The 57,088-nt window shown below is 63.8% G+C and carries 49 protein-coding genes and 2 pseudogenes (2 of these 51 only partly in view); 17 read left to right on the top strand and 34 right to left on the bottom strand.

Annotated elements, in window-relative coordinates; all coding sequences use genetic code 11:
• Both argS and PQT43_RS15380 read right to left on the bottom strand, forming a co-directional pair.
• Positions 1-1,353 carry the 5' portion of an arginine--tRNA ligase gene (argS, locus tag PQT43_RS15385; RefSeq protein WP_272754240.1) on the bottom strand. 384 nt of this gene lie to the left of the window's left edge, so 1,353 of the gene's 1,737 nt are visible here — the first part of the coding sequence; the start codon lies at positions 1,351-1,353; its stop codon lies beyond the left edge, outside the window.
• A gap of 211 nt (positions 1,354-1,564) precedes the next feature.
• Positions 1,565-3,784, bottom strand: coding sequence for a primosomal protein N' (locus PQT43_RS15380; protein WP_272754239.1), 2,220 nt, complete (start codon positions 3,782-3,784; stop codon positions 1,565-1,567).
• 299 nt (positions 3,785-4,083) lie between these two features.
• Here PQT43_RS15380 and rpmE point away from each other — a divergent pair, with 299 nt between their 5' ends.
• From rpmE to PQT43_RS15365, 3 genes are all read left to right on the top strand, one after another.
• Entirely contained in the window at positions 4,084-4,305 is a 222-nt protein-coding gene (gene rpmE, locus PQT43_RS15375; protein WP_011058815.1) for a 50S ribosomal protein L31, read from the top strand.
• Positions 4,306-4,346: 41 nt separating this feature from the next.
• Positions 4,347-5,126: a thermonuclease family protein gene (locus PQT43_RS15370; protein WP_272754237.1), complete on the top strand. Its 780-nt coding sequence runs from the start codon at positions 4,347-4,349 to the stop codon at positions 5,124-5,126.
• Between the two features lie 187 nt (positions 5,127-5,313).
• Complete coding sequence (locus PQT43_RS15365) at positions 5,314-6,582, top strand: malic enzyme-like NAD(P)-binding protein (RefSeq protein ID WP_102862798.1); 1,269 nt, start codon at positions 5,314-5,316, stop codon at positions 6,580-6,582.
• Positions 6,583-6,751: 169 nt separating this feature from the next.
• Here the strand turns inward: PQT43_RS15365 and PQT43_RS15360 are convergent, their stop codons facing one another.
• Positions 6,752-9,184, bottom strand: a complete 2,433-nt coding sequence (locus PQT43_RS15360; protein WP_272754322.1) for a penicillin-binding protein 1A — start codon at positions 9,182-9,184, stop codon at positions 6,752-6,754.
• Positions 9,185-9,401: 217 nt separating this feature from the next.
• On the opposite strand from PQT43_RS15360, the gene pilM reads away from it, so the two are divergent.
• The 11 genes and pseudogenes from pilM to hemE all read left to right on the top strand — a co-directional run bounded on the left by pilM (position 9,402) and on the right by hemE (position 24,583).
• Entirely contained in the window at positions 9,402-10,451 is a 1,050-nt protein-coding gene (pilM, locus tag PQT43_RS15355) for a type IV pilus assembly protein PilM (RefSeq protein WP_272754236.1), read from the top strand.
• Positions 10,451-11,017, top strand: a complete 567-nt coding sequence (locus PQT43_RS15350) for a PilN domain-containing protein (protein ID WP_110595393.1) — start codon at positions 10,451-10,453, stop codon at positions 11,015-11,017. Before pilM ends, PQT43_RS15350 begins: the two co-directional genes overlap by 1 nt.
• Entirely contained in the window at positions 11,014-11,637 is a 624-nt protein-coding gene (locus PQT43_RS15345; RefSeq protein ID WP_265074078.1) for a type 4a pilus biogenesis protein PilO, read from the top strand. The genes PQT43_RS15350 and PQT43_RS15345 overlap by 4 nt, the downstream gene beginning before the upstream one ends.
• A complete protein-coding gene (locus PQT43_RS15340; RefSeq protein WP_102882083.1) occupies positions 11,634-12,161 on the top strand; it encodes a pilus assembly protein PilP in 528 nt (175 codons plus the stop codon). Before PQT43_RS15345 ends, PQT43_RS15340 begins: the two co-directional genes overlap by 4 nt.
• 191 nt (positions 12,162-12,352) lie before the next feature.
• Positions 12,353-13,612 (top strand): annotated as a pseudogene (locus tag PQT43_RS15335) (type IV pilus secretin PilQ); the annotation flags it as partial.
• A gap of 4 nt (positions 13,613-13,616) precedes the next feature.
• Positions 13,617-14,135 carry a shikimate kinase AroK gene (aroK, locus tag PQT43_RS15330; protein WP_011058824.1) on the top strand — a complete coding sequence of 173 codons (519 nt, stop codon included), beginning with the start codon at positions 13,617-13,619 and terminating at the stop codon, positions 14,133-14,135.
• A 146-nt stretch (positions 14,136-14,281) separates the two neighbouring features.
• The gene (gene aroB, locus PQT43_RS15325) at positions 14,282-15,382 is read left to right on the top strand and encodes a 3-dehydroquinate synthase (protein WP_272754235.1); all 1,101 of its coding nucleotides are present in this window, start codon (positions 14,282-14,284) and stop codon (positions 15,380-15,382) included.
• A gap of 10 nt (positions 15,383-15,392) precedes the next feature.
• The gene (locus PQT43_RS15320) at positions 15,393-16,964 is read left to right on the top strand and encodes an AAA family ATPase (protein ID WP_267269262.1); all 1,572 of its coding nucleotides are present in this window, start codon (positions 15,393-15,395) and stop codon (positions 16,962-16,964) included.
• Positions 16,965-17,312: 348 nt separating this feature from the next.
• Positions 17,313-21,761: a glutamate synthase large subunit gene (gene gltB / locus PQT43_RS15315; RefSeq protein WP_102882080.1), complete on the top strand. Its 4,449-nt coding sequence runs from the start codon at positions 17,313-17,315 to the stop codon at positions 21,759-21,761.
• 124 nt (positions 21,762-21,885) lie between these two features.
• The gene (locus tag PQT43_RS15310; RefSeq protein WP_272754234.1) at positions 21,886-23,304 is read left to right on the top strand and encodes an FAD-dependent oxidoreductase; all 1,419 of its coding nucleotides are present in this window, start codon (positions 21,886-21,888) and stop codon (positions 23,302-23,304) included.
• A 211-nt stretch (positions 23,305-23,515) separates the two neighbouring features.
• Complete coding sequence (hemE, locus tag PQT43_RS15305; protein WP_102862808.1) at positions 23,516-24,583, top strand: uroporphyrinogen decarboxylase; 1,068 nt, start codon at positions 23,516-23,518, stop codon at positions 24,581-24,583.
• A gap of 66 nt (positions 24,584-24,649) precedes the next feature.
• Here the strand turns inward: hemE and PQT43_RS15300 are convergent, their stop codons facing one another.
• Positions 24,650-25,879 carry an MFS transporter gene (locus tag PQT43_RS15300; protein WP_442962471.1) on the bottom strand — a complete coding sequence of 410 codons (1,230 nt, stop codon included), beginning with the start codon at positions 25,877-25,879 and terminating at the stop codon, positions 24,650-24,652.
• A gap of 168 nt (positions 25,880-26,047) precedes the next feature.
• On the opposite strand from PQT43_RS15300, the gene PQT43_RS15295 reads away from it, so the two are divergent.
• A complete protein-coding gene (locus PQT43_RS15295; protein ID WP_110651282.1) occupies positions 26,048-26,947 on the top strand; it encodes a LysR family transcriptional regulator in 900 nt (299 codons plus the stop codon).
• Here PQT43_RS15295 and PQT43_RS15290 read toward each other — a convergent pair.
• From PQT43_RS15290 to PQT43_RS15180, 23 genes are all read right to left on the bottom strand, one after another.
• Positions 26,915-27,406, bottom strand: a complete 492-nt coding sequence (locus tag PQT43_RS15290) for an excinuclease (protein WP_102882077.1) — start codon at positions 27,404-27,406, stop codon at positions 26,915-26,917. The genes PQT43_RS15295 and PQT43_RS15290 overlap by 33 nt on opposite strands.
• A 205-nt stretch (positions 27,407-27,611) precedes the next feature.
• On the bottom strand, positions 27,612-28,058 hold the full coding sequence (locus tag PQT43_RS15285; RefSeq protein ID WP_102862811.1) for an excinuclease: 447 nt from the start codon (positions 28,056-28,058) through the stop codon (positions 27,612-27,614).
• Positions 28,059-28,120: 62 nt separating this feature from the next.
• Entirely contained in the window at positions 28,121-28,570 is a 450-nt protein-coding gene (locus PQT43_RS15280) for a hypothetical protein (RefSeq protein ID WP_102882076.1), read from the bottom strand.
• A gap of 25 nt (positions 28,571-28,595) precedes the next feature.
• Positions 28,596-29,822 (bottom strand): beta-ketoacyl-ACP synthase, encoded by a 1,227-nt coding sequence (locus tag PQT43_RS15275; protein ID WP_102882075.1) that lies wholly within the window; start codon positions 29,820-29,822, stop codon positions 28,596-28,598.
• A complete protein-coding gene (fabG, locus tag PQT43_RS15270) occupies positions 29,822-30,550 on the bottom strand; it encodes a 3-oxoacyl-ACP reductase FabG (RefSeq protein ID WP_102862814.1) in 729 nt (242 codons plus the stop codon). The genes PQT43_RS15275 and fabG overlap by 1 nt, the downstream gene beginning before the upstream one ends.
• Positions 30,547-31,020, bottom strand: a complete 474-nt coding sequence (locus tag PQT43_RS15265) for an ApeP family dehydratase (RefSeq protein WP_102862815.1) — start codon at positions 31,018-31,020, stop codon at positions 30,547-30,549. Before PQT43_RS15265 ends, fabG begins: the two co-directional genes overlap by 4 nt.
• A complete protein-coding gene (locus PQT43_RS15260) occupies positions 31,017-32,213 on the bottom strand; it encodes a beta-ketoacyl-[acyl-carrier-protein] synthase family protein (protein WP_102862816.1) in 1,197 nt (398 codons plus the stop codon). Before PQT43_RS15260 ends, PQT43_RS15265 begins: the two co-directional genes overlap by 4 nt.
• A complete protein-coding gene (locus tag PQT43_RS15255) occupies positions 32,210-32,695 on the bottom strand; it encodes a DUF3261 domain-containing protein (protein WP_110595401.1) in 486 nt (161 codons plus the stop codon). Before PQT43_RS15255 ends, PQT43_RS15260 begins: the two co-directional genes overlap by 4 nt.
• Positions 32,692-33,453: a class I SAM-dependent methyltransferase gene (locus PQT43_RS15250; protein ID WP_102882073.1), complete on the bottom strand. Its 762-nt coding sequence runs from the start codon at positions 33,451-33,453 to the stop codon at positions 32,692-32,694. The genes PQT43_RS15255 and PQT43_RS15250 overlap by 4 nt, the downstream gene beginning before the upstream one ends.
• Positions 33,450-34,697, bottom strand: a complete 1,248-nt coding sequence (locus PQT43_RS15245; RefSeq protein ID WP_170004049.1) for an NAD(P)/FAD-dependent oxidoreductase — start codon at positions 34,695-34,697, stop codon at positions 33,450-33,452. Before PQT43_RS15245 ends, PQT43_RS15250 begins: the two co-directional genes overlap by 4 nt.
• On the bottom strand, positions 34,684-35,874 hold the full coding sequence (locus PQT43_RS15240; protein ID WP_272754232.1) for a sodium:proton antiporter: 1,191 nt from the start codon (positions 35,872-35,874) through the stop codon (positions 34,684-34,686). Before PQT43_RS15240 ends, PQT43_RS15245 begins: the two co-directional genes overlap by 14 nt.
• Positions 35,868-38,210 (bottom strand): MMPL family transporter, encoded by a 2,343-nt coding sequence (locus PQT43_RS15235; RefSeq protein WP_267269265.1) that lies wholly within the window; start codon positions 38,208-38,210, stop codon positions 35,868-35,870. Before PQT43_RS15235 ends, PQT43_RS15240 begins: the two co-directional genes overlap by 7 nt.
• Positions 38,194-38,874: an outer membrane lipoprotein carrier protein LolA gene (locus PQT43_RS15230; RefSeq protein WP_110651006.1), complete on the bottom strand. Its 681-nt coding sequence runs from the start codon at positions 38,872-38,874 to the stop codon at positions 38,194-38,196. The genes PQT43_RS15235 and PQT43_RS15230 overlap by 17 nt, the downstream gene beginning before the upstream one ends.
• Positions 38,871-39,296 carry an acyl-CoA thioesterase gene (locus tag PQT43_RS15225; protein WP_102862823.1) on the bottom strand — a complete coding sequence of 142 codons (426 nt, stop codon included), beginning with the start codon at positions 39,294-39,296 and terminating at the stop codon, positions 38,871-38,873. Before PQT43_RS15225 ends, PQT43_RS15230 begins: the two co-directional genes overlap by 4 nt.
• The gene (locus tag PQT43_RS15220; RefSeq protein WP_102882068.1) at positions 39,286-40,833 is read right to left on the bottom strand and encodes an HAL/PAL/TAL family ammonia-lyase; all 1,548 of its coding nucleotides are present in this window, start codon (positions 40,831-40,833) and stop codon (positions 39,286-39,288) included. Before PQT43_RS15220 ends, PQT43_RS15225 begins: the two co-directional genes overlap by 11 nt.
• The gene (locus tag PQT43_RS15215; protein ID WP_102882067.1) at positions 40,814-41,770 is read right to left on the bottom strand and encodes an LpxL/LpxP family acyltransferase; all 957 of its coding nucleotides are present in this window, start codon (positions 41,768-41,770) and stop codon (positions 40,814-40,816) included. The genes PQT43_RS15220 and PQT43_RS15215 overlap by 20 nt, the downstream gene beginning before the upstream one ends.
• Positions 41,767-42,525 (bottom strand): glycosyltransferase family 2 protein, encoded by a 759-nt coding sequence (locus tag PQT43_RS15210; protein ID WP_102882201.1) that lies wholly within the window; start codon positions 42,523-42,525, stop codon positions 41,767-41,769. The genes PQT43_RS15215 and PQT43_RS15210 overlap by 4 nt, the downstream gene beginning before the upstream one ends.
• Before the next feature lie 31 nt (positions 42,526-42,556).
• A complete protein-coding gene (locus PQT43_RS15205; protein WP_267269266.1) occupies positions 42,557-44,230 on the bottom strand; it encodes an ApeI family dehydratase in 1,674 nt (557 codons plus the stop codon).
• Positions 44,227-44,772 carry a hypothetical protein gene (locus PQT43_RS15200; RefSeq protein WP_110651002.1) on the bottom strand — a complete coding sequence of 182 codons (546 nt, stop codon included), beginning with the start codon at positions 44,770-44,772 and terminating at the stop codon, positions 44,227-44,229. The genes PQT43_RS15205 and PQT43_RS15200 overlap by 4 nt, the downstream gene beginning before the upstream one ends.
• The gene (locus PQT43_RS15195; RefSeq protein ID WP_016962653.1) at positions 44,769-45,023 is read right to left on the bottom strand and encodes an acyl carrier protein; all 255 of its coding nucleotides are present in this window, start codon (positions 45,021-45,023) and stop codon (positions 44,769-44,771) included. Before PQT43_RS15195 ends, PQT43_RS15200 begins: the two co-directional genes overlap by 4 nt.
• A 9-nt stretch (positions 45,024-45,032) precedes the next feature.
• Positions 45,033-45,305 carry a phosphopantetheine-binding protein gene (locus tag PQT43_RS15190; protein WP_011058851.1) on the bottom strand — a complete coding sequence of 91 codons (273 nt, stop codon included), beginning with the start codon at positions 45,303-45,305 and terminating at the stop codon, positions 45,033-45,035.
• A complete protein-coding gene (locus tag PQT43_RS15185; protein WP_102862828.1) occupies positions 45,274-46,095 on the bottom strand; it encodes a lysophospholipid acyltransferase family protein in 822 nt (273 codons plus the stop codon). Before PQT43_RS15185 ends, PQT43_RS15190 begins: the two co-directional genes overlap by 32 nt.
• Complete coding sequence (locus PQT43_RS15180) at positions 46,071-46,790, bottom strand: beta-ketoacyl synthase chain length factor (protein ID WP_102882065.1); 720 nt, start codon at positions 46,788-46,790, stop codon at positions 46,071-46,073. The genes PQT43_RS15185 and PQT43_RS15180 overlap by 25 nt, the downstream gene beginning before the upstream one ends.
• Positions 46,791-47,135: 345 nt before the next feature.
• Here PQT43_RS15180 and PQT43_RS15175 point away from each other — a divergent pair, with 345 nt between their 5' ends.
• Positions 47,136-47,906 (top strand): ParA family protein, encoded by a 771-nt coding sequence (locus PQT43_RS15175; RefSeq protein WP_102882064.1) that lies wholly within the window; start codon positions 47,136-47,138, stop codon positions 47,904-47,906.
• A 47-nt stretch (positions 47,907-47,953) separates the two neighbouring features.
• Here the strand turns inward: PQT43_RS15175 and trxC are convergent, their stop codons facing one another.
• The 4 genes from trxC to PQT43_RS15155 form a co-directional block, all read right to left on the bottom strand.
• Entirely contained in the window at positions 47,954-48,388 is a 435-nt protein-coding gene (gene trxC / locus PQT43_RS15170) for a thioredoxin TrxC (RefSeq protein ID WP_102882063.1), read from the bottom strand.
• A gap of 78 nt (positions 48,389-48,466) precedes the next feature.
• The gene (locus PQT43_RS15165) at positions 48,467-49,417 is read right to left on the bottom strand and encodes a hypothetical protein (RefSeq protein WP_102882062.1); all 951 of its coding nucleotides are present in this window, start codon (positions 49,415-49,417) and stop codon (positions 48,467-48,469) included.
• Between the two features lie 26 nt (positions 49,418-49,443).
• Positions 49,444-50,388 (bottom strand): hypothetical protein, encoded by a 945-nt coding sequence (locus tag PQT43_RS15160; RefSeq protein ID WP_265074088.1) that lies wholly within the window; start codon positions 50,386-50,388, stop codon positions 49,444-49,446.
• 76 nt (positions 50,389-50,464) lie between these two features.
• Positions 50,465-50,905, bottom strand: coding sequence for an IgaA/UmoB family intracellular growth attenuator (locus tag PQT43_RS15155; RefSeq protein ID WP_272754227.1), 441 nt, complete (start codon positions 50,903-50,905; stop codon positions 50,465-50,467).
• Between the two features lie 87 nt (positions 50,906-50,992).
• On the opposite strand from PQT43_RS15155, the pseudogene PQT43_RS15150 reads away from it, so the two are divergent.
• Positions 50,993-51,070 (top strand): annotated as a pseudogene (locus PQT43_RS15150) (transcriptional regulator); the annotation flags it as partial.
• 1 nt (position 51,071) lies between these two features.
• Here PQT43_RS15150 and selO read toward each other — a convergent pair.
• The 3 genes from selO to PQT43_RS15135 form a co-directional block, all read right to left on the bottom strand.
• Complete coding sequence (selO, locus tag PQT43_RS15145) at positions 51,072-52,535, bottom strand: protein adenylyltransferase SelO (protein WP_272754226.1); 1,464 nt, start codon at positions 52,533-52,535, stop codon at positions 51,072-51,074.
• Positions 52,536-52,584: 49 nt separating this feature from the next.
• A complete protein-coding gene (mscK, locus tag PQT43_RS15140) occupies positions 52,585-55,938 on the bottom strand; it encodes a mechanosensitive channel MscK (protein ID WP_272754224.1) in 3,354 nt (1,117 codons plus the stop codon).
• 66 nt (positions 55,939-56,004) lie between these two features.
• Positions 56,005-57,088, bottom strand: partial view of a potassium/proton antiporter gene (locus tag PQT43_RS15135; protein WP_123391403.1) — the 3' portion only. It continues 659 nt past the right edge of the window; only the last 1,084 of its 1,743 coding nucleotides appear in the window; its start codon lies off the right edge, out of view — the gene reads right to left on this strand; its stop codon occupies positions 56,005-56,007.

The raw sequence follows: 57,088 nt of genomic DNA, 5'->3' as shown, positions 1-57,088 counted from the left end.
CATCAGGTCGAAGTTGAAGCTGTAGTCGCTGGTGCGGTGCTTGGACAGGTCGGCGTATTTCACCGAGTCGATGCCCACTACCTTGGCGATGCTGCGCAGATCGGCTTCCGGCAGTTGCGGGTTTTTCTCTTTGACCAGGGCGTAGGCGCGTTCTTCGGCTTCGGTCAGCAGGTCGATGAGTTTTACGGTGCCGCCGTCGCGGGTCTTGAACGGACGGCCGTCGGCGCCGTTCATGGTGCCGAAGCCCATGTGCTCCATTTCCATCGGATGGGTCACGAAGCCGGCCTTGCGGGCGACGGCGAACACTTGCTGGAAGTGCAGGGCCTGGCGCTGGTCGACGAAGTACAGGGCGCGATCGGCCTTGAGCTTGCCGCTGCGGTAGCGCACGGCGGCCAGGTCGGTGGTGGCGTACAGGTAGCCGCCGTCGGCCTTGACGATGATCACTGGCAGCGGTTCGCCTTCGGCGTTCTTGAACTCGTCGAGGAACACGCACTGGGCGCCGTTGCTCTCCACCAACATGCCCTTGGCCTTGAGGTCGTTGACCACATTGATCAGGTCGTCGTTATAGGCGCTTTCGCCCATGACGTCGGCCATGGTCAGCTTGACGTTCAGCAGCTCATAGATCTTCTGGCAGTGGGACAGGGAGATGTCCTTGAACTTGGTCCACAGCTCCAGGCAGTCCGGATCGCCGGCTTGCAGCTTGACCACCAGGCTGCGGGCACGATCGGCAAAGGCTTCGGATTCGTCAAAGCGTTGCTTGGCGGCGCGGTAGAAGTTCTCCAGGTCGGACAGCTCGTCGCGGGTGTAGGGGTTCTCTTCCAGGTAGGCCATCAGCATGCCGAACTGGGTGCCCCAGTCGCCGACGTGGTTCTGGCGGATCACGGTATCGCCGAGGAACTCCAGGACCCGCGCCACGCCGTCGCCGATGATGGTGGAGCGCAGATGGCCGACGTGCATCTCTTTGGCCAGGTTAGGCGCCGACATGTCGACCACGGTGCGTTGTGCCGGGTTGGCCTTGCGCACGCCCAGGCGTTCGTCGCCAAGGGCGGCGTCCAGGCGCGCGGCCAGGGCCTGGGTGTTCTGGAAGAAGTTGATGAAGCCCGGGCCGGCGATTTCTGCCTTGCTCAGGTCTTCATGGGCCGGCAATGCGGCAATGATTTTTTCCGCCAGGTCGCGAGGCTTCATGCCGGCGGGCTTGGCCAGCATCATGGCGATATTGCTGGCGAAGTCACCGTGGGTCTTGTCGCGAGTGTTTTCGACCTGGATCGCCGGCGTCAGGCCTTCTGGCAACACACCTTCGGTGACGAGTTGGGTGATGGCTTGCTGGATGAGCTGGCGAATGGTGTCTTTCATGGTCTTCTCGTTCGACCGCTGGCGCGGCGGCGCTTCGGTGCGCGGGTGGAAAAACTGGGCATTATCCGTTGCTGAAGCGGGCTTGCCAACTATAGAGGGCTGCTGAGGGATCGGTGGTGGCTACTGGGTCCCGTCTGCGGGCGGGCCTGCTCTTGTGGGTTGGCTGCCATCTATCGTGGGAGCCGGCCTGCTCGCAAAGGCGCGATGTTGATCAATACAAATCCACCGGGTCCACATCCAGCGACCAGCGTACCTGGCGCCCGCTGGGCATCTGCTCCAGCACCAGCAGCCAACTGCTGAGTAGCCGGTGCAGCGGTGCCCGGGCGTTGGCCTGCAGCAGCAATTGTGCACGGTAACGTCCGGCGCGCCGCTCCATCGGCGCCGGCACCGGGCCCAACAGTTCGATGCCGCTCAGGTTCTGTTCCGTCAGCAAGCGCTCGGCTTCGCTGCAGGCTTCGTCCAGAAAACCTTCGGCCTGGCCCGGCTTGTGGGCTTCGGCCCGCAGCAGCGCCAGATGGGCGAAGGGTGGCAGGCCGGCGGCGCGGCGCTCGCTCAGGGCCTGCTCGGCAAAGGCGAAGTAGCCCTGTTCGGTCAGTTGCACCAGTAGCGGGTGGTCGGCGAGGTGAGTCTGGATGATCACCTTGCCCGGTTCTTCGGCGCGTCCCGCGCGCCCGGCCACCTGGACGATCAGTTGCGCCATGCGCTCGCTGGCACGGAAGTCGCCGGAGAACAGGCCGCCGTCGGCATCGAGGATCGATACCAGGGTGACCCGGGGGAAGTGGTGCCCCTTGGCCAGCATCTGGGTGCCCACCAGGATGCACGGATGACCTTTCTGGATGGTGGCGAACAGTTGGTTCATCGCATCCTTGCGTGAGGTGCTGTCGCGGTCCACCCGTAGTACCGGGTAGTCGGGGAACAGGATCCCCAGGCGTTCTTCGGCCCGCTCGGTTCCGGCGCCCACGGGGCGCAGGTCGACCTTGCCGCATTGCGGACAGTGCCGGGGCACGCGCTCGACGTGGCCACAATGGTGGCAGCGCAACTCGCCGGAGCGCTGGTGCACGGTCATCCGGGCATCGCAGCGCTGGCATTCAGACATCCAGCCGCAGTCATGGCAGAGCAGGGTCGGAGCGAAGCCCCGGCGGTTGAGAAACACCAGCACTTGCTGCCCGGCGGCCAGGGTCTGACCGATGGCTTGTTGCATGGGGCCTGAAATACCGCTGTCCAAGGGGCGACTCTTCACATCCAGGCGCAGGAAGCGTGGCTGTTTGGCGCCACCGGCCCGCTCGTTCAGGCGCAGCAGGCCATAGCGACCGGTGTAGGCGTTGTGCAGGCTTTCCAGGGATGGGGTGGCCGAGCCCAGGACAATCGGGATGTTTTCCTGGCGTGCCCGCACCAGCGCCAGGTCCCGGGCGTGGTAGCGCAGGCCTTCCTGCTGTTTATAGGAGCCATCGTGCTCCTCGTCGATGATGATCAGCCCGGGATTCTTCATCGGGGTGAACAGGGCCGAGCGGGTGCCGATGATGATATCGGCTTCGCCATCCCGGGCCGCGAGCCAGGCGTCCAGGCGTTCCCGATCATTGACCGCCGAGTGCAGCAGGGCGATGCGTGCGTTGAAGCGCTGCTCGAAGCGCGCCAGGGTTTGCGGCCCCAGGTTGATCTCCGGGATCAGCACCAGCGCCTGCTTGCCGGCTTCCAGGGTTTCGCGGATCAGTTGCAGGTAGACCTCGGTCTTGCCGCTGCCGGTGACGCCAGCCAGGAGAAAGGCGTGATAACTGTCGAACGCGGCGCGGATGGCCTCGTAGGCGGCGCGCTGCTCGCTGTTGAGCGGCAACTCGGGCTGGGCCAGCCAGTGTTCGTGGCGCACGCCCGGAGCGTGCTTGCGTACTTCCACCTGCACCAGGTCCTTGGCCAGAAGCAGATCCAGGCTGTCCTTGCTCAGCATCAGCTTGCTCAGCAATGCATGGGGCACGCCATGGGGATGCTGGGCCAGGGTTGCCAGGGCTTCACGCTGGCGCGGGGCACGGGCGATGCGTGGGTCGTCAAGGCGGGCGCCAGGGGCAATCGACCAGAAACGCTCTTGGCGGGCCTCGGCCAGCTCTCCCTGGCGCAGTAGCACCGGCAGCGCCCAGCTCAGGGTGTCGCCCAGGCTGTGCTGATAATACTGGGCGGTCCACAGGCACAGCTTGAACAGGGCGGGTGGCAGTGGCGGGGTGGGGTCCAGCAAGGCCAGCGCCGGCTTGAGTTTCTCGGCCGGGACTTCGCTGTGATCCGCCACTTCCACCAGGATGCCGATCATTTCCCGACGGCCGAACGGCACCCGCAGGCGCATGCCCGGGTGCAACTGGGCGCGCAGCACGCCGGCGGGTGCACGGTAGTCGAACAAGCGGCGCAGGGGCGAAGGCAGGGCGAGGCGCAGGATGGCGTCGGGCACGCGGGAAAATCTCGTTGAGCGGACAGTAAATAAGCCCCGGAGCCTAACAGAGGCGCTCTGGGGTGTCCTGCACAAGCGTGTACGGCTCCGGTTCCTGTGGCCTTTGAGCCATGCTGGGACGGCCGTCGTCGCTCAGGGAACGGCAAACCGGGTGCTGTCAAGGCTGCTCGGGGTTTTTCTGATGGAGTGCAGTCAGGATCTCTTGCGCGATTGACGGGGTCTGGTAGAATTCGCGCCCTAATTCGTGCGGTATTCAACAATAGTGTTGGGTGGCGGCACGCTAGCCTGAGGAATACACCATGAAAGCCGATATCCATCCAGTATACGAAGCCATTACCGCCACTTGCAGCTGCGGTAACGTCATCGAAACTCGCTCCACCCTGGCCAAGCCTCTGAGCCTGGACGTGTGCAACGAGTGCCACCCGTTCTACACCGGTAAGCAAAAGACTCTGGACGTTGGCGGTCGTGTCGACAAGTTCAAGTCGCGCTTCGGTGCTTTCGGCGCAACGAAAAAGGCCTGAGGCTGATCGTTCTGGAAAGCCGTTACCGACTTTCCTCGCTGATGAAAAAGGCGTCCCTAGTGGGCGCCTTTTTTGTGTCTGCGATTTGGCTGACCACCGCTCAGGCGTTTTGCCCGGTACCGAAGGGATTGATTCCTGCAACCGTGCAGCGGGTGGTGGATGGCGACACGCTGCGCCTCAAGGATGGCCGCAGCGTACGCATGATCGGCCTCAATGCGCCGGAGCTGGCCGCTAAAGGGCGGTCGGCCGAGCCTTTCGCGGTGGCGGCGCGGCAACGCTTGCAGCAATTGGTGACGCAGAGTGGTGGTCGAGTCGGTTTGTTGCCCGGGCGTGAGCGGCGTGATCGCTATGGCCGGACCCTGGCTCATGTCTATGGTGCCAATGGCATCAACTTTGAGGCGCGCTTGATCGCTGAAGGGCTGGCCTACCAGATTGCACTGGCGCCGAACGTCGCCCTGGTGGCTTGTCAGCAAGCCGCTGAAAAACATGCGCGCCGAGCCGGGCTGGGGCTCTGGCGGCGTTCACCTGTACTGAAAGCGGAGCAGATTCGCGGTTCGGGTTTTGTCGTGCTTGAAGGGCGTGTGAGCAAGGTGCAGCGCAATCGCGGGGGTGTTTGGATCACATTGCGGGGTGCGGTTGTATTGCGCATTGCACCCAATGTCCTGGAGCGTTTTGATCGTCGCTGGCTCAAGGGGCTTTCGGGGCAGCGAATCGAGGCGCGCGGCTGGGTGGTGGAGCGCTCGCGTCGAGAGGGTTCCACATCGGGTGGGGCGCGCTGGATGTTGTCAGTGACCGACACTTCTATGGTCAGACGTCTCTGATAAAGAAAAATTGTAGACATTTTTTAATTGGATTGTGAACAGTTGAAAGCCTTGTGCACCGTGGCTCTTGGCCCAAAGTCGTACGCTACAGGCCTTGACAGGGGTGACTGGGCAGTCTTGTAGGGACTATGCGACACGCGTATCCTCGGCGGTCCGTCTGTCCAACAGTAAAAAGCGGAATGCCCACATGTCTGATTTGAAAACTGCCGCTCTCGAATATCATGCCAATCCTCGTCCAGGAAAGCTGAGTGTCGAGCTCACCAAGGCCACTGCTACCGCTCGTGATCTGGCGCTGGCCTACAGCCCCGGCGTAGCCGAACCGGTACGCGAAATCGCTCGCGATCCGGAACTGGCCTACAAGTACACCGGCAAAGGCAACCTGGTTGCCGTCATTTCCGATGGCACCGCGATTCTCGGCCTGGGTAACCTCGGCCCACTGGCCTCCAAGCCTGTGATGGAAGGCAAGGGCGTACTGTTCAAGCGTTTCGCCGGCATCGATGTATTCGACATCGAAGTCGACTCCGAAAGCCCGCAAGCCTTCATCGACACCGTCAAGCGCATCTCCATCACCTTCGGTGGCATCAACCTGGAAGACATCAAGGCCCCAGAGTGCTTTGAGATCGAGCGCGCTCTGATCGAGCAGTGCGACATTCCGGTCTTCCACGATGACCAGCACGGCACCGCGATCGTGACCGCAGCCGGCATGATCAACGCCCTGGAAATCGCTGGCAAAACCCTGTCCGACGCCAAGATCGTCTGCCTGGGTGCCGGTGCTGCCGCCATCTCCTGCATGAAACTGCTGGTGAGCATGGGTGCGCAGATCGAGAACATCTTCATGGTTGACCGTACCGGTGTGATCCACTCCGGCCGTGACGACCTGAATCAGTACAAGGCCGTGTTTGCCCACGCTACCGACAAGCGCACCCTGGCCGATGCCCTGCAAGGCGCCGACGTGTTCGTGGGTCTGTCCGGTCCGAACCTGCTGAGCGCTGAAGGCCTGAAGTCCATGGCGCCGAACCCGATCGTGTTCGCCTGCTCGAACCCTGATCCGGAAATCGCTCCAGAGCTGGCTCACGCCACCCGTGATGACGTGATCATGGCCACTGGCCGTTCGGACTACCCGAACCAGGTGAACAACGTTCTGGGCTTCCCGTTCATCTTCCGTGGTGCCCTGGACGTTCGCGCCAAGCGCATCAACGAAGAAATGAAGATCGCTGCAGCCAATGCCCTGCGTGAACTGGCCAAGCTGCCAGTGCCTCAGGAAGTGTGCGACGCCTACGGCGGCATCAAGCTGGAATTCGGTCGTGAGTACATCATTCCGAAGCCAATGGATGCCCGCCTGATCACCGTGATCTCCGATGCCGTGGCCAAGGCTGCCATCGAGACCGGCGTTGCGACCCTGCCGTATCCGAAGAACTACCCGCTCAAAAGCGTGGATGATGTGTTCAACGGCTAAGCTGTTGTAGCGTCATGCAAAAAGCCCCGGCTCTCGCGAGCCGGGGCTTTTTTGTGGGCGCTTTGCACCCTGTCATGGCCTTGTCTTAGGAGCGGGCTCGCCCGCGAAGAGGCCGATAAACCAGGTAAGACATCCATCGACCTGCGCTGGCCAGTCGGCCCCAGCAGACCTAGAACAGATCGATCGGTGCCGCCTCGTCCGCCGGCAACGGGCTGCCCGGAGCGACCCCATTGCCCAGCTCGTTGACTGAGGGCGGAGTGTCTTCGCTTTTGAACAGCTCGAAATAGGCATTCGGTGTGCCTGGGGTGGCCGCGCGGCCGCTGACCGGGTCGACCCGCAGGCTGAGGATGCCTTCCGGCTCCGCCTGGGTGTGCGCCGGCTTGTCCTTGAGGGCGGCGCCCATGAAGTTAATCCAGATCGGCAGAGCCACAGTGCCGCCGTACTCACGGCGTCCCAGGCTTTCCGGCTGGTCAAAGCCGGTCCACACGGTGGTCACGTAGTCAGCGTTGTAGCCGGAGAACCAAGCGTCCTTGGATTCGTTGGTAGTACCGGTCTTGCCGGCCAGGTCCGTACGGCCCAGGGACAGGGCCCGGCGTCCGGTGCCCAGCTTGATCACGTCCTGGAGCATGCTGTTGAGGATGTAGGCGGTGCGCCCGTCGATGATCCGCTCGGCGACCGCGGGGGTCTGCACGGGGGCCTGGATCGGATTTTCGCCCGCCACGGTATTGACCGTGAAGCTGTGTTCCGGCGCCGCAATGCCGCTGCTGGTGGTATCCCCGGTGGGGACGCTGGGCGGGTTGGCGCTGAACAGCATCTCGCCGTTGCGGCTTTCGATCTTGTCGATGATGTATGGGGTGATCTTGTAGCCGCCGTTGGCAAAGGTGCTCCAGCCAGTGGCGATCTCCATGGGCGTCAGGGTCGCGGTGCCCAGTGCCAGGGACAGGTTGCGCGGCAGGTCCTGCTTGTTGAAGCCGAACTTGCTGATGTAGTCGATGGTGTGGTCCACACCCATGCTCTGTAGCAGGCGGATCGATACCAGGTTGCGCGACTTGTACAACGCTTCACGCATGCGGATCGGGCCGAGGAAGGTGTTGGTGTCGTTCTTCGGACGCCAGACCTTGTCCAGGTACTCATCGACAAACACGATCGGGGCGTCATTGACCAGGCTGGCCGCGGTGTAGCCATTGTCCAGGGCTGCGCTATAGACGAAAGGCTTGAAGCTCGAGCCGGGTTGGCGCTTGGCCTGCATTGCACGGTTGTAGTTGCTCTGCTCGAAGGCAAAGCCCCCCACCAGCGCACGGATCGCGCCGTTTTTCGGGTCCAGGGTCACCAAGGCGCCTTGGGCGACCGGAATCTGGCTGAACTTCAGCGAATTGTCCGCCTGACGCTGTACGCGAATCAGGTCGCCGACCTGAGCCACGTCCGCCGGCTGGCGAGGGACGGCGCCCATGCTGTTGGTGTTGAGGAACGGCCGGGCCCATTTCATGGTGTCCCAGGCCACGTGCTCCTCGCCGTTGCGAGTCAGCACTTGTACGCCGTTCTTCTCGATCTGGGTGACGATCGCCGGTTCCAGGCCGCTGATGGTCCGTTGCTTGGTCAGTTCGGTGGCCCAGGCCGCCTGAGTCTTGCCTGGCAGGCGGGACTCAGGTCCACGATAGCCGTGGCGCTGGTCGTAGGTCATCAAGCCTTCATGGACCGCGGTGTTGGCCATTTCCTGCAGATCGCTGGGCACCGTGGTGGTGACTCGGAAACCTTCGGTATAAGCGTCGCTGCCATAGCGGCCAACCATTTCGGCACGGGCCATCTCGGCGATGTACGGCGCGCTCACTTCCGGTGTCGGCACGTGATAGCTGGCGTTCAGCGGCTCGTTGATGGCTTCGGTGTAGGCCGCTTCGGTGATCTTGCCGAGCTTGTACATGCGCCCCAGGATCCAGTCACGACGCTCCTTGCTGCGCGCCGGGTTGGCCAGGGGGTTGAAGCGCGATGGGGCCTTGGGCAGGCCGGCGATCATCGCCATCTGCGCCAGGCTCACGTCGCGAATGGACTTGCCGTAATACACCTGGGCCGCAGCCTCGATGCCATAGGCGCGGTTGCCCAGATAGATCTTGTTGACGTACAGCTCGAGGATCTCGTCCTTGGTCAACTGCCGCTCGATCTGCAGGGCCAGGAGGATTTCGGTGGTCTTGCGCGAGAAGCTGCGCTCGCTGCTGAGGAAGAAGTTTTTTGCCACCTGCATGGTGATGGTGCTGCCGCCGGACTGGATGTGTCCGCTTTTGACCAATTGGGTCGCAGCGCGCATCAGGCTGCTGGGGTCAACTCCGTAATGGTTAGCGAAGTTGTCGTCTTCAGCACTTAGTAACGCATTGATGAAGTTGGGGGGAATTTCGGCGAAACGTATAGGGGTACGGCGCATTTCGCCAAATTCTGCGATCAACTTGCCGTCGCTGCTGTACACCCGCAGAGGAATCTGCAACTGGATACTTCTCAAGGCCTCAACCGAGGGAAGGCCGGGACTAAGATAGAGAAACGCACCGGAGAGGGCGAGAAGCAGCCCGCAGAACACAGCGACGATGGACCACCCGAAAAACTTCAGCAGACGAATCAAGGCTTTTGGATTTCCAGAGAAAGGAATGAATTAGGCGTCAGGGCATTCAAGGTATTCAGGGACCGACCTACGCAGCAGGAAAGCGGAAAAAAACGCTGCGCATTATAAGCATTTTCCGCCGAGAGCGTCATTTGCCCGTCTGTCAAGACGTGGCGAACGAGTGCAATTGAACTCAGGAAGTTCGTAAGTTACGGATAGTCATAGGGAAATGATCGTGCTTGGACTCTTCAGCAAAAAGTCGGGTTCCCTGCTGGGGATCGACATCAGTGCGACATCGGTCACGCTTCTGGCTCTGAGTCACCAGCGGCGCAGCTATCGAGTCGAGGCCTATGCCAGGGAAGACCTGGCTTCGGACCCGTTCGGGGCCGATCCCGAGGCGCTGGCCAGGGTGTTGTCCCGGGCCTGGCTCAAGAGCGGCAGCCGTCGCCGGGATGTGGCTGTGGCGGTGTCGGGCGAGGCAGTGATCAGCAAGCTGATCGAGATGCCGGCCGGGCTCGGCGACGATGAGCTGGAACATCAGATCCAGCTGGAGGCGGCCCAGTACATTCCGTATCCCCTGGAGGACGTGGCCATTGATTTCGAGGTCCAGGGCGCCGTGCCCGGTGATCCCCAGCGGGTTCAGGTGCTGCTGGTGGCCTGTCGCAACGAGGATGTCGAAGCCCTGGAAGCGCCAATGACCCTGGCAGGCCTGACGCCAAGGGTGGTGGATACCATGCCCCTGGCCCTGCAGCGTTGTCTGGCAATGCTGACAGAGTCGTTGCCGTCTGCATCGCCCTTGGCCGTGGCGCTACTGGACATAGGTGCGGATATGACCACGTTCTGCGTGATGCACGGCCAGCGAATCATCTATAGCCGGGAGCAGTTGTTTGGCAGTCGACAGCTGACCCAGGCGTTGGAGCACCGCTACGCGCTGACCCTGGATCAGGCGTTGCTGGCCGAGCGCCAGGGCTGTTTGCCCCAAGGTTGTGCCGAGGACACGCTGCGGCCGTTCGAGCAAGCGTTGTTGCAGCAGGCGCATCGTTCCTTGCAACTGTTTGCCGAATCGCCGCAACAACAGCCTGTTGAGCGGTTGCTGCTGGCCGGTGACGGCAGCCGCTTGACCGGTCTTGATGGTCGGCTAGCAAAACAAGTGGGAATCGTCACAGTCATCGCCGATCCGTTCGTCAGCATGTCCATTGCTCCCCATGTGGATGCCCGAGCGCTTGCTGAACAGGCGCCGTGCCTGCTGCGTGCCTGCGGTCTGGCCCTGCGAGGGTTTGATTGATGGCCGGCATCAACCTTCTTCCCTGGCGCGAGGCCGCACGAGCGTTGCGCCGCCGACGTTTCCTCCAGGCATTGGCGGCAATGCTGGTGCTGGGCGTAGGGCTTGTGCTCCTGGCCGATGCCTGCATCGACCGGCTGATCGGTCGGCAACAGGCTCGCAACCAATATCTCAGGCAGGCGACGGCTGGCCTGGATAACCAAATTGCCACCATTCACCAACTCAAGGTCCAGCGTCAGCAACTGGTGGAGCGCATGGGGATCATTGAGGACCTGCAAGGCAGTCGCTCGGCCAGTGTGCGGATTTTCCAGCAATTGGCCCGCAGCCTGCCCGCTGGCTTGTACTTTACCGAGGTGGGTCTGCTGGGGCAGAGCCTGAGCATTAGTGGGGCCGCGGAGTCCAATCAGCGGGTGTCCGAGTTGATGCGCAATCTGCAGTCCGCCGAGGGGTTTGCCGCACCCAGTCTGACCGAGGTGAAGCATGTTGTGGCGGCGGATCAGGGGTTGGGCAATCTGTTTCGGCTCAACGTTGGGTGGATGCCCTTGCTGCCGCAGGAGGCCCCGCGATGAGCCTGGGACATTGGTTGGCGCAGTTGCGTAGTACCGATCTACGGGAGCTGGAATTGAGCAACCTCGGTTGCTGGCCTGGGCCGATCAAGGCGCTGCTGGCGGTCTTGCTTCTGCTACTGCCCCAGGTGGCGGGCTATAGCTTTTACCTGAGTCCGCATCTGGAGACGCTGGGGCAACTGCGCCGGGAGGAGCATCGATTCAAGCTGCAGTTCGCTGACAAAGCTGGAAAGGTCGCCAATCTTGAGCGCTACCGTGAGCAGCTTGGGGCCCTGCAGGACAGCTTCTCTCTGGTGGTGCGCCAGTTGCCCAGCGAGACCGAGGTCCCAGGACTGCTGGAAGACATCAGTCGCATGGGGCAGGACAGCAGCCTGGCGTTCGAGGAGATCAAGCTGCAACCGGAGGTGGTCCGGGAGTTTTATGTCGAGCTGCCAATTCAGATCGCGGTCACTGGTGCCTATCACGACCTGGCGACTTTCGTCAGTGGCGTCGCTGGTCTGCCGAGAGTCGTCACCTTGCATGATTTTCAGATCAAGCCCGTGGACAGGGGCAATTCCACACAACTGCGCATGAGCATCGAGGCGCGGACCTACAGGTATGACAGTCGGGAGCCTCACTCATGATCGGTTCGCGTTGCTGGGTATTCGGTTGTTTCTGTGTGGCACTGCTGGGATGTGAAGGTGGCGCTGACTTTGCCGACCTGGATGCCTACATGAGTGAGGTGCACCTGCAATCACCGGGGGCGATTGATCCGCCTCCGGTCATGCGCTCCTACCCCTCGGTCACTTATGGCGCCAGCGCGCTGCGCAGCCCATTTCAGCCACCCCAAAGAGTCGAGCAGATCACTGCTCGACAGGGCGCTAGTGCTGTCCGGCCCAATTCGCGGCGGGTCCGGCAACATCTTGAGGGCTTCGATATTGAGCAGTTGCAAATGGTCGGGACTCTGTCCCGTGCCTCCGGCCGCTTTGCGCTGTTGCGCAGCGCAGGCGGTGTCTTTCCCTTGCAGGTCGGTGATTACCTGGGGCGAAACGAGGGCCGGATCGTGGCCATCAGCGAGTCCCGGGTGGACGTGGTGGAAATTGTCGCCGATGGAGCGGGAGCCTGGCAGGAGCGGCCGCGAACACTGTCTCTGAAAAAACACTCTTAAGTGGAATCTGCAAAATGAACAGGACTGTTTCAGCCTTCGGTGTGGCGCTATGGATAGTGCTGCTGGCATCGCTGGTTGGCGCCACCGCGCTCAGGGCCTTCGCCTCTGAAGAGCACAATCGATTTGCCAGCAGCCCCCCGCTTGAGCCGGAAAATATTGGCGTTTCAGGTGAGGGCGCAACGCGTCTGCCCGGTGAAAAGCTTTCGCTGAATTTCCAGGACATCGAGGTGCGCGCGGTGCTGCAACTGATCGCCGATTTCACCGGGCTCAATCTGGTGGCCAGTGACACCGTGCAAGGCAATATCACCTTGCGCTTGCAGAGCGTGCCCTGGGACCAGGCTCTGGATCTGGTACTCAAGACCAAGGGGCTGGATAAGCGCAAGGTCGGTAACGTTTTGCTGGTGGCTCCGGCGGATGAGATCGCGGCCCGCGAGCGCCAGGAGCTGGAGTTGCAGAAGCAGTTGGAAAACCTGGCGCCCTTGCGCCGGGATCTGCTGCAGGTCAATTACGCCAGGGCTGCGGATATCGCCAGGCTGTTCCAGTCCGTGACCGGTACCGAGGAGAAGGCTGGCGAACGTGGCTCCATCACCGTGGATGAGCGCACCAACAACATCATTGCCTACCAGACCCAGGAGCGCCTCGATGAGCTGCGGCGCATGGTCATTCAGCTGGACGTCCCGGTGCGTCAGGTGATGATCGAGGCGCGAATCGTCGAGGCCAACATCGACTACGACAAGAGCTTGGGCGTGCGCTGGGGCGGCTCGGTGCAAAACAGGGGCAACTGGAATGCTTCCGGGGTGCAGGGCGGCGCCAAAGGCTCTTCGACCATCGGCACCCCGGGCAGCAGTGGCAGCAATTCGCCCTTCGTCGATCTGGGTGTCACGGCCAACACCTCGGGCATCGGCATTGCCTACATCACTGACAGCGTGCTGCTGGACCTGGAGCTGACCGCCATGGAGAAGACCGGCAACGGTGAAATCGTGTCCCAGCCCAAGGTGGTCACCTCCGACAAGGAAACCGCGAGGATTCTCAAGGGCACCGAAATTCCCTACCAGGAAGCCAGTTCCAGTGGCGCCACTTCGGTGTCGTTCAAGGAAGCCTCGTTGTCTCTTGAGGTGACGCCGCAGATCACCCCGGACAATCGCATCATCATGGACGTCAAGGTCACCAAGGATGAGCCGGACTACCTGAACAAGGTTCAGGATGTGCCGCCGATCAAGAAGAACGAGGTCAATGCCAAGGTCCTGGTCACTGATGGCGAGACCATCGTCATCGGTGGGGTTTTCTCCAATACCCAAAGCAAGGTTGTAGATAAAGTGCCATTTCTTGGCGATGTGCCGTATCTTGGCCGCCTTTTCCGGCGTGACGTGGTGTCGGAGAAAAAATCCGAGCTGCTGGTATTTCTCACTCCGCGTATCATGAACAACCAGGCGATTGCTGTGAGTCGTTGATTCTGTGCGAAATTTGATTCTTGTTGGGCCGATGGGGGCTGGAAAAAGCACCATAGGCCGCTTACTGGCCAAAGAGCTGCGCCTGCCATTCAAAGATTCCGATAAGGAAATTGAACTGCGTACAGGCGCGAATATTCCGTGGATCTTCGATAAAGAAGGCGAGCCGGGCTTTCGCGATCGTGAGCAGGCAATGATCGCCGAGCTCTGTGGCACCGACGGCGTGGTCCTGGCTACCGGCGGTGGCGCGGTGATGCGCGAAGCCAATCGTCGGGCGCTGCATGCTGGTGGACGCGTGGTCTATCTGCACGCTTCGGTGGAACAGCAGGTAGGGCGCACCGCCCGGGACCGCAATCGTCCCTTGCTGCGCACCGCCGATCCGGCCAAGACCCTGCGCGACCTGTTGGAAATCCGTGATCCGCTTTATCGGGAAATCGCCGACCTGGTGGTGGAAACCGATGAGCGGCCGCCACGAATGGTGGTGCTGGACATACTCGAGCGCCTGCAGCAGCTGCCACCCCGTTAATGCGTCGAGCGAAATGCGCTATTCTCGGCGTCGCGCCATGACCGCCAAGGTGTGGCGCAGAGCTATCGGGCAGCGTCAGAAGACCAGACGAGGCCCATCGTCAATACAAGGCACAACGCCTGCTTCCATCTTCACTGTGGGGACACATGCAGACACTTAAGGTCGATCTAGGCGAGCGCAGCTACCCGATTCACATTGGTGAAGGACTGTTGGACCGGCCCGAGCTGCTGGTGCCCCATATCGCCGGGCGGCAAGTGGCGATCATTTCCAATGCGACCGTTGCGCCGCTGTACCTTGAGCGTTTGACCCGCAGTCTGGCGCAGTTTTCGGTGATTTCGGTGGTCCTGCCCGATGGCGAGGCCTACAAGAACTGGGAAACCCTGCAACTGATCTTCGACGGCCTGCTCACTGCGCGCCACGACCGTCGGACCACCATCATTGCCCTCGGTGGCGGAGTGATCGGCGACATGGCCGGCTTCGCCGCCGCCTGCTATCAGCGCGGCGTGGACTTTATCCAGATTCCTACCACCCTGTTGTCCCAGGTGGACTCCTCGGTGGGGGGCAAGACGGGCATCAACCACCCCCTGGGCAAGAACATGGTTGGCGCTTTCTATCAGCCGAACGTGGTGCTGATCGATACCACCAGCCTCAATACCCTGCCGAGCCGTGAACTGTCGGCGGGCCTGGCGGAAGTGATCAAGTACGGCCTGATCTGCGACGAGCCGTTCCTGACCTGGCTGGAAGAGAATGTCGATCGCCTGCGGTCCCTGGACCAGCAGGCGCTGACCTATGCCATCGAACGCTCTTGCGCGGCCAAGGCTGCGGTGGTCGGTGCCGACGAGCGTGAATCGGGGGTGCGTGCCACCCTCAACCTGGGCCATACCTTCGGCCATGCGATCGAGACTCATATGGGCTACGGTGTCTGGCTGCATGGTGAGGCGGTGGCTGCTGGCACCGTAATGGCCTTGGAAATGTCCGCGCGCCTGGGCTGGATCACCAGCCAGGAGCGTGACCGCGGTATTCGCCTGTTCCAGCGCGCGGGCTTGCCGGTCATCCCGCCTGAAGAGATGACCGAAGCGGACTTCCTCGAACATATGGCAATTGACAAGAAAGTGATCGACGGTCGTTTGCGTCTGGTGCTGTTGCGCCGCATGGGCGAAGCCGTAGTGACCGACGATTATCCGAAAGAGATTTTACAGGCCACGCTGGGAGCGGATTACCGCGCCCTGGCTCAGCTTAAAGGTTAATAAGATCCCGATGACTAGTTTGCACGCCGACGAGGCTTTCCTCGGCCATTACCAGTTGAGCCATGATCCTTTCGCTCCCCGGGTCCCTGGCTTCAAATTCTTTCCTGCCCAACGCAAGCCTGTGCTGGGGCAGTTGCATCACCTGGCACGTTACAGTCAGCTGCTGCTGGTGGTTACCGGCCCTCAGGGCAGTGGCAAGACGCTGTTGCGTCAGGCTCTGGTCGCCAGTACCAACAAGCAATCGGTGCAAAGCGTGGTGGTTTCCGCCCGTGGCGCCAGCGATGCTGCCGGAGTGTTGCACCAGGTAGCCCAGGCCTTGAACGTGGCCCAGGCCGAGATCGGCGCAATCCTCGCCCAAGTGGTGCAACTGGCCCTGACCGGTCAGGAAGTCTACCTGCTGGTGGATGATGCCGAGCAGCTTGACGAGTCTGCACTTGAGGCCCTGCTGGCCCTGGCGGCGGGCGCTCCGGAAGGTCGCCCTCATGTATTCCTGTTCGGCGAGTCGTCGCTGATCGCGTCCCTGGATCAGTTGAGCGCCGAGGAAGAGCGCTTCCACGTCATCGAATTGCAGCCATACACCGAAGAGGAAACCCGTGAATATCTGGCTCAGCGCCTCGAAGGCGCGGGTCAGGGCATCGAACTTTTCTCCGCAGATCAGATCAGTGATATTCACGAAAGCTCCGATGGCTGGCCGGGCAACATCAACCAGGTCGCCAGGGATGCAATGATCGAAGCCATGATCGCCAGCCGCTCCGCGGTCAAGCGTCCAAGTATGGGGTTCAACATGCCGAAGAAACACGTATTGGCCATTTCCGCTGTAGTGGTTGTGGCCCTGGCTGCAGCCTGGTTGATGCCGGGTCGCAGTAAGGCGCCAACCACCGGGGCTCCGGCCAGCGAGCAAGCGCAACTGCCCCTCGGGCAGACACCGACACCGAATGCCAATGGCAGTCCATCGGTGGAATTTGCCGGCTCGTCTCAGCCGATGCCGCTGCCGTTGGTCGGCCAGTCGCAACCGGTCATGCGCGGTCCTCTGGCTGAAGCCGCAGGCGGTATCACCGAGGGCGACGATGGGGTTCCTGTGGAAGGCTCCAGCGCCGTTCCGCCAACCGTAACCACCACCGCGCCACCTGCTGGTGCAGTGGCCAGTCCTGCACCGACTCCGACTCCGGCCCCGACCCAGGTCGCCACCGCCAAGCCGACCCCTGCGCCCAAGCCGGTAGAGAAACCGGTTGCTGCCAAGCCTGCTCCGGCCGCCAAGCCGGCGGAAAAGCCGGTCACTGTAGCCAAGGCTGCCGGTGGCAGTTGGTACGCCGGACAAGCGCCAGGCAACTATGTGGTGCAGATTCTCGGCACCAGCTCGGAAGCCGCCGCGCAGAATTTTGTTAAGGAACAGGGCGGCGAATACCGCTACTTCAAGAAAGTCCTCAACGGCAAGCCGCTGTATGTGATCACCTACGGCAACTTCGCAAGCCGCGATGCAGCGGTCAGCGCCATCAAATCCTTGCCAGCGAAGGTTCAGGCTGGTAAACCTTGGCCTCGCACTGTCGCTAGCGTTCAACAAGAACTGGCAACAACTCGCTGAAGATTCGGCGGCCTTACCCAGGCCGCCTCTCCCGGCAACCTCAAATTTCCGCATCGGCATGCTGCCTTACAGGCCGCGTGCCTTGTGGTGTCTGCGTCACAGTAGTTTTTGAGTCGCGGCAGTCAAAAGCAAAACTTTTTGACTAGCACAGCATATCGCTTTAAAACGTTCATAAATGCGACATGAATTTGCGACAGATCGTCGTCAAATTTGTGGGGCTTTGTGTCGGTGTGTACAATGACCTCCCTTTTGCCCCCGCAAAGCTGGCGTACGTTCGGCGTGGACGGTAAGTGGTTGAATTGAAAAGAAATTTGTCTCGATAAGAGGCAGCCTGGTGAGAAAGTGTCTATGAAAGCAGGTCTGTACCAACCAGATGAGTTTAAGGATAACTGTGGTTTCGGCCTGATAGCCCATATGCAGGGCGAACCCAGTCATACCCTGTTGAAAACGGCCATTGAGGCCCTGACCTGCATGACCCACCGCGGTGGGATCAACGCGGACGGCAAGACCGGCGACGGTTGCGGTCTGCTGATGCAAAAGCCCGACCTGTTCCTGCGCGCCGTCGCCACGGAGCATTTCGGCGTCGAACTGCCCAAGCAATATGCAGTGGGCATGGTGTTCTTCAACCAGGACCCGGTGAAAGCCGAAGCCGCTCGCGAAAACATGAACCGCGAGATCCTGGCCGCCGGCCTGCAGCTGGTGGGCTGGCGCAAAGTACCGATCGATACCAGTGTGCTCGGGCGTCTGGCCCTGGAGCGCCTGCCACAGATCGAACAAGTGTTCATCGGCGGCCAGGGTCTGAGCGACCAGGACTTCGCCATCAAGCTGTTCAGTTCCCGTCGTCGCTCCTCGGTGGCCAACGCCGCCGACACCGATCACTACATCTGCAGCTTTTCCCACAAGACCATCATTTATAAGGGCCTGATGATGCCGGCGGACCTCGCCGCCTTCTATCCGGACCTGGGCGATCCGCGCCTGCAAACCGCGATCTGCGTGTTCCACCAGCGTTTCTCCACCAACACCCTGCCGAAATGGCCGCTGGCCCAGCCATTCCGCTTCCTCGCCCACAACGGCGAGATCAACACCATCACCGGCAACCGCAACTGGGCCGTGGCCCGGCGCACCAAGTTCGCCAACGACCTGATCCCTGACCTGGAAGAGCTCGGCCCGCTGGTCAACCGCGTGGGTTCCGACTCCTCGAGCATGGACAACATGCTGGAGTTGATGGTCACCGGCGGCATCGACCTGTTCCGCGGCGTGCGCATGATCATTCCGCCAGCGTGGCAGAACGTCGAGACCATGGACGCCGACCTGCGCGCGTTCTACGAATACAACTCCATGCACATGGAGCCGTGGGACGGCCCGGCCGGCGTGGTCATGACCGACGGTCGCTACGCCGTCTGCCTGCTGGACCGCAATGGCCTGCGCCCGGCGCGTTGGGTCACCACCAAGAACGGCTTCATCACCCTGGCTTCGGAAATCGGCGTGTGGAACTACCAGCCCGAGGACGTGATCGCCAAGGGCCGTGTGGGGCCAGGGCAGATCTTTGCCGTGGACACCGAAACCGGGCAGATCCTCGACACTGACGCCATCGACAACCGTTTGAAGTCCCGTCATCCGTACAAGCAATGGCTGCGCAAGAACGCTCTGCGCATCCAGGCCACCATGGAAGACAACGACCACGGTTCGGCCTTCTACGATGTCGACCAGCTCAAGCAGTACATGAAGATGTACCAGGTCACCTTCGAAGAGCGTGACCAGGTGCTGCGTCCGCTGGGCGAACAGGGCTACGAGGCGGTGGGCTCCATGGGCGATGACACGCCGATGGCGGTGCTGTCCCAGCGCGTGCGTACCCCTTACGACTACTTCCGCCAGCAGTTCGCTCAGGTCACCAACCCGCCGATCGACCCGCTGCGCGAAGCCATCGTCATGTCCCTGGAGATCTGCCTCGGCGCCGAGCGCAACATCTTCCAGGAGTCGCCTGAGCATGCTTCGCGGGTGATCCTCAGCTCGCCAGTGATCTCCCCGGCCAAGTGGCGTTCGCTGATGAACCTCGATCGCCCGGGCTTCGAGCGCCAGGTCATCGACCTCAACTACGACGAGAGCGTCGGCCTGGAAGCGGCGATCCGCAATGTCGCCGACCAGGCGGAAGAAGCCGCGCGCGCCGGCCGCACCCAGATCGTTCTCAGCGACCGTCATATCGCGCCGGGCAAGTTGCCGATCCACGCCTCCCTGGCCACGGGCGCGGTGCACCACCGCCTGACCGAAAAAGGCCTGCGTTGCGACTCCAACATCCTGGTGGAAACCGCCACTGCCCGCGACCCGCATCACTTTGCGGTGCTGATCGGTTTTGGTGCTTCGGCGGTCTATCCGTTCCTGGCCTATGAAGTGCTGGGTGACCTGATCCGTACCGGTGAAGTGCTGGGCGACCTCTACGAGGTGTTCAAGAACTACCGCAAGGGCATCACCAAGGGCCTGTTGAAGATCCTGTCGAAGATGGGCATCTCCACCATCGCCTCTTACCGTGGCGCGCAGCTGTTCGAAGCCATCGGCCTGTCCGAGGAAGTTTGCAACCTGAGCTTCCGTGGCGTGCCGAGCCGGATCAAGGGCGCACGTTTCGTCGACATCGAAGCCGAGCAGAAAGCCCTGGCGACCGAAGCCTGGAGCCCGCGCAAGCCGATCCAGCAAGGCGGCCTGCTGAAGTTCGTCCACGGTGGCGAATACCACGCCTACAACCCGGACGTGGTCAACACCCTGCAAGCCGCCGTGCAGCAGGGCGACTACGCCAAGTTCAAGGAATACACCGCGCTGGTGGATAACCGCCCGGTGTCGATGATCCGTGACCTGTTCCAGGTGAAGACCCTGGACACGCCGATGGACATCAGCGAAGTCGAGCCCCTGGAATCGATCCTCAAGCGCTTCGACTCCGCCGGCATCTCCCTGGGCGCCCTGTCGCCCGAGGCCCACGAAGCCCTGGCCGAAGCCATGAACCGCCTCGGTGCGCGTTCCAACTCCGGTGAAGGCGGCGAAGACCCGGCGCGCTACGGCACCATCAAGAGCTCGAAGATCAAGCAAGTGGCCACTGGCCGTTTCGGTGTGACCCCGGAATACCTGGTCAACGCCGAAGTGCTGCAGATCAAGGTGGCTCAAGGCGCCAAGCCCGGCGAAGGCGGCCAGCTGCCCGGCGGCAAGGTCAACGGCCTGATCGCTAAGCTGCGCTATGCGGTCCCCGGCGTGACCCTGATCTCGCCACCGCCGCACCACGACATCTACTCGATTGAAGACTTGTCGCAGCTGATCTTCGACCTCAAGCAGGTCAATCCTCAGGCCCTGGTCTCGGTGAAGCTGGTGGCGGAAGCCGGCGTCGGCACCATCGCCGCTGGCGTGGCCAAGGCCTATGCCGACCTGATCACCATCTCTGGCTACGACGGTGGCACCGGTGCTTCGCCGCTGACCTCGATCAAGTACGCCGGTGCGCCGTGGGAACTGGGCCTGGCGGAAACCCACCAGACCCTGCGCGGCAACGACCTGCGCGGCAAGGTCCGGGTGCAGACCGACGGCGGCCTGAAAACCGGCCTCGACGTGATCAAGGCGGCCATCCTCGGCGCCGAGAGCTTCGGCTTCGGCACCGCGCCGATGATCGCCCTGGGCTGCAAATACCTGCGCATCTGCCACCTGAACAACTGCGCCACTGGCGTGGCGACGCAGAACGAAAAGCTGCGCAAGGATCACTACATCGGCACCGTCGACATGGTGGTGAACTTCTTCACCTACGTCGCCGAGGAAACCCGCGAGTGGCTGGCCAAGCTTGGCGTGCGCTCCCTGGAAGAACTGATCGGTCGTACCGATCTGTTGGAAATCCTCGAAGGCCAGACCGCCAAGCAGCACCACCTGGACCTGACCCCGTTGCTGGGCAGCGACCATATCCCGGCGGACAAACCGCAGTTCTGCCAGGTGGACCGCAACCCACCGTTCGACAAGGGCCTGCTGGCCGAGAAAATGGTCGAGATGGCGCGTTCGGCGATCAACGACAAGAGCGGTGCCGACTTCGCCCTGGATATCTGCAACTGCGACCGTTCCATCGGTGCGCGGATCTCCGGTGAAATCGCCAAGCTGCACGGCAACCAGGGCATGGCCCAGGCACCGATCACGTTCCGCTTCAAGGGCACTGCGGGGCAGAGCTTCGGCGTGTGGAACGCCGGTGGCCTGAACCTCTACCTGGAAGGCGATGCCAACGACTACGTGGGCAAGGGCATGACCGGCGGCAAGCTGGTCATCGTTCCGCCCAAGGGCAGCGTCTACAAGACTCAGGACAGCGCCATTATCGGCAACACCTGCCTGTACGGTGCCACCGGCGGCAAGCTGTTCGCCGCCGGCACCGCGGGCGAGCGTTTTGCCGTGCGTAACTCCGGTGCCCACACGGTGGTGGAAGGCACTGGCGATCACTGCTGCGAGTACATGACCGGTGGTTTTGTCTGCGTCCTGGGCAAGACCGGTTACAACTTCGGCTCAGGCATGACCGGCGGATTCGCCTACGTGCTCGATCAGGACAACACTTTCGTTGACCGGGTCAACCACGAACTGGTGGAAATCCAGCGGATCAGCGGCGAAGCGATGGAAGCCTATCGCAGCCACCTGCAGCGTGTGCTGAACGAGTATGTCGAGGAAACCGACAGCGAATGGGGTCGTAACCTCGCTGAGAACCTCGACGACTACTTGCGTCGCTTCTGGCTGGTCAAGCCCAAGGCGGCGAGCTTGAAGTCCCTGCTCTCCAGTACTCGTGCGAATCCGCAGTAACGCAGCTGCAGACTACGAGCCTCAAGCGGCAAGCTTGAAGCTCGTGCGCGGTGTGCCGACTTAATGTGATTGTCTTGCAGCTTGAAGCTCGTCGCTTGAGGCTGTCGTAAAGAGGTTCCTGAACATGGCCGAACGTCTCAATAACGACTTCCAGTTCATCGAGGTCGGGCGTAAAGACCCGAAGAAGAAACTGTTGCGTCAACGCAAGAAAGAGTTCGTGGAGATCTACGAACCCTTCAAACCCCAGCAGTCGGCCGACCAGGCCCACCGCTGCCTGGGTTGCGGTAACCCGTACTGCGAATGGAAGTGCCCGGTGCACAACTTCATTCCCAACTGGCTCAAGCTGGTGGCCGAGGGCAACATCCTCGCTGCCGCCGAGCTGTCGCACCAGACCAACACCCTGCCGGAAGTCTGCGGCCGGGTCTGCCCCCAGGACCGGCTGTGCGAGGGTGCCTGCACCCTCAACGACGGCTTTGGCGCGGTGACCATCGGCTCGGTGGAGAAGTACATCACCGACACCGCCTTCGCCATGGGCTGGCGCCCGGACATGTCCAAGGTCAAGCCCACTGGCAAGCGCGTGGCGATCATCGGTGCGGGCCCGGCGGGCCTGGGCTGTGCCGACGTGCTGGTGCGAGGCGGCGTGACCCCGGTGGTGTTCGACAAGAACCCGGAAATCGGCGGTCTGCTGACCTTCGGTATCCCCGAGTTCAAGCTGGAAAAGACCGTGCTGAGCAATCGTCGCGAAGTCTTCAGCGGCATGGGCATCGAGTTCCGCCTCAACACCGAGGTGGGCAAGGACGTGACCATGGAGCAACTGCTCGCCGAATACGATGCCGTGTTCATGGGCATGGGCACCTACACCTACATGAAGGGCGGCTTTGCCGGTGAGGACCTGCCGGGCGTGTACGACGCCCTGGATTTCCTGATCGCCAACGTCAACCGCAACCTGGGCTTTGAAAAGTCGCCGGAAGACTTCGTCGACATGAAAGGCAAGAAGGTCGTGGTACTGGGCGGTGGCGACACCGCTATGGACTGCAACCGCACCTCGATCCGCCAGGGCGCCAAGTCGGTGACCTGCGCCTATCGTCGTGACGAAGCCAACATGCCCGGCTCGCGCAAAGAGGTGAAGAACGCCAAGGAAGAAGGCGTGAAGTTCCTCTACAACCGCCAGCCGATCGCCATCGTCGGTGAAGACAAGGTCGAAGGCGTGAAGGTGGTCGAGACCCGTCTCGGTGCGCCGGACGCCCGTGGCCGCCGCAGCCCCGAGCCGATCCCCGGTTCCGAAGAGATCATCCCGGCCGACGCCGTGGTCATCGCCTTCGGCTTCCGCCCGAGCCCGGCGCCTTGGTTCGAGCAGTTCAGCATCCAGACCGACAGCCAGGGCCGCGTCGTGGCGCCGGAGCAGGGCGCGTTCAAGCACCAGACCAGCAACCCGAAGATCTTTGCCGGTGGCGACATGGTGCGCGGTTCTGACCTGGTGGTGACGGCGATCTTCGAAGGGCGTAACGCCGCCGAAGGCATCCTCGACTACCTGGGCGTCTGATCGCTCCTGTAGGAGCCGGCTTGCCGGCGAACAACGATAACGCGGTGCTGTTGATGCACCGCGTCGATCGTTTCGCCAGCAAGCGGGCTCCTACGGGATCTGTGCCCGTCCCCGTGACAAATTGACCCCATAGACATAAAGAAACGGCTCTTGCCGTGCCTTTTGTGTCGCGCTCTGAGAAAATGCCCCCACTTTTTTTCCGGATGCCGACATGACTGCCCTGAAGAACGACCGTTTCCTTCGTGCCCTGCTCAAGCAACCCGTAGACGTCACCCCGGTGTGGATGATGCGGCAAGCCGGGCGCTACCTGCCTGAATACCGCGCCAGCCGTGCCAATGCCGGTGACTTCATGAGCCTGTGCATGAACCCGGCGTTCGCCTGCGAAGTCACTCTGCAGCCTCTGGACCGCTATCCACAGCTGGATGCGGCGATCCTCTTCTCCGACATCCTCACCATCCCCGACGCCATGGGCCAAGGCCTGTACTTCGAGACCGGTGAAGGCCCGCGCTTCAAGAAAGTGGTCAGCACCCTGGCCGACATCGAAGCCCTGCCGATCCCCGATCCGCAAAAGGACCTGGGCTACGTGATGGACGCGGTCAGCACCATTCGTCGCGAACTCAATGGCCGCGTGCCGCTGATCGGTTTTGCCGGCAGCCCCTGGACCCTGGCCACCTACATGGTCGAAGGCGGTTCGTCGAAAGACTTCCGCAAGTCCAAGGCCATGCTCTACGACAACCCGCAAGCCATGCACCTGCTGCTGGACAAGCTGGCGCAGTCGGTCACTTCCTACCTCAACGGGCAGATCCTGGCCGGTGCCCAGGCGGTGCAGATTTTCGATAGCTGGGGCGGCAGCCTTTCGTCAGCGGCCTATCAGGAGTTCTCCCTGGCCTACATGCGCAAGATCGTCAGCGGCCTGATCCGCGAGCACGAGGGGCGCAAGGTGCCGGTGATCCTGTTCACCAAGGGCGGCGGCCTGTGGCTGGAGAGCATTGCCGATGCTGGCGCCGACGCCCTGGGCCTGGACTGGACCTGCGACATTGGCGAAGCCCGTCGGCGTGTCGGCAGCAAGGTTTCCCTGCAAGGCAACATGGACCCCACCGTGCTCTACGCCAATCCGCAGGCGATCCGCAGCGAAGTCGCGCGCATCCTCGCCAGCTACGGCACCGGCAGCGGCCACGTGTTCAACCTGGGCCACGGCATCACCCCGGAAGTGAAGCCGGAGCATGCCGGTGCTTTCCTGGAAGCGGTGCACGAGTTGTCGGCGCAATACCACGTATAAGCGCCACCCCATAAAAAACGCCCGGCCAATGCCGGGCGTTTTCGTTGCTGAAGGTTTGGCGCGCGCTCAGGCCGCTTCGCTGCGGGTCAGAGGGGGAAGTTTTGCGAGCTTCATGGCGACCAGTAACGCGCCTAGCAACAGCGCACTGATGAACAGGCCGATGCCGTTCCACCCCGCCAGGTGCCAGAACACCCCGCCAGCGGTGCCGGCAATGCTCGAACCGGCGTAGTAGCTGAACAGGTACAGCGAGGAGGCCTGGCCCTTGGCCTTGGTGGCCCGGCGGCCGATCCAGCTGCTGGCCACCGAGTGGGCACCGAAGAAGCCGAAGGTGAACAGCAGCATGCCGATCAGCACCAGGGACAGCGGCGTCAGCAGGGTCAGGGCGATCCCCGCCAGCATCAGCACGATGGTGGCCCAGAGCACTCGGCGTCGGCCCAGTTGGTCCGCCAGGGCGCCGATCTTCGCCGAGCTGTAGATCCCCGAGAGGTAGACCACCGACAGCATCCCGACCCAGGCCTGGCTCAGCTGATAGGGATCGGCCAGCAGGCGGTAGCCGATGTAGTTGAACAGGGTGACGAAGGCCCCCATCAGCAGGAAACCTTCAAGAAACAGCCAGGGCAGGCCGGCGTCGCGAAAGTGCATGGTAAAGCCGTCCAGCAGGCTGCGTGGGTACAGCGAGCGGGGGCGGAAGTTGCGCGACTCGGGAAGGATGCGCCAGAACACCGCGGCGGCGATCAATGCCAGGCCGCCGATCACCAGCATCGCTGTGTGCCAGCTGACGAAGTCGATCAGCACCCCGGTGATCAGTCGCCCGCTCATGCCGCCAATGGCATTGCCGCCGATGTACAGGCCCATGGCCAGGCCGATGTGCTGGGGGTGAATCTCTTCGCTGAGGTAGGTCATGGCCACCGCCGCCAGCCCGCTCAGGGACAGCCCCACCAGCGCCCGCATCACCAGCACTCCGTGCCAGCTGGGCATCAGTGCGCTGGCGATGGTGCACAGGGCCGCGGCGAGCAAGGCCGCCACCATCACCGGCTTGCGGCCGATGCGGTCGGAAATGGGCCCGGTGATCAGCAGACCGATGGCCAGCATGCCCGTCGACACCGAGAGAATCAGGCTGCTCTGGGCCGCATTGATGGAAAACTCCCGGGACAGCAGCGGCATCATCGGTTGCACGCAGTACAGCAGGGCGAAGGTGGCAAAGCCCCCGGAGAACAGCGCCAGCACCGTGCGCATGAACAGCGGTGTGCCTTTCTCGATGTAGACCTCGTTGAGTTGGGCGACCACCTCGTCCAGGGGCGTAGCGGCGAGGGTGTGGGCAAGGGGGGCAACAGCGGTTTTCACAGGGACCTCGGGGAGACGCAGCCGGTCAGGCAATGGAAAAAAGCATATAGCTGGCTAATGATCATTTCCAATATATTGTTCGACCTGTTTGATAGCTTTAACGACTCAATGGAGTTGCCCATGGAATTGCGTCATTTGCGCTACTTCATTGCCGTCGCCGAAGAGCTGCACTTCGGCCGCGCGGCCCAGGTGCTGGGTATTTCCCAGCCACCGCTGAGCCAACAGATCCAGGCCCTGGAGCAGGAGGTGGGCGCCCGGCTGTTCGAGCGTACCAATCGTCGGGTCGAGCTTAGCGAGGCCGGGCGCCTGTTCCTCGAAGAGGCGCGCCTGGTGCTGGCTCAGGTGGACAAGGCGGCAGACGTGGCCCGGCGCGCGCAGTTGGGCGAACTGGGCGAGCTGAAGATCGGCTTCACCTCGTCAGCCCCCTTCAACTCGACCATTCCCCAGGCGATCTTTGCCTTTCGCCAGCGCTTTCCCGCGGTGCACCTCAAGCTCAAGGAAATGAGCAGCACCCAGGTGGCCGAAGCCTTGGTGGACCAGACGATCCAGGTGGGCATCATGCGGCCCTTGCCCTTGCCGGACTCCTTGTCGGTGGTGGAGCTGCTGCGCGAGCCGCTGGTGGCGGTGCTCAGCGCCAAGCATCCGCTGGCCAGCGGCAGTGAAGAAGGCTTGCACCTGGCGGCGCTGGCCCAGGAGCCTTTTGTGTTCTTCCCCCGCAGCTATGGCAGCGGCCTGTATGCCCAGTTGCTGAGCCTGTCCCGGGAGGCCGGGTTTACCCCGCATTTCGCCCAGGAGGCGGGTGAAGCCATGACCATCATCGGCCTGGTCGCAGCGGGGCTGGGCGTCTCGGTACTGCCGGCGTCCTACCAGCGCATGCGCATCGACGGCGTGGTCTATCGTCGGCTGCTGGACCCGGAGGCCATGTCGGCGGTGTGGCTGGTACAGCGCAAGGACCAGGCATCGCCCATGGCCAAGGCCTTTGTCGAGCTACTGACGCGCAAGACCGGGGCCACGTCCTGAGGGGCTGTTGGGGCGCACCGGGGGCTGCAGGATGACCAGGTCGCCGCGCAGGGCGACGCCCGCCATCAGCACCCCGGCGCGGCATTCGTAGGTGTTGAGGTCCTTGCGTACGCGGCGCTTGTAGTAGCTGACGATGTTGGTCACCGCGTTGGCGCCGACCCGCTTGGCTGCGGCTTGCAGGGTGATCAGCGCCGACTGCAACGCCCACTCGCAGGCAGCGATATCGCTCTTGTTGGAGGCATTGGTCTTCTTGTGGGTGGTCACTTCAGTGAGCCGCACCTGGAGCACCGGTGGCAGCGGGTTGCCGGCCAGGTGGAAGCTCACGCTGCCATCCAGGCGCCCGGCGCGCTCGGCGTCGGCCACGACTTTTTCGAAGGGCATGTACATCAGGTTGGTGGCCTGGCTGGTGGGGCTCAGGACGGCTAGCAGGGCCAGGGCAATCAGCGCTTTCACTTGCATGGTCGGCTCCTTGACGGACGTGAAAGAAGAGCCAGCGTCGCGCCGGCCCAGGTCCAGTCGCAGCGCTTGGCTCCCGCAGGCGACGGTGGCCCGGCCTGCTGTTGCGAGTGTAGACGGCGCTGGCCGGCCTCCCGAAAAAATCCCGGAAACAAAAAGGGCGCCCCACCAGGCTGTGTGGGGCGCCCTTTTCATTGTCAGCCGCAGCTCACTGGACCTTGGACAGATCCCCGCGCAGCGCGACACCAGCCATGATGGCGCCAGCATGGCACTCATAGGTGGTGGCGTCCTTGCGCTCACGGCTCTTGTAGAAGCTGGCGATGTCGGTCACGGCGTTGGCGCCGACTTTCTTCGCCGCCTCATGCAGGGTGATCAGCGCCGACTGCAAGGCCCACTCGCAGGCCACCTGGTCGGCCTTGCCGAAGGCGTTGGTCTTCTTGTTGGTCACGGCGCCCGGGCTCAGCACACTGACCTTGCCGGCCGGCTTGTTGCCCGCCAGGTAGAACTTCACGCTGCCATCGATCTTGCCGGTGCTGATGGCCTCGGCCACCACCTTGTCGAAGGGCAGGAACAGGGTGGTATCGCGGGCCTGGCTGATGCCGGGCAGGGTGCACAGCAGCAGGGTGGCGGTGGCCGCCAGTGTCTTCAAACGCATCGCATTCTCCATGACATTAAAGGGGGTGAAGCAGGCCTGTGACCGGGGTCACAGGGAAGGGCTCATTGCGCGGCCGGGAAGCTCTTGGCCGCGGCGTCGGACAGCTGTTGCGCGGTCCGCTCGTTCTGGTTGTCCCGCAGCTCGCGCAGGATGCCCTTGTCCAGCAGGCGTACCCAGCGGATGTAGTTCTTGTGGATCTTGCCGTCCTTGTAATCCAGGTCGCGGCTGTCGCGGTAGACGATCTTGTAGTAGCTGGCGGAGTACTGGATATCGATCTCGGCGTGGAACTGCTCACGCACGGTGATCTCGGCCTGGATCAGCTCCGGGCTGATGCGCTGCACGGTCCACTTGCGGGCCACCAGGTTCTTCAGGATCGCCTGTTTGACCTGCTCCTGGTCGGCCTGGATGGTGGCCGGGATCACTCGGTTGGGGGTGTACATGCGCTTGCTGGTACAGGCGGTGACGCTCAGCAGGGCGAGGACGATGAGGGTGGCGCGAAACAGGGAAGACATTCCATTTCTCCAGTGAGGTGAGGCATTAGCGCCAGCGGCGGAAGATCAACGAGGTGTTGACGCCGCCAAAGGCAAAGTTGTTGTTCATCACGTATTCGTGGCTCATGGCCCGGAAACCGCCCTGCAGGTAGTCCAGCTCGCCGCAGCGCGGGTCGACCTGATCCAGGTTGCAGGTGTGCACGTACAGGTCGCGGTTGAGCATCTCGATGCTGAACCAGGATTCCAGCGCGCCGCAGGCGCCCAGGGTGTGGCCGAGAAAGCTCTTCTGCGAGCTGATGGGCATGCGACTGCCGAACAGGCTGCTGGTGGCCTGGGTCTCGGCGATATCGCCCTGTTCGGTGGCCGTGCCATGGCCGTTGACGTAGCCGATGGCCGCCGGGAACAGGGCCGCATCCTCCAGCGCCAGCTCCATGGCCCGGCGCATGGTGCTCTGCTCGGGACGGGTGGTGTGCTGGCCGTCGGCGTTGCTGCCGAAGCCGACGATTTCCGCGTGAATGCGGGCGCCGCGGGCCAGGGCATGTTCCAGTTCTTCGAGCACCAGCATGCCGCCGCCCTCACCAATCACCAGACCGTCGCGGTCGGTGTCGTAGGGCCGCGGGCTGGTGTGGGGCGCATCGTTTTTCAGGCTGGTGGCATACAGCGCGTCGAACACCATGGCCTCGGTGGGGCACAGCTCTTCGGCGCCGCCGGCAAGCATCAGCGGCAGACGGCCGAACTTGATCGCTTCATAGGCGTAGCCGATGCCCTGGCTGCCACTGGTGCAGGCGCTGGAGGTGGGAATCAGGCGCCCGGTGAGGCCGAAGAAGATGCTGATATTGGCCGCGGTGGTGTGGGGCATCATGCGCACGTAGGAGTTGGCGTTGAGCCCTTCGGCCACTGAGTTCAGCAGCATGTTGCCGAAGGCCTTGATCTCGTCGGTGCTGCCGGTGGAAGAACCGCAGGCCACGCCCATGCGCCCGTCCTTGATCGACGGGTCGCCCAGCAGCCCGGCGTCGGCCAGGGCCTGCTCGGCGGCGCCCACGGCCAGGCGCGAAACCCGGCCCATGCTGCGCAGTTGCTTGCGGGTCCAGTGGCCGGGCACCTGGAAGTCATCGATGGGGCCGGCCAGACGGGTATTGAGCTCGCTGAACCTGTCCCACTCGTCCATGCGCCGGATGCCGCTGCGGTTGGCGGCGAAGCGCTCGGCGATGCGGGCCCAGTCGCTGCCCAGGGAGGTGATGCCGGCCATGCCGGTGACGACCACGCGTTTCATCAGCACAGGCCCCCGTTCACCGCCAGCACCTGGCGGGTGATGTAGGCGGCCTCGGCGGACATCAGGAAGTTCACCGCGCCGGCGACTTCTTCCGGGGTGCCCATGCGCTGGGCGGGAATCATCTTCATCAACTCGTCCACCGGCACGTTCTCGTCGAGCATGGCGGTGTCGATCAGGCCCGGGGCCACGCAGTTGACGGTGATCTTGCGCTTGCCCAGCTCGATGGCCAGGGCCTTGGCGGCGCCGATCAACCCGGCCTTGGAAGCGCTGTAGTTGACCTGGCCACGGTTGCCGATCAGCCCCGACACCGAGGTGATGCAGACAATGCGCCCGGCGGCGCGGCGGCGGATCATCGGCATCATCACCGGGTGCAGCACGTTGTAGAAACCGTCGAGGTTGGTGCGCAGCACCTGATCCCAGTCCTCTTCGCTGAGGGCCGGAAAGGCGCCGTCGCGGGTCAGTCCGGCATTGAGCACCACGCCGTAATAGGCGCCATGAGTCTCAACGTCGGCTTCCAGCGCGGCCTTGCAGGCCGCTCGGTCCGACACGTCGAATTGCAGGATGCGGGCGCTGCGGCCCAGGGCCTCGACTTCGCCCTTGACGGCTTCGGCTTCGCTGCGGCCGCTGCGGCAATGCAGCACCAGGTCATAGCCAGCCTGGGCCAGACGCAGGGCGATGGCACGGCCGATGCCACGGCTGGAGCCGGTGACCAGTACGGAGTCAGTCATGACGGGGTTCCTGTAGAAGAGGCAGGTGTTTCATGCAGATAGTCGGCGGCCTGGGGCGGACGGAACACATTCAGGCGCGCGCTGGCGGCAATGCCGGGGCCGCTGAGGTGGCACTCGAACACGCCCATGCCGTTGTCGTCTTCGAGGGAGCGCAGGGCGTGGATTTCCAGGGTGCTGCCGACGGGGAAATGTTCAACGTTGCACTCGAATTTACGGGTGCCCAGAAGAAAACCCAGCTCCACCGGCAAGCCCTGCTGGCGGGCGCGGCAACCGGCGTAGGCGGCGACGCTCTGGGCCATCAGTTCGATGCCGACCCAGGCCGGCAGGCTGCCATCGGCGCGGTTGAACAGGCCGCCGGGGCGAACTTGGAGGCGAGTGCGGATCTGTTCTTCATCAAAGGCCAGGACCTGATCGATGAGGATCATGTCCCCGGCATGGGGCAGCAACTCGGCGAGCGGCCAGTCAATCATGGGGCGTCTCCGATAATCAGGCTGACGTTGTTGCCGCCGAAGGCGAAGGAGTTGCTCATCAGGCGGCGCGGGGCGTGCGGGTCCAGGCGGTCGGCCGGGGTGACCCAGCGCAGTGCCGGCAGGGCCGGGTCGGCCTGGGCGTCCCAGAGGTGCGGCGGCAGTGCCTGGGCGGGGTTCTCGGCGCTCAGGCTGAGCCAGCAGAACGCGGCCTCCAGGGCACCAGCGGCCCCCAGGGTGTGGCCGCTCATGGGCTTGGTCGATGAGCAGGGCACGCCTTCGGGGAACAGCTGCGCCACCGCCAGGCTCTCCATGGCGTCGTTGTGCTGGGTGGCGGTGCCGTGCAGGTTCAGGTAGCCGATCTGTTGTGGCTGCAAGCCGGCACTGTGCAGGGCCAGTTTCATGGCCTGCAAGGCTCCTCGACCGTCGGGGGCCGGGGCGGAAATATGGTAGGCATCGGAACTGGCACCGCCGCCCAGCAGGGCAATGGGCGAGTCACGGCCCGGTTCCTTGCTCATCAGGAACAGCACCGCCGCTTCACCGATGTTGATGCCGTCGCGGTGGCGGGAAAACGGATTGCAGCGCTGAGCGGACACCGCCTCCAGGGCGGTGAAACCGTTCAGGGTGAGCTGGCACAGGCTGTCGACCCCGCCGCACAGCACGGCGTCGCACAGGCCCAGGTCCAGCAGGCGCCGGGCGCTGATCAGGGCCCGGGCGCTGGAAGTGCAGGCGGTGGAAATCACATAGGCCGGGCCGCACAGTTGCAGCCAGTCGGCGAGGAAGTTTGCCGGCGCGCTGAGCTCCTGCTGGCGGTAGTCGTAATCCGCCGGGAATTGCCGGTCCTGCAGATAACGGGCAATGCCGCGACTGGCTTCGTCGATGCCCGAGGTGCTGGTGCCCAGGACGATACCGATGCGGCCACGGCCATAGCGTTGGATCGCCTGGCGGATGTCGTCCTCGATCTGCAGCGTGGCCTCCAGCAGCAATTGGTTGTTGCGGCTGTTTTGCGCCTGGAAGCCACTGGGCATGGGGGCCAGTGGACCGCGTACCGCCGCCACCGGCAAGGTGCGCTCGGGCACCCAGTGGCTTTCGTCGCGCATGCCTGAACAGTCGCCGGCAAACAGGCTGCGGGCGACTTCCTGGCGATTGCGGCCCAGGGCGCAAATCACCCCGAGGGCATTGAGGTAGGCCGTCATGGGGTGGCCTCGGTACTCAGTGCAGTGATGTGGTAGTGCGGGCCTTGAGGCAGGTTCAACTCGAAATCCAGAAGTTGTTGATAGTCAATCCGCCAGCGTGGGCCGAGGGTACGTTGGGTGCCTTGCTGACGGGCGCCCGGGTAGTTGGCGGCCAGTTCCGCCTCGGGTGTGAGGGCGAACAGCAGCGCTGCGAACAGCTCCCGGGCCTCCGGGTTGGGGGGCAGCAGGCCATCGGCCTGCCACCGGCCTGCCACCAGGCGCTGACGGGCCTGGGGAATGCCCAATGGGTCCATCAGCGACCAGCGCAGGTCCGCGCCTTCAGCCTGGATCACCAGCAGCCAGTCCTGGCGTTGGCCATCCGCCTGGCGCTGCACATGCAACTGCAACGGCAACACCAGGGAAGGCGTGCGCTCGGGCAGCGGAGCCTGACTGACGCAAGCGCTCAGCAACAGGACACAACCGAGCAGCAGAGCGCGGATCATGCGGGCAGACCTTCCTCGGTGACCGGGGGATTCAGGGGCTTGCGGGCCACCACATTGACCAGGGTTTCCTCGCGCTGGCCCACCGGCGGCGGCTGGCGCAGGCCGAAGCGCTCCAACAGGCCGAAGTCTTTGGCGCGGCTCCACCACAGGTAAGGATAAGACACGTTCTGCGGGCCGAACTCAAAGCCCTGCCGACGAATCATCTCTAGATACTCGGCGGCGCTTTTCTGTACATGCATCGGATGGCGGAACAGCCAGCGGATCACCCAGGTATCGATGTAGGCCTCGGTGGATTCGGCGAACAGCAGGTAGCCCCCAGGCTTGAGCACCCGGTAGAACTCGGCCAGGGCCTTTTCCTGCTCCACCAGGTGATGGAAGGTCTGGTGGCAGAACAACAGGTCGACACTGGCGTCCGCCAGCTCCAGGGTCGCGCAGTCGCTGCCGATCAGTTCCACCTGCAGTTGCTGGCGCCGGGCTTCCTCGGCGCTGAGCTTGAGGCTGTGGGGGTCGGCGTCGAGGCCGATCAGGCGCTGCGGAGCGAACACCTGGCGCAGGTACTGGAACGACTTGCCCTGGCCGCAGCCAGCATCCAGCAGCACCGGGTGGGCCGGCAGCTCACCATCGAACAGCGAACGCAGGTCATTGATCGCCACCCGCAGCACATGGTGCTGCCAGGTGTGGCTGCGCAGGAACCAGAAGCCGAAGCGGGTTTCCTCGACGTAGCTGGCGCTCAGGTACTGGCTGGATGGTTCGCTCATGCCACGTCCCTCGCACAGACTTGCGACAGAGCCTTGAGCCGGCGCTTGGGCTCGCTGACGAAGGGGTTGCGCTCATCCCAGGCGTAGCCGGCGAGGATCGAGCTGATCATGCGGCGGATTTCCGGCGAGCTGCCCGGGTGATAGATCACGTCCTGGAAGGTGCCGGCGTACCAGCCTTCGACGTAGCAGCGGAAGGTGTCGACGCCGCGCTTGAGCGGTTCGGCGAACTCGCTCTGCCAATCGACGCTCTGGCCTTGTAGCTGACGGTGCAGCACCGCGGCGGCCATGCTCGATGAACGCATGGCGATGGTCACCCCGGAGGAGAACACCGGGTCGAGGAATTCCGCGGCATTGCCCAGCAGGGCGAAGCCCGGGCCGTGCAGGGTGGTGACGTTGGCCGAGTAGCCGCCGATGGTCCGCGCCGGGGTGTCCCACTCGGCGTTTTTCAGGACCTGGGCCAGGCTCGGGGTTTCGTTGATGAAGCCGCGCAAGCAGGCGTCCAGGTCGCCATCGCGCCCGGCGAAGTGTTCGTCGGCGGCCACCACGCCCACCGAGCAGCGGCCGTTGCTGAAGGGGATGCTCCAGAACCAGATGTCGCGGTGTTCCGGGTGGGTGGTGATAAGGATCTTGTTGCGGTCGAAATGCTCGCAGTCGATGCGATCCTCGACATGGGTGAACACCGCCCGGCGTACCGGAAAGTTCGACGGTGCTTCCAGTTCCAGCAGGCGTGGCAGGACCCGGCCGTAGCCGCTGGCGTCGAGGATGAAATCGGCTTCGATGCGGTACTGGCTGCCGTCTTCACGGCGGCAGTCGAGCTGCGGCAACGGCCGTTCCACGTCTACGGCGACAATCTCTTCGCCGTAGCGGATCTCGACCCCTTGCAGGGCGGCCTGGTCGGCCAGCAGCTTGTCGAAGTCGGCGCGCTGCACCTGGAAGGTGGTGGGCTTGCCGTTACTGAAGGTGTCACCAAAATCGAAGGCGCTGTAGTGCTCGCCCCAGGCGAAGGCTGCGCCGTTCTTGAGCTGGAAACCGGCGGCTTGCACCGCCTCCAGCATGCCGGCTTCCTCGACGAAATCCAGGCAGTGGGACAGCAGGCTTTCACCGATGGAGAAACGCGGGAAATGTTGCCGCTCGACGATCAGCACGTCGTGGCCCTGGCGCTTGAGCAGCGCGGCCGCGATGGCCCCCGAGGGGCCGGCACCAATCACCACGACCTGGCGACGTTGCATTTCAACTGTTGGCACTGGGGCTCCTTGCCGGTTCGGCGATGTTCAGGTTCAAGGGGGCCGCGTTTACCGCGGCCGCAGGCGTTCGGTGCATCCCGGCCAGGGCCGGCAGCAGGGTGGCGATCAGGCCCATGAGCATCAGCGCGAAGTACAGCGCCGGGCTGATCAACTGTTGTTGCAGCAGCAGGTTGAGAAAGACGATCTCACTCAAGCCGCGAATGTTCAGCAGCAGGCTTTCCCGCCAGCGGCTGGCGCCCTCGAAGGAGGCGCCGGCCCAGCTCAGGCCCAGCCAGTTGCCCAGCAGCTTGCTGGCAATCGGCAGCAACAGCAGCGCCGCCAGTTGCACCCAGCCGAGGCTGTCCATGGCGCTGTGCACGTTGATCTGCACGATGCCGAACGTCAGGATCAGCGGGATGGCGACCAAGGTCTGCAAGCGGTTCATCCAGGCAGCCTTTAACGGCAGCACCAGCGGCAGCTTGAGGGCGGCCATGCACAACAGGTAGCCGATGCCGAAGATCAGCGCATTGAGCTTGTAGTGCTCGGCCAGCACCAGCAGGCCGAAGAACCCCAGGCTGTGCAGCAGGGGCTGGCGCAGGCCGAGGACCCGCAGCACCAGGGGCAGGCAGGCACCCGCCAGGGGCAGCAGCAGGCTGCTCACCTGCAGGCTGCCCTGGGCCAGGGCGAACAGGGTCCAGCAGGTCAGGTCGATGAGGATCGCGGTCTGCACCAGGCGCCGGGTGGCGGCGGGCGGGTACTGGATGTGTCGCAGGTACAGGTAAAGCACCGGGATTGCGGTAATGGCGAACAGCAGGCCCACCGCCAGGGAGCTGATCCAGGGTTGCGCCGGCAGCAGCCAGAAGGCCGTGGCCAGGCCACAGGCAAAGGGTATGCAGAAGCTCGGCACGGCGATCTTCAGGCTCTGACGGTCCAGGCGCAGGTCGATCACATCACTGAGGATGTGCCCCAGCAGCAGGGCGAAGCTCAGGCCGTAGAGGAACTTGAGCCATTGCGGCGATACCAGCTGCGCGCCGCTGAGCTGCCAGTGGGGTTCGATCCACAGCAGCATCAGCAACGGCAGGCCGAAGGTCGCCAGCAGCAGTTGGCTGACAATCGGAATCAGGCCCAGGTGGCGCCCGATGTAGGTGGCCAGGGCGAACAGGGCCAGGGCCAGCAGCCAGAACAGCAGGATCAGCATGGCGGGTTCTCCGCGGCCGGCGTCGGATGCGGCGTGTGGCCAGCCCAGGGCGCGAGGATGAAGCTGAAGGTCAGCCCCAGGCTCACCGCCAGACCGAAGTTGCTCACCGCCGGGGTGCTGGACACCGCCAGCAGACCGAACGACAGCCAGGTGGTCAGGGCCGCCAGCAAGGTGCCCAGCAGGCTCACGGCGGCGCCACCGATCTGCTCGCGCATGAGGATCGCGTAGTCGACGCTGATGGCCGTCACCAGCAGCAGGCCGAACAGGCTGAACAGGGTCAGCGGCTGGCCCAGCCAGCCGAGGCTGGCCAGGCTGCACAAGGCTGCCAGCAGCGGCAGGGCCACCAGGCGCAAGGCGCCACCGAAACCGAAGGGCAGGATCAGCAGCAGCACGATCAGCACGCAGGACGCCAGCTTGAGTTCGGCGGCGCTGACCTGGGTTGCGGCGAACACGCGGTTCAGCTCGCCCAGGCGATCCACCAGTTGCACCCCTGGCAGGTCATCGGCCTGGACCCGCAGCAGGGCAGCGTCGTTCAGGCCTTGCAGGCTGACCATGGCCGCTACGCCGCTGGCGTTGCTGCCCAGCCACAGCGGGCGATAAGGCTCGGCCAGGGGACCGATGAGCGCGGTATCGATGTCGGCCACGGGCAGGTCCTGCAGTTGTTTCAACTCCGCTTGCAGGGCCGGCAGGGGCACCCCCAGCGCCAGCAGCGGCTGCCAGACGCCCGGCAGTTGCTTGAGGGCCTCGCGCACTTGCTGCTGCTCGGCGGGTTGGCTCACCAGTTGGTCCAGGGACAGGTAGCCCTTGAGCTTGCCCAGGCTCACCAGTTGTTGCAGGCGCAGGTCCAGGGCGCGCAGGCGTTCCAGCAATTGCTGCTGATCGGCCGCGCGCACCAGGAAGAACTGGCTGGTGGGTTGATAACCGGTGATCCGGGCAATGGCCTGGGCCTCTTGCATCAGTTGCGGCGGTGCACCGACCCATTGGCGAATGTCGTTCTTGCTCTCGAGCTGCCACAAACCAGCGGCGCAGAACAGCGCCAACAGGGCCAGCAACGCCGGGCTCGGCACACGCTTGAGCAGCGCGGCGCGCACCCCGAGCAAGGCTTCGGCGACCCGCAGCGGCCATTGCGCCGGACGCAGTTCGACGCCCTTGAGCAGGGCCGGCAGCAGGCACACCGCCGACAGGTAGGCCCCCAGCAGGCCGGCGGCGGAGAACACGGCGATCTGGGTCAGCGCCGGGAATGGGGTCCAGGCCAGGGCCAGGTAGCCGATGCAACTGGTGATCAGGCTCAGGCTCAGCCCGGGCAGGGTCAGGCGCAGGGCCGGCCAGCTGCGCCAGGGTTTCAGGCTCCAGCTCTTGGACAGGTAATGCAGGGGGTAGTCGACGGCCACGCCGATCAGGCTTGAGCCCAGCACCAGGGTCATGACGTGCATGCGCCCGAACAGCGCGACGCAGGCCACGGCGCCGAACAGCATGCCCACCAGCACCGGGACGAAGGCCAGCAAGGCGCGCCAGCGGCGGAAGGCCAGGAGCAGCAGCAAGAGGATGCCCAGAGTGGCGCCCCCGCCAACCCAGGTGATTTCCCGGCTGGCCTGTTGCTGGCCGTTGGCAGCGTACAGCAAGCCGCTGGCCGCCAGCAGTTGTACATCGCTGTGGCCGGCCTGTTCGCGGCTGTGGTCCAGCAGTTCGGCCACCTGCAAGGGCAATTGCAGGTCGAAGGCATTGCCGTTGGTGCGGGCCCGCAGGAGTACCCATTGTTTGCCATCGGCATCGGCCACCAGGGCGCCGCTGCCGATGTCCAATTGCACCGCGCCGTGTTGCGGCTGGCTGTTCTGAATACGTCCGGTCAGGCCCAGCCAGTCATCCTGGCTCGGCACCAGGGAGAAGCCGGCAAAGGGGTCGAAGAGGCTTTGCACGCGCTGCTCGATGAACGCCTGGGGCTGGCTGATCAACTGCTCGCGATCATGGGCCGAGAGCATGGCCAGGCGGCCTTGCAGCAGTTGCTTGCGCAAGGCCGGCAGGTCGGCCTGCAGGTTCCACTGGACCTTCTCGAACAGCCCGCTGGCCTGCCATTGCTCGGCCAGTTGCCGGGCCATGGCCACGGCTTTTTCGCGCTCGGCATGCCCCACCAGCACCAGGATTTCCCGGTTCAGCGGCTCCTGCATGCGCTGTTCGGCCTGCAGCTCCAGGGCGTCCGGGGCGGTGCCGGGCACCAGCTCCATCAGGTTGGCGGACAGGGGCGCGCCGTGGCGCCATTGCCAGGCGCCCAAGGCCAGCACCAGGGCCAGCAGGATCAGGAAGGATCGCGGCAGCCAGCGTTCACTCGGCAAAGTCATGTTGCTCCGCTTCACTCAAGGGTTGGGCACTGCTGCTGTCCTGCATGATCAGCAAGGTACGGTCGCCCTGGGCTTCCAGCAGTTCGATGCGTTGCACCAGCGCGCCACCGTCGATGTTGATCTGGTTAAAGATCTGTTTCAGCAGCAGGGAGCGGGGGATCAATTGCAATTGCCAGTCATCGGCGCTGCCTTGCAGCTTGAGTTCGAAGTCCCGCTGCAGGCCACTGCTGTCGCCTTGCAACACGGCGAGGAACAGGCGGTTCTGTTCGGCACCGGCACTCTTGCCCGGAAGCATCTGCCAGCCGCCGGCATCGCGCCGGGCAATGCCGGTGGCGGTGATGCGGTAGTCCTGCTGCAACGGGGTCTGCAGCAGCCACAGCAGGCCATGGTTTTTCGCCAGGACGAAGTGGCCCTTGCTGGTCAAAGGCTGGGGCAGGGCGCGCAGGTGTTTTTCCTGGATGAAGCGACCGTGGATCACCTCCGGCCGCGACAGCTGGTCGCTCAGTTGTTGCAGATCGAAGGCCTGGGCCAACCCCGGCACACACCACAGCACCAAAACCGTAGGAGCGAGCTTGCTCGCGAACCGCCGCACCAGGGTGCTTAGCCCTGTGCAATGGGCCGACAGACCAACGATCTTCGCGAGCAAGCTCGCTCCTACCCTCATGGCAGGGCCCTGGCAACGGCGTCGGTGAACACCTTGGGCGAGGCCAGCTGCATCTCCCGGCTGGCGATTTCCACCGCCACCTGCACCGAGCTGGCGCGGGTCAGGCGCTCGCCACTGGCCAGGTCGGTGATCAGGTAGTTGATCTTCAGGCGGTTCTCCCACTCCACCAGGCTGGCGCGCACGTTCAGGGTCTGGCCGAACACCGCGCCGCGCACGTAGCGCAGTTGCAGGTCGATCACCGGCCAGGCGTAGCCGGATTCGAGCATCTGGTTGTAGTTGTGGCCGAGCTTGTCCAGGAGGGCGCAGCGGGCGACTTCCAGGTACTTGACGTAATGCCCGTGCCAGACGACATGCATGGTGTCGACGTCGAAGAACGGCACCTGGACCTGGGTGTCGGCGTGGATCACTCCCTTACTGCGCATGCAGCCTCCAGTGTTGTTCGGCGATACGTTGCAGGCACAGGCGCAGCTCGCGCTCCAGGGCGCGGTCCTCGATCACCGGTGGGAAGTCTGCGGCCAGTTGCTGGTGCATGGCCTCCAGGGCCGGTGGCAATGGCCGGGCATCGGCTTCCTGGCGGCGCAGCCAGACGCCCTGGTTGGCTGCGAGCAAGGTGGCCGCGGCCACTTGCTCGGTGAGCTCCAGCACGCGGATCGCGTCGCGGGCAGCGATGGTGCCCATGCTCACCTTGTCCTGGTTGTGGCACTCGGTGGAACGGGAGAACACGCTGGCCGGCATGGTGTTTTTCAGGGCTTCGGCAGTCCAGGCGCTGGCGCCGATCTGCACCGCCTTGAACCCGTGATTGAGCATGGCGCGTTCGGCGCTGGCGCCGGACAGGTTGCTCGGCAGGCCGTGGTTGTAGCGCACGTCCACCAGCAGCGCCAACTGCCGGTCCAGCAGGTCGGCGACGTTGGCCACCAGGTTCTTCAGGCTGTCCATGGCGAAGGCGATATGCCCGCCATAGAAGTGTCCGCCGTGCAGCACGCGTTCGGCCTCGGCGTCGATGATCGGGTTGTCGTTGGCGCTGTTGAGTTCAGTTTCGATAAAGCCCCGCAGCCAGTTCAGGCTGTCGGCCAGCACGCCGAGAACATGGGGCGCGCAGCGCAGCGAGTAACGGTCCTGCAGGCGGTGCAGGGGCGCGGTCGGTGCGTCGATGGCCAGGTCCTGGCGCAGCCACGCGGCCACTTGCATCTGCCCCGGGTGCGGCTTGGCGGCGAACAGGCGTTCGTCGAAGTGCTCCGGGTTGCCTTGCAGGGCCACCACGTTGAGGGCGGTGATGCGGGTGGCCAGGTGCAGCAGGTAATCGGCCCGGGCAAAGGCCAGGCAGGCCAGCCCGGTCATCACTGCGGTGCCGTTCATCAGCGCCAGGGCTTCCTTGGGCCGCAGCACCAGGGGCTCCCAGCCCAGCTCGCGGTGCACGTCGGCGGACTCACGACGCTCGCCGCGGAACAGCACCTCGCGTTCGCCGGACAGGGTGGCCGCCACGTAGGACAGCGGCGTCAGGTCGCCGCTGGCGCCCACCGAGCCCTCTTCCGGGATCAGCGGCAGGATGTCCTGGTCGAGGAAGGCCTGCAGGCGCTCCAGCAGTTCCACCCGGACCCCGGAAACCCCGTGGCACAGCGACTGCAGGCGTGCGGCCAATACGGCGCGGGTGGCTTGGGCGTCCAGCAGCTTGCCCAGGCCGCAGCCATGGAAGGTGTACAGATGACGCGGCAGGGCCTCGACATGCTGCAGCGGCACCGCCACCACACACGAGTCGCCGTAGCCGGTGGTCACGCCGTAGATCACCCCTTCCTTGTCCAGCAGGGAGTCGAGGAACTGCGCACCCTTGGCAATCCGCTGGCGCCAGGCGGCGTCGCTTTGCAGGCGCGTCGGCACCTGGCGGTTGGCCAGGGCCAGCACGTCTTCGATGCGCAGGGGGTGTTCGCCGAAGGTTACCGGCTCATGGGTCGAGGTCGTCATCGGTCTTCCAGAATGGGTAAAAGTTGAACCATTGTTGCGGTGCCTGCAGGCAGTACTGGCCCAGGCGCTCGGCGTAGCGTGCGGTCCACTGGGCGATCACCTGCTGGCGGTCATTGCGCTTCCACTGCACGGCCTCGGCGAAGGGCTCGAGGATCACTTGGTAGCGGCCCTGCTGTTTCAGGCACAGCAGCAGGTTGACCGGGCACTTGAGCAGCCCGGCCAGCAGCCAGGGGCCCTGGGGAAAAGCGGCCTGATGGCCGAGGAAATCCACCCGCACGTTGCGCCCGCCGTGCAGCGGTACGCGGTCGCCGGCAATCGCCAGCCACTCGCCGCGATCCAGGCGCTGGCTCAGTTGCAGCATGATCGCCGGGTCTAGCTCGCTGACCTGGATCAGCCGCAGGTTGCTGGCCCCGGCCTCGCCCAGCAGGCGGTTGAAGCGTTCGGCGTGCTTGGTGTGCACCAGCACGTTCATGGTCACTTGCTCGCCCAGCTCGGCCAGGGCCCGGCAGACTTCCAGGTTGCCCAGGTGCGCGCCCACCAGCAGCTGTCCGCGTTCCCCGCGCAGCTGATGGCGCAGCTGCGCCGGGTCGACGATTTCGATCTGTTCGATGCGCAACTTGCCGTTCCACACATCGAGCTTGTCCAGCAGGGCATCGGCAAAGGCCATGAACTGGCCGAACACCCGCCAGTGGCTGGGGCGCAACTCATCGCGCCCGCTCCATTGGGCCAGGCGCTGCTGGTACTGCCAGATGCTGCGGCGGGCGCGGCGGCCGAACAGGAAGAAGTAGAAGACTATGGCGTACAGCACCGGGCTCAGCACCCGGCGCCCCAGCACCCGTACACCGAAGGCGGTGAGCTTCATCAGCCAGAAGCTGCCGCGCTCCTGATGGCCGGCCCAGTGTTCGCTGCCGGGCTCCTTGGGTTGCTCCAGGCTCATGAACGCCACCGGCGCCAGAGGATCAGCGGCAGGCGCAGCAACATGCCGAAGAACAGCTTGGCGTGCATCTTGGAAATCAGCGCGTTGTCGTGGAACAGGCGAAAGTGCGAGAGGCCGTCCTGGGGGTAGTGCACCCGGGTCGGCAGCCAGTGCATGGGCTGGTTGCGCCAGGACAGGCGCACCAGGATCTCCGGGTCGAAGTCCATGCGCCGCCCCAGTTGCACCGAGTCCAGCAGGGCCAACGTGGCGGGCAGGGGATAGACTCGGAAGCCGCACATGGAGTCCGGGATCTGCAGCGACAGGCTGTTGATCCAGACCCAGACGTGAGTCAGGTAGCGGGCGTACAGGCGCCCCTTGGGCACGCTGGCGTCGTACTGTGGATAACCGCAGATCAGCGCCTCGGGATGGGCCTGTGAGCGTTGGATGAAGTGATCCACATCCGCCAGGTCGTGCTGGCCGTCGGCGTCCACCTGCAAGGCGTGGCTGAAGCCCAACTGAGCGGCTTCGCGCAGGCCGGCCATGACTGCGCCGCCCTTGCCCTGGTTGATGGCCAGGCGAATCAGGAACACCTGCTCGCGCTCGGCCAGTTGTTCCAGCACCGCCGCACAGGCCGGGCTGCTGGCGTCGTCCACCAATACGCAGGGCAGGCCCCGGGCCAGGAGCGCGTCGACCACGGCGGGCACGGCGGTTTCATGGTTGTAGACCGGAATGACGGCGCAGGGCTTGTGGGTCGGCGCTGGACCCTTGGCTGGCAAGCCAGCGCCTGCAACCGCGAAGTGGGAGGCGTTATCCACAGCTGGCCTCCAGGATGATCCGCCCGCTGGAGCAGGGGGCGCCGTCATTCAGGAAGGCGAAATACAGTTTCTGGCGCTGTGCGTCGAAGCGCAGGTTGAGCTGGATGCGGTCGCCGGGGCGCACCAGTTGCTGGAACTTCAGCACTTCCATGCCGGCGAAGCGGCCTGGCAGATCAAGCAATTGCTGACCCAGGGCCAGGGCCCAGTCCACTTGCACCACCCCCGGTAGCACCGGAGTCTGGGGGAAGTGCCCGCTGAAATAGGCCAGGTCTGGCGGAATTGCCAGTTGCAGTTGCCACTCTTCTGCGTGCTGCACCTGCTCCAGTACCTCCGGCGTTTGCGGACGCGGCGCCAACAGCAGGGCCTGGACCTCGGTCTGGGGCAGCTTGCCCTGGTTGTTCAGGGGCATTTGCCGCAGCAGGCGCCAGCGCCGGGGCAGGGCCAGGGCTTCGCAATGCCCGGCCAGGTGCTGGCGCAGGGCCTGGGTCAGGTGGCGTCGGCCCTGGTTGCGCAGGGCATGCAGGCCGGACTCACTGAGTACCAGCAGGGCGCCAAGGTAGGCGCGGTTGTCTTCGATCACCCCCAGGCGCGCTTCCGCGACCCAGTCGTGCTGCTCCAGGGCCTGTTCGAGCATCGGCAGGGAGATGCGTTTTTCTTCCAGCTTGACGATGCGGTCCAGGCGGCCCAGCAGCTCGAAACGGCCGTCGGCGGCGATGCGCGCGGCATCGGCCGTGTGTTCGACATGCCCGGGCGGCAGGTAGGGCGAGGCGATCAGCAGTGCGCCGTCGCTGTCCTGGCTCAGGTGCACCTCGGCAAAGGGCTGCCACAGCTCTGGCCCCTGGCGCCAGGCGATACCACCGGTTTCCGAACTGCCGAGGATCTCCGTCGGCCATTGCTGCAGGCGCTGTTGCAGCCCGCTGGCGGCCTCGGCAGGCAAGGCGCCGCCGGAGGAGAACACCCGGCGCACCGGGCTCAGGGCCGGCCAGTCGAGGTTGTCGCCCATGCGCTTGAGCAGCGCCGGGCTGGCCACCCAGGCGAATGCCGGGCATTCGCGGCTGGCCCGTTGCAGGTCTTCGGGGAACGGCAATTGACGGCGCACGAAGGGACGCCCGGCGCACAGCGGCCAGAGCACGCGGAACAGCAGGCCATAGATGTGCTGGGTGGCGACGCTGCCGATGATCCAGGCCGGGCCCAGGTCGGCGCCCCACAGGTGCTCCAGGGCCTGGACCTCGTTGGCCAGCTGGCGCAGGTTTTTCTCGATGCGCTTGGGTTCGCCGCTGGAGCCTGAGGTGCACAGGCTCAGTTGGCAGGCGTCCAGGTCCAGCTCCGCCGGTTCCAGCGGCGCAGCCTGCAGTGGCTGCAAGGGCGGGTCCTGGTCGGTCAGCCACAGGTCGACGTCCGCCGCCCAGCGCTGGCGGGTCTGGGCCTGCAGGTCGGCGGGCAGCAACACACTGACCCCGGCGCGCCAGGCACCCAGCAGGGCCACGGCCAGGTCGACGGCATCTTCCAGATGCAGCGCCAGGCGTCGCACGCCGCGCGCTTGCAAGGCCGCGGCCAGGCCCAGGGCCCGGGTCTGCAAGCCTTCCAGGTCGATATCGGGGTGGGCGCTGACCACCCGCGGTGCTTGGGTCCTGAGCAATAGCCGCTCAAGGGCAATCCAGTTCATCTACGGCCTCGTACCCGTTGTCGTAAAAGCCACTCAATGGCAAACAGCAAACCCATCAGCCCGTAGGCGATCAGGCCGTTGTACAACGTCCACCAGCTCAGCGGCGCCCAGAGGGTCAGGGCCGCGGCGATTACTCCGTTACAAAGGAAAAACACACTCCAGGCGATGGTCACCTGGCGGGTATAACGTATGGCTTTTTCCGGCAGGTCCGGCTCGCCAAGGCGCGCCAGGCGCTCCGCCACCGGCGGGCCGTACTTCAGGCTCAGGCTGAACAGGCCGAGCATGAAGCTGCTGATCAGCACCGGGTACCAGCGCAGCAGCGCCGGGTGGTCGAACCACGCCAGCAGCAGGCAGAAGACGAGCGCCGCGGCTGCCATCCACAGGCTGCCGGGACGACGTTCCCCGGTCAGCGCCCGGGCCAGCCACAGGCCGCCCAGCAGCAGGCCGAATTGCCACGGAGCGAAGTGCTCCATACCGAAATACACCGCAAAGGGGTAAAGCAGGCCGGCCAGCAACAAGCCCAGGCCGATCAGCCGGCTCATGCGGCCGGCTGGACCAGACGGTAGACCGCCTCGACCACGTCATTGACGGTACGCACCGACTTGAATTCCTCGGCGGCGATTTTCTTGCCGGTCTGACGCTTGATGTGGTCGATCAGGTCGACGGCGTCGATGCTGTCGATTTCCAGGTCCTGGTACAGGTTGGAATCCAGGCTGATGCTGTCAGGCTCAAGCTCGAAGAGTTCGACCAGGGCATCGCGCAGGGTGTTGAAGATGTCGTCACGGGTTTGCATGGTCGGTTCTCAAGCTGCCTGTTTTGCAGTGACGAACGCCGCAAGGCTCGCCACGTTACTGAAGTGGTTGCGGGTGTCCTTGGCGTCGGCATCGATCTTGATACCGTACTTTTTCTGGATCGCCAGCCCCAGTTCCAGGGCGTCCACCGAGTCCAGGCCGAGGCCTTCGCCGAACAGGGTCTGATCGTTGCCGATGTCCTGGGCACTGATGTCTTCGAGGCCCAGGGCGTCGATGATCAGCAGTTTGATTTCAAGCATCAGATCCGGGTGTGTATCGCTCATCTCTGGCGAGCTCCTTGATGAAATAGTGGTGCAAGTGCTCATTGAGCTTGCGCGACGCCTGAGGCGCGGGGCCTTGGGCGGCAAAGGTCTGTGGGTCTATATCGGCACCGACGTGAAAACTGAAGTGCACACGGCGTTGCGGAATGCGATACCAGGGCTCGGCCTTGGTCAGGGTGGTGGGGCTGACCTTGATCACCACCGGGGTAATGATTTTCGCACCCCGCAGGGCAATCGCCGCGGCCCCCCGATGAAAGGCGGGAGCGGCGCCCGGCTGGGTACGGGTGCCTTCGGGAAAGACGATCAGGGTCTGGCCTGCTTGCAACGCCCCGGAGGCGCTGTCGAGCATGTCCATGCTGCCGTCGTTGCTGATGTACTGGGTGGCGCGCACCGGGCTGCGGGTGAAGGGGTTGTCCCAGAGGCTTTGCTTCACCACGCAGTTGGCATCGCGCACCAGACCGATCAGGAACACCACGTCGATCAGCGACGGGTGATTGGCGATGATCATCTGCCCCGGACGGCCGAGCAGGTGGGCGCCCTGGACTTCGTAGGTGAGCACGCCGCTCTTGGCCATGAAACGGATGAACAGCCAGAACAGCCGACTGACGGTCCGGCGTGCGCGCCGGCTATGGCTCGCGGCGTCGCCGGGCAGGCAGGCCAGGAGCGGGAAAATCACCAGGCGCAGGCACAAACCACCTATTCCGAACAGTGCAAAGCTCAGACCGGTGGCCAGCAGGCGCCAGTAGTAGGCATTGCGGCCCTTGGCGCTCAGTGGTTGCGTTGCCAGGTCCATACACGATTCATCCAGGCATGTTGGCAAAAGGTCTGCGAGCCAAGCAGGGTTCGCAGCAGGTTCAGGGCATGGGGCCACTGGGTCTTGGGGATTTGACCGTCGTGGCTGTCCAGGGACAGTTGCCAGTCGTCGCCTGGGGTCAGCAACAGACCCAGGGCATAGGGAAATGGCACGTCGTCGATCCAGCTGGCGTAGGCCTCGGGCGGCTGTTCCTCGGTGATCACCAGCAGTACATGGGGAGCGCCGTCCGCCAGCAGGGTGGCGGCTTCCAGCAGGCCGTGTTCCAGGCCGTCGCCGGCGGCGGCCAGGGCGGTCATTTCACTGGTTTCGCCGCGCATGATCGACCACAGGCCGATCACCGCGTTGTGCACCGAGAGGCTGAACTGGGTGGGCGACAGCGGCTGCTCGGCGGCCAGGTCGCTGAGGATCTCGAAGGTTCGCGGGGTTTCGCCGTGCCGGGAAATGAACACCAGCGGCAATTGCTCGAGGCCTTCGGCCAGGGGCCAGCCAACGCTGAAAGCCATGCGCGCCAGGCGACTGAGACGGCGGCGCTGCATGGCAGGCAGAAAAGACACATCGGGAGCGGCATCGCTGCTCTCAGGCAGGCTCGGCTGACGGCTCCAGGCCTGCCAGGCGTCCACGCTTTCGAGCCCAGGGGCCCATGCACGCCATTGAGCGATGTTGAACTTGATCACTTGATTTCATCCCGCCCCTGCGGGCTTCCTTGACGCGGTGTATCGCTTCGATTGGCGATTGACCTGGATGACGCGAAGGCGTCAGTGGCGCGCATTATCCCGGTGCGACTGGCTTGTAGCAAATGCTGCTTGGGCTGTTGGTCGCAAAAGCGTCGAATCTGCCGCGATCATGGGTGTCTATTTGCCACTATCGAGTTTCCTTTACGCCCCGATCCCTCGCCGCCGAGGCTTTGCATCGCCTGTTCCAGGGGTGGCGGAGGTTGGGAAACTCTTGTGTTGCCGAGGTAGCTAACGGGCGCGGAGGACTACTACACTCGGTGATCTTTGATACACGGAGGTTTAGACATGCGGCGAGTGGTGTTCAATCAGAAAGGTGGCGTGGGCAAGTCCAGTATTGCCTGCAATCTGGCGGCGGTCAGCGCCAGCGAGGGGTATCGCACCTTGCTGGTGGATCTGGATGCCCAGGCCAACTCGACCCAGTACCTCACCGGCCTGACCGGCGATGACATTCCCATGGGCATTGCCGATTTCTTCAAGCAGACCCTGTCTTCCGGGCCCTTCTCGAAAAAGAACCAGGTGGATATCTACGAGACGCCGTTCGACAACCTGCATGTGGTGACCGCCACCGCCGAGTTGGCGGATCTGCAGCCCAAGCTTGAGGCCAAGCACAAGATCAACAAGCTGCGTAAATTGCTGGACGAATTGGCCGAGGACTATGACCGGATCTATCTCGACACCCCGCCGGCCCTGAATTTCTATGCGGTTTCGGCGTTGATCGCCGCTGATCGGGTATTGATTCCTTTCGACTGCGACAGCTTCTCCCGTCAGGCGCTGTACGGCCTGCTGGCGGAGATCGAAGAGTTGAAGGAAGACCACAACGAGGACCTGCAAGTCGAGGGGATCGTGGTCAATCAGTTCCAGGCTCGGGCCAGCCTGCCGCAACAGATGCTCGACGAACTGATCAGCGAGGGGTTGCCGGTGCTGCCGGTGTACCTGGCCAGCTCGGTGCGCATGCGTGAATCCCACCAGGCCAGCCTGCCGCTGATCTATCTCGATCCGCGACACAAGCTGACCCAGCAATTCGTCGATCTGCACAACCTGCTGGAAAACGCCTGAACTCAGCGCCGCGGTGGCAGGAGTGCAAGTCTCCTGTCAGGGCGTGTTCAGATGCCCTGGCTGCGCAACCAGCCCAAGAGTTGCGGCAAGGGCAGGGCGCCGCTCTGGCGGGCCACTTCCCGGCCGTTCTTGAACAGGATCAGGCTGGGAATCGAGCGAATGCCCAATTGCCCCGAGAGCTGCGGGTTGGCTTCACTGTCCAGCTTGGCCAGCCGGCACTTGCCACTGAGCTGCGCGGCGGCCTGCTGGAAGATCGGCGCAAAGGATTTGCACGGTCCGCACCAGTCAGCCCACACATCCACCAGTAACGGCAGGTCGCCCTTGATCTGGCTGGCGTAGTCGCCCTGTTGCAAGTCAAAGGGTTTGCTCAGCAACACCTCGGCCTTGCAGCGCCCGCACTTGGGCTGATCGCCCAGGCGCTCGGCGGGAATGCGGTTGAGGCCGTTGCAGTGAGGGCAGGGGATCAGCAGTGGCTCGGACATGGTTGGGCTCCGCAAACAGGGTAGAGCGCCTTAAATGGCGGCGCCCGGGGTGAATATCAAGTCGGCGCCGCCATGGCTTCACGTGCTGGGCGGGGCCAGTTCGACGCTGACCAGACGGTCCATGGAGCGGCCGATGTAAAAGGTAAAGGGCCGGCCCAGGTCCATGGCCATGCCCTCGCACTTGCCCATGAAGCCTATGTGTTGCAACGGAGAAATCTCTCCATCCTCGTGGTACTGCAAGCCCAGGGAACCGACACTGAAGCCGACGCGGTCGGCGCGGCGATCCTCGCGCGTGCCCCAGGAGGTCTTGATCGCGGACAGTTGGATGCGGTTGTCGAACAGCATCTGGTTGAGCGTGGGGTTGGCGAACCTGATGTTGCCGAACAAGAACTGCGCCGGTTCGCGCTTGTTGTCTTTCCACTCCAGATACACGTTGTAATCCCCTGGTCCGCTCCCGGCCTTGCTGCCCATCTGGCTGAACGGCATGCCCGGTGCCTGGAGAGTGGCCTGGTATTGGCAAAACGCCTCGTTGGGCGTGCCGGTGGCCGACAGCTTGCCGCTGATCAATTCCTCCATCGAGTAATGAAACAGCACATCGGCGTATTTCACCGGCTCCAGCGCCAGCGAGAAGCGCCGCGGCAAGGCCATGGCTCTTTTGCGGTACTCGGGGTTGGTGTATTTCCCGGTTTCCGGGGCGATCTCCAGAACGGCTTCGAAGGTGCCGGCTGCGCGCGCCTCGACAATCTCGCTGAACAGCTCCCGCAGGCGTTGGCGCTGGGTTTCGGGCACGCTGCTGTCCAGGCTGATATGCAGGGTCTTGTCGTCCTTGCGGTCCATCTCCAGGCCGATGTGGTCAGGCTCGATGCCGATCCCGGCGGCCATCTGAGTGATGGTCTCGGCGAAGTACGGCACGATCTGGGCCTGCTTGGGGTTACCCACGGTGTCCTGGAAGTGCAGGGTGAGGTAGGTCTGCTTGCAGCCGGTCAGCAGCATCAGCAGCAGGGCTGCGGTGTAGAGGCGTCGGTTCAATGGAGGTCCTTGTTGCGCCATGGCGCTTAGCGGTAATCGACGCGGGTCAAGCGATCCAGGGTCCGGCCCATTTGAAAGGTGAATGGCCGGCCCAGGGTCTGCATCTTTTGCTCGCACAGCGCTTGCAGCTCGTCCTTTCGGGTGTCGAAGGGCAGGGCTGAGGTCAGGGTCTGGACACCGATGGAGCCGATGACGATGGCGAATTCGTCAAGGGGCACCGGCGCGGGCTGAGTGCTTTTCGAGCTGGAAGGCCAGGCCTGGATGGTTTTCTGCTGCATGTGCCGGTTCAGGTCCGGGTCATCGAAGTGCACCTTGAGCGGTACCTTGGCAATGCTGCCGCTGCGGGTCAGCAAGGAGATCAGGCCGCGCTCGCTGTTGTCCTGTTCAAGGGCTTCGTAGCCGATCAATTTCAAGCGCGTGGGCATTGTCAGGTGCGCGGTGATCTTGCAACTGACCGGGCCTTCGATTTCGCTGCGGTTGACGATGGCACGCAGGCTGTCGTCGTAGCTGCGGTCCAGCAGCATCTCGAACGCCGGGTCGAACTTGAGGGTGGCGTCGATGCTGTCTGGCAGGCCGCTGGGGCCGGACGGATTGACGCTGGCCCGAGCGTTGTCCAGTTCCAGGTGCAGGTTCATCGAACTGGCCTTGCGCGCGTCGGTAACCTGCTCGAAGACGGCCTTGAGGCGGCCCCGTTGTTCCGGGCTTAGGGAGTAGTCCACCAGGCGCAGGTGGATCACTTTGTCATCCTCCTTGTCGCGCTCCAGGGCGATGGCATCCGGGTCCAGGCCCTGGGCGCTGAGCGCCGTGTAAATACTCTGCTTGTACGCCTCGTGCACCAACTGGTCGGAGAATTGCGGGCCGGCCTTGGGATCGGAACGCACCGAATCCTGGAAGTGCAGGGTGGCGAAGTCTTCCTTGCACCCGGTCAGCCAGAGCAGCAGGGGTAACAGCAGCAGGTAGCGAGTTTTCATGGTGGACTCTTGCAGGGCATCGACGGGGGTAGTGGCATGGGCGAGCGGTGAAAGTGGCAGCCAGGCCTTCAGTGTGTCACTGGGCCAGGCGATGCCCGTTGAGGGCGATGACCACGGCGAACTTCTTGGCGATCACCACTTCGGCCTGGTTCGTGGTGGTCAGGAAATTTTCCATCGGGTAGGGGAATTCCACGGGGATGCCGCCGATCGACATGTGCTTCAGCGTCTGGGACTGCAGCTCGATGCTGTCGCTCCCGGCGCCGCCGCCAATCAGGTAGACGTTGTCGCTGACCGGCTGGTAAGACATGCCGCCGCGGCCCTGGATTCGCTGCAGGCTGGCGGTCTGTTTGGCCAGTTCGTTCAGTTCGACCTGGGTGATGGTGCGGTGCGGTTTGCCGTGCAGGCGCAGGTCCTGCAGGTTCATGCGGTACTTGGCGCGGCGGCTCAGGTAGATGATCGCCGACACCAGGCCAATGACGGTGAAGACTCCGGCGACCAGGGTGAGGAACAGGTTCATGCGCATCCTTGCAGGTACTGAAAATCAGGGTTGCGCATTATCCGTATCCGCTGTCGACGGGTCCATGCGTAATTGCCAGTGCCGGGCGGCAAGCGCCAGCTCAACCTGCGGCAGATCCGCTGGCTGGCCGAGCGCTTCAAGGTGTCGATGGAGACCTTCGCCTGAGTCAGGACGAGCAGCTGATTTCCAGGTGCTTGCCCCACTCTGGCGGACGTTCGGCATAGCCTTGCATGCCCTCTTGCTCCTCAAAAGGCCGGCTCAGCACCTGATGCAGGCGACGCACTTCTGAGTAATCGCCTGACTTGGCGGCGTCGATGGCCTTCTGCGCCAGATAGTTGCGCAGGAGGTACAGCGGGTTGACCGCGTGCATGCGCTCCCGGCGCAGGTCCTGACCCTGGAGCGGATCGCGGGCGACCCGTTGCCGATATTGCTCGGCCCAGGCATCGAAGCCGTTGCGGTCGACGAAATCGTCCCGCAGCCGGGCCAGTGCCTGGTCCGGCGCTTGCTCCCCCAGGCGGCGGAAGAACAGGCTGTAGTCGACGCCGCTGTTCTGCATCAGTTGCAGCAGGCGTTCCACCAGCTTCTGGTCGTCGTCCTCGGCCTGGGTGAAGCCCAGGCGCCGACGCATCAGGTCCAGGTAATGGGCCTGGTACAACGGCAGGAACAGGCCCAGGGCTTCACGCAGCGCCTCGACGCTGATGAATGGCGTCAGGGCCTGGGCCAGGGCGCTGAGGTTCCACTGGCCGATGGGCACCTGGTTGCTGAAGGAGTAGCGGCCCTGGTCATCGGAGTGGTTGCAGATGAAGTGGGCGTCGAAATCATCGAGAAAGGCGAACGGGCCGAAGTCGAAGGTGATGCCCAGGATCGACATGTTGTCGGTGTTCATCACCCCATGGCAGAAACCGTAGGCCTGCCATTTGGCGATCAGTTCGGCGTTGCGTTCGACGATCTCGCGGAACATCGCCAGATAGGGTTCAGGCTGCTCCAGGCACTCGGGAAAATGCAGGGCCAGCACATGCTCCCCCAGCTGTTTATGCAGCTCGGGTTTCTTCGTGTAGTAGAAATATTCGAAATGCCCGAAGCGGATATGGCTCTGCGCCAGGCGCAGGACCATCGCCCCGCGTTCCTGTTTCTCGCGCCATACCGGGGTGTCCGAGCCGATCACGCACAGGGCGCGGCTGCTGGGGATGCCCAGGGCATGCAGGGCCTCGGAGGCGAGGAATTCACGGATCGACGAGCGCAATACGGCACGACCGTCGCCCATGCGCGAATACGGCGTCTGCCCGGCGCCCTTCAGGTGCAGGTCCCAGTGTTCTCCCGCCTGGTTGTAGACCTCGCCCAGCAACAGCCCGCGACCGTCCCCCAGTTGCGGGTTGTAGGAACCGAACTGATGCCCGGAATAGGCCATTGCCCGGGGCTCGGCCTCGGCCCACAGCTTGTGCCCGCCGAACAGTTCGGCGAACACCGGGCTTTCGGCCACGGCCGGGTCCAGGTCCAGCAGCGCCATGGCCGCCGGGCTGGCGGCCACCAGCCTGGGGTTGTCGAGGGGTTCGGGCAGTACGTGGGTCGAGAAGGCGTCGCCCAGGCGGGCGAAGCGGTTGTCGAAGGTCAGTTCGTCGAGGGCTTTCAACGGCCATCTCCCAGCAGAATGTCCGAGCATTCTGCTAGGGATAGGGGCCTTAGTCGAGTTTGCTCGGCGGCGGTTCCTGCAGCGGCTTGCCCCCGGGCATCGGGACGATGGTCTTGGCCTCCGGCTCGATGGGCACCATCTTGTATTCCTGGCCGTGGAGGTTTTTCAGGTAGACCTCCATCTGCCGGAACGAGATGTTGATGTGTTGCTTCTTGAACTCGCGGTTGATGAAGCGGTTGACCTCGTCCACCACCGGGTTGCGGTCCCCCAGCTCGCGCACGTGCATGCGCAGTTCGTGGTCCAGGGTGCTTTCGCCGAAGTTGAGGAAGTACACCTGAGGCTCCGGTTCCTTGAGTACCCGCGGGTTGTCCCGGGCGGCCTTGAGCAGCAGCTCCTTGACCAGGTCCAGGTCCGAGCCGTAGTCGACGCCGAGCTTGAGGGTCACCCGGGTCACGGTGTCGGTCAGCGACCAGTTGATCAGTTGCCCGGTGATGAAGGTCTGGTTGGGGACGATGATGTCCTTGCGGTCGAAGTCGGTGATGGTGGTGGCGCGGATGCGGATCTTGCTCACCGTGCCCGACAGGTTGCCGATGGTGATGGTGTCGCCGATGCGCACCGGCCGCTCGAACAGGATGATGATGCCGGAGATGAAGTTGGCGAAGATCGCCTGCATGCCGAAACCCAAACCCACCGACAAGGCCGCCACCAGCCACTGCAGCTTGTCCCAACTGACGCCGAGGGTGGCCAGGGTCGAGACGAAACCTATTCCGGCAATGGCGTAGGACAGCAGGGTGGTGGTGGCGTAGGCGCTGCCCTGGGCCAGATTCAGCTTGGACAGCACCAGCACTTCCAAGAGGCCTGGCAGGTTGCGCGCCAGGGCTAAGGTGATGCCGACAATGATCAGCGCACCGATCACGTCGCCGATGCTGATGGGCACCATGCTCATGTTGGCGCCGGTGCCGCTGGTGTATTCGTAGAGGGTGATGTTGTCCAGGTAGGAGAACACGGTGATCAGGTCCGACCAGACCCAGTACAGCGCGGCGATGAAGCCGCCCAGCAGGGCCAGGCGGATCAGGCGCAGGGACTGTTCGTTGACCTTCTCGATGTCCATGGTCGGCTCTTCGACCACCGCGTCGCCGCTTTCCCCGGCTTCCTTGGCCGCCTGGCGTTTGCTCAGGGCCCGCTGGTAGGCCAGGCGCCGTGCTGCAACGCCGAGTCCGCGGACGAAGGTAGCCTCGATCACCAGCCAGAACATCAGCAGGTACAGGGTGTTGATCAGGCGGTCGCTGAGCTTCAGCGCGGTGTAGTAGTAGCCGAAGCACACGGCGATGAACAAGGCGATTGGCAGCAGGGTGAATAGCAGGCCCAACGCCTTGCGGAACAGCGAGGCATTCTCGTGGGCCGGGCTGCTCAGCAACAGGCGGCTCAGCAGCCAGGCCATCAGCCCGTAGCAGGTCAGCACCACGGCGATGCCGAGCACGTCATCGGCCAGGGCCGCGGGCTGGTGCTCGGCCACCGCCACCACGGCCACCAGCGCCAGGACCACCAGCCCCAGGCGCCGGACCCAGCCCTGGAGGAATTCCACCTGGGGTTTTTCCCAGCGGAAATGCAGTTCGGCCACGCCGCCGGGGGCGAGTATCCGATAGGCGGTGTAGAACACCAGCCAGGCCTGGGCGATCTGCAGCAGCGCCGCACCGAGGTTGGCGTTCTGCCCCCGGGCATCGATCTGCAGGGCATAGCCGCACAGCGCCAGGGCCAGGGTGACCGGCATCGCCAGAAGAATGTTCACCAGGATCGCCAGGGGCGTGTGCCACTGGCTGTCGCGTTTGAAGTGACCGATATCCTTGTGCACCTTGTTCAGGCGCGCATAGAGGTTCTTGCGCCGCCACAGCAGGGCGCCGATCAGCAGCGCCAGGGGCAGGAACAGCAGCGGCCGCTGCGCCAGACCGTCGGTCAGCTCACTGAGGCTGGAGGCCCAGGGCAGGGTGGTGATCTGTTTCTCCAGGCGCTGAGGGACGTCCTGTAGCCACTCGGCGTCCAGAGGCTTGTTGCTGGGAATCCAGAACATCTGCTCGTCGAGGGTCGCCCGCAGGCTCTGGGACGTGCTCAACAGTTGTTTCTGGTTCAGTTGCAGGGTGATGGATTCATTGAGCAGGGCGCTGAGCTCGCGGTTCAGGCGCTCCAGCAGATCGACGCGGGTCATGGCCAGCTCGATCAGGGTCCGGCGCAGTTGCGGCGTGACCTGCTCCGGCGGCTGGCTCTTGAGCAGGTTGTCGACGTAGGTGCTGGGGCTACCCAGCAATTCGCGCTGCTGGTTGACCTCGAATTGATAAAGGCGGATATCGGCGATTTCGTCCGCCAGGTCGCGATCCAGCTTCAGGCGTGGCAAGGCCTGTTTCTGCTTGTAGAGAATCTTCGACAGCAGCAGGCTGCCCTTGAGCACGTTGATCTGCTCGTCCAGGGCCGCGTCGCTTTGGGTCACGCTGTCCAGTTGCTGTCGAGTCTGCAGGTTCTGCTGGGTCAGTTCGTTGAGGCGGTCGGTGCTCTTGAGCAGGTAGTCGGAGAGCTTGAGGTTGGTGGCGCTTTCGGTGGTCAGCAGGCTGCTGCTGCCGGCCTTCTGCGCCTCGATGGACTGCTGGGTCACGGTTTCCTGGGACTGGGCCAGGCGCTTCTGGTTGATCAGGGTTTGCAGGTCCTGGATTTCCTGCTCCAGGCGCGCGGTCTTTTCCATCAGCAGGTCATGCTGGCTGCTGCCCAGGTCCTGCAACTGGCTGTTGCCCGCCAGTTCCTGGCGGCGCAGGGGAATCAGGGCGTTGATCGCCGCCAGTTCGGCATTTAGCAGATTGCGTTGATCGGCACCGAGCAGCTTGCCGCCGTCCTTGCCGGACTTGAGTGCGGCGTTGATCTGCAGGATGCGGGTCTGGCTGTTGCTGATTTCCGCCTGGGCCCGTTCGGGACGGGTCTGGGCGGTGATGGTCAGGGTGTTGGCGTCGGCCAGGGCCTTTTGCAGCTCGCCTTGCAAGGTGGTGCGTTCGCTCAGCAGTTGCTCCAGTTGCGACACCGCCAGCGAGCCATAGCGCTGGGCCACCGGTGCGACTTTACTGGCCTTCAGGCGTGTCAGCTCGCGCTGGTTTTCCGTGGTCTGGCGCGGCGCGTTGCTCAATTGCTGGCGCAGGTCGTTGAGGCGCCGCTCGTAGTCCTGCTTGTTGTTCAGGTGATTCAGGGTGTTTTGCAGCAGGGTCTGCAGGGCCTTCTGATCGGCTTCCGGCAATTTGCGTTCGGCGATCTTGTCCAGGCTTTGCTGGACCGACTCGGCACTGGGCGGATCGCCGCCCTGTGCGGCGCCGACAGAAAGACTCAGACCCAGCAGGGCAGCAGCGAAAAATTTACGCAAGTTAGGCATAGAAGTCGGTCAAGCAAATAGGAATGGGGGGGACGCGTCGCGATCAGGTCTGACGCGCTCCGCAGTTTAGAGGAAGAGGCCGGGGCCGGGGCGACTTCCTTCGGGGAATCTGACGCCCACTTTGCCGATCTTGTTCCCGTCCATCACCGCCACGGTCCAGAGGGTGTTGTTCCACTCCACCTGGTCGCCGACCACCGGTGCACCGCCGACCTTCTGGGCGATGAACGCGCCCAGGGGCATGTCCGCGTCCTGGCCGTCGAGCTTGAGCCCGTAGAGCGCCGACACCGCGCCCAGCTGGGCGTCGCCTTCAAGGACGAAGTCGCCGAAGAAGCGCAGGTCCAGCCCGCGCTCCGGAGCCTGGCTGAAGAGTTTGCCCAGGGCTGGAAGGTTGTGTTCATGGCCGATCACGCACAGCAGGTCATCGGCCTCAAGCACGGTACTACCCGACGGATGGAGCAGTTGCTGGCCGCGAAACAGGGCCGCGATCCTTGTGCCTTCGGGCATTTTCAGCTCCCGCAGGGCGGCGCCGATGCACCATTTTTCCGCCCCCAGGCGGTAGACGAACAGTTCCCACTCGCTGGTGACGTGAACCTCCAGGGCCGCCCGGGAAATCGGGGCCGGCTCCGGCGGCACCGTGACCTTGAGCCACTTGGCCACCCACGGCAGGCTGGTGCCCTGGAGCAGCAGCGAGATCAGCACGATAAAGAACGCCAGGTTGAAGTACAGCTGGGCGTCGGGCAGCCCGGCCATCAACGGGAACACCGCGAGAATGATCGGCACCGCGCCCCGTAGGCCGACCCAGGAAATAAAGGCCTTTTCCCGGCCATGGAAGGCCTTGAACGGCAGCAGGCCCACCAGCACCGACAGCGGACGGGCGAACAGGATCATCCACAGCGCCAGGCCCAGGGCCGGCAGGGCGATGGGCAGCAGGTCGTGGGGGGTGACCAGCAGCCCGAGCACCAGGAACATGCCGATCTGTGCCAGCCAGGCCATGCCGTCGAGCATGTGCAGGATGCCGTGGCGGCTGCGCACCGGGCGGTTGCCGATCACCAGGCCGCACAGGTACACGGCGAGGAAACCGCTACCGTGCAGGGCGTTGGTCAGGGCGAACACCACCAGACCACCGGCCACCACCAGGATCGGGTACAGG

This window comes from Pseudomonas sp. BLCC-B112 (assembly GCF_028550695.1).
Lineage (GTDB): Bacteria > Pseudomonadota > Gammaproteobacteria > Pseudomonadales > Pseudomonadaceae > Aquipseudomonas > Aquipseudomonas danubii.
The sequence above is the reverse complement of the archived record's forward strand: the minus strand, read 5'-3'. Positions and strand labels throughout refer to the sequence as shown.

What these genes read in the sequence shown, in the direction of transcription:
- PQT43_RS15250 (WP_102882073.1), bottom strand. Translation starts at nt 33,453, where the DNA reads ATGAGCGAACCATCCAGCCAGTACCTGAGCGCCAGCTACGTCGAGGAA.
- PQT43_RS15220 (WP_102882068.1), bottom strand. Translation starts at nt 40,833, where the DNA reads ATGACGACCTCGACCCATGAGCCGGTAACCTTCGGCGAACACCCCCTG.
- PQT43_RS15260 (WP_102862816.1), bottom strand. Translation starts at nt 32,213, where the DNA reads ATGACGGCCTACCTCAATGCCCTCGGGGTGATTTGCGCCCTGGGCCGC.
- PQT43_RS15280 (WP_102882076.1), bottom strand. Translation starts at nt 28,570, where the DNA reads ATGTCTTCCCTGTTTCGCGCCACCCTCATCGTCCTCGCCCTGCTGAGC.
- hemE (WP_102862808.1), top strand. Translation starts at nt 23,516, where the DNA reads ATGACTGCCCTGAAGAACGACCGTTTCCTTCGTGCCCTGCTCAAGCAA.
- PQT43_RS15205 (WP_267269266.1), bottom strand. Translation starts at nt 44,230, where the DNA reads ATGAACTGGATTGCCCTTGAGCGGCTATTGCTCAGGACCCAAGCACCG.
- PQT43_RS15155 (WP_272754227.1), bottom strand. Translation starts at nt 50,905, where the DNA reads ATGAACCTGTTCCTCACCCTGGTCGCCGGAGTCTTCACCGTCATTGGC.
- PQT43_RS15215 (WP_102882067.1), bottom strand. Translation starts at nt 41,770, where the DNA reads ATGAGCCTGGAGCAACCCAAGGAGCCCGGCAGCGAACACTGGGCCGGC.
- PQT43_RS15240 (WP_272754232.1), bottom strand. Translation starts at nt 35,874, where the DNA reads ATGCTGATCCTGCTGTTCTGGCTGCTGGCCCTGGCCCTGTTCGCCCTG.
- PQT43_RS15190 (WP_011058851.1), bottom strand. Translation starts at nt 45,305, where the DNA reads ATGAGCGATACACACCCGGATCTGATGCTTGAAATCAAACTGCTGATC.
- rpmE (WP_011058815.1), top strand. Translation starts at nt 4,084, where the DNA reads ATGAAAGCCGATATCCATCCAGTATACGAAGCCATTACCGCCACTTGC.
- aroB (WP_272754235.1), top strand. Translation starts at nt 14,282, where the DNA reads ATGCAGACACTTAAGGTCGATCTAGGCGAGCGCAGCTACCCGATTCAC.
- gltB (WP_102882080.1), top strand. Translation starts at nt 17,313, where the DNA reads ATGAAAGCAGGTCTGTACCAACCAGATGAGTTTAAGGATAACTGTGGT.
- PQT43_RS15175 (WP_102882064.1), top strand. Translation starts at nt 47,136, where the DNA reads ATGCGGCGAGTGGTGTTCAATCAGAAAGGTGGCGTGGGCAAGTCCAGT.
- PQT43_RS15290 (WP_102882077.1), bottom strand. Translation starts at nt 27,406, where the DNA reads ATGCAAGTGAAAGCGCTGATTGCCCTGGCCCTGCTAGCCGTCCTGAGC.
- trxC (WP_102882063.1), bottom strand. Translation starts at nt 48,388, where the DNA reads ATGTCCGAGCCACTGCTGATCCCCTGCCCTCACTGCAACGGCCTCAAC.
- PQT43_RS15235 (WP_267269265.1), bottom strand. Translation starts at nt 38,210, where the DNA reads ATGACTTTGCCGAGTGAACGCTGGCTGCCGCGATCCTTCCTGATCCTG.
- PQT43_RS15265 (WP_102862815.1), bottom strand. Translation starts at nt 31,020, where the DNA reads ATGATTGACTGGCCGCTCGCCGAGTTGCTGCCCCATGCCGGGGACATG.
- PQT43_RS15185 (WP_102862828.1), bottom strand. Translation starts at nt 46,095, where the DNA reads ATGGACCTGGCAACGCAACCACTGAGCGCCAAGGGCCGCAATGCCTAC.
- PQT43_RS15320 (WP_267269262.1), top strand. Translation starts at nt 15,393, where the DNA reads ATGACTAGTTTGCACGCCGACGAGGCTTTCCTCGGCCATTACCAGTTG.
- PQT43_RS15285 (WP_102862811.1), bottom strand. Translation starts at nt 28,058, where the DNA reads ATGCGTTTGAAGACACTGGCGGCCACCGCCACCCTGCTGCTGTGCACC.
- PQT43_RS15160 (WP_265074088.1), bottom strand. Translation starts at nt 50,388, where the DNA reads ATGAAAACTCGCTACCTGCTGCTGTTACCCCTGCTGCTCTGGCTGACC.
- PQT43_RS15225 (WP_102862823.1), bottom strand. Translation starts at nt 39,296, where the DNA reads ATGCGCAGTAAGGGAGTGATCCACGCCGACACCCAGGTCCAGGTGCCG.
- PQT43_RS15195 (WP_016962653.1), bottom strand. Translation starts at nt 45,023, where the DNA reads ATGCAAACCCGTGACGACATCTTCAACACCCTGCGCGATGCCCTGGTC.
- PQT43_RS15255 (WP_110595401.1), bottom strand. Translation starts at nt 32,695, where the DNA reads ATGATCCGCGCTCTGCTGCTCGGTTGTGTCCTGTTGCTGAGCGCTTGC.
- mscK (WP_272754224.1), bottom strand. Translation starts at nt 55,938, where the DNA reads ATGCCTAACTTGCGTAAATTTTTCGCTGCTGCCCTGCTGGGTCTGAGT.
- PQT43_RS15230 (WP_110651006.1), bottom strand. Translation starts at nt 38,874, where the DNA reads ATGAGGGTAGGAGCGAGCTTGCTCGCGAAGATCGTTGGTCTGTCGGCC.
- PQT43_RS15350 (WP_110595393.1), top strand. Translation starts at nt 10,451, where the DNA reads ATGGCCGGCATCAACCTTCTTCCCTGGCGCGAGGCCGCACGAGCGTTG.
- PQT43_RS15275 (WP_102882075.1), bottom strand. Translation starts at nt 29,822, where the DNA reads ATGAAACGCGTGGTCGTCACCGGCATGGCCGGCATCACCTCCCTGGGC.
- PQT43_RS15345 (WP_265074078.1), top strand. Translation starts at nt 11,014, where the DNA reads ATGAGCCTGGGACATTGGTTGGCGCAGTTGCGTAGTACCGATCTACGG.
- PQT43_RS15310 (WP_272754234.1), top strand. Translation starts at nt 21,886, where the DNA reads ATGGCCGAACGTCTCAATAACGACTTCCAGTTCATCGAGGTCGGGCGT.
- PQT43_RS15295 (WP_110651282.1), top strand. Translation starts at nt 26,048, where the DNA reads ATGGAATTGCGTCATTTGCGCTACTTCATTGCCGTCGCCGAAGAGCTG.
- fabG (WP_102862814.1), bottom strand. Translation starts at nt 30,550, where the DNA reads ATGACTGACTCCGTACTGGTCACCGGCTCCAGCCGTGGCATCGGCCGT.
- PQT43_RS15365 (WP_102862798.1), top strand. Translation starts at nt 5,314, where the DNA reads ATGTCTGATTTGAAAACTGCCGCTCTCGAATATCATGCCAATCCTCGT.
- PQT43_RS15370 (WP_272754237.1), top strand. Translation starts at nt 4,347, where the DNA reads ATGAAAAAGGCGTCCCTAGTGGGCGCCTTTTTTGTGTCTGCGATTTGG.
- PQT43_RS15340 (WP_102882083.1), top strand. Translation starts at nt 11,634, where the DNA reads ATGATCGGTTCGCGTTGCTGGGTATTCGGTTGTTTCTGTGTGGCACTG.
- PQT43_RS15200 (WP_110651002.1), bottom strand. Translation starts at nt 44,772, where the DNA reads ATGAGCCGGCTGATCGGCCTGGGCTTGTTGCTGGCCGGCCTGCTTTAC.